General features: G+C 62.8%; 63 protein-coding genes (2 of these 63 running past the window's edge). 29 read left to right on the forward strand and 34 right to left on the reverse strand.

The window, feature by feature from the left end:
• The 6 genes from sphantq_RS08675 to sphantq_RS08695 form a co-directional block, all read right to left on the reverse strand.
• Positions 1-792: the 5' portion of an AAA domain-containing protein gene (locus sphantq_RS08675; RefSeq protein ID WP_272800063.1), read on the reverse strand. Its footprint begins 5,484 nt before the window's first position; 792 of the gene's 6,276 nt are visible here — the first part of the coding sequence; the start codon lies at positions 790-792; its stop codon lies off the left edge, out of view.
• The gene (locus sphantq_RS08680; RefSeq protein ID WP_272800064.1) at positions 789-1,433 is read right to left on the reverse strand and encodes a 4Fe-4S single cluster domain-containing protein; all 645 of its coding nucleotides are present in this window, start codon (positions 1,431-1,433) and stop codon (positions 789-791) included. Before sphantq_RS08680 ends, sphantq_RS08675 begins: the two co-directional genes overlap by 4 nt.
• Positions 1,430-3,259 carry an AAA family ATPase gene (locus sphantq_RS08685; RefSeq protein ID WP_272800065.1) on the reverse strand — a complete coding sequence of 610 codons (1,830 nt, stop codon included), beginning with the start codon at positions 3,257-3,259 and terminating at the stop codon, positions 1,430-1,432. The genes sphantq_RS08680 and sphantq_RS08685 overlap by 4 nt, the downstream gene beginning before the upstream one ends.
• Positions 3,260-3,722: 463 nt before the next feature.
• Positions 3,723-4,118, reverse strand: a complete 396-nt coding sequence (locus tag sphantq_RS08690; RefSeq protein WP_272800066.1) for an excalibur calcium-binding domain-containing protein — start codon at positions 4,116-4,118, stop codon at positions 3,723-3,725.
• A gap of 424 nt (positions 4,119-4,542) precedes the next feature.
• The gene (locus sphantq_RS24390) at positions 4,543-4,731 is read right to left on the reverse strand and encodes a DUF6961 family protein (RefSeq protein WP_443021543.1); all 189 of its coding nucleotides are present in this window, start codon (positions 4,729-4,731) and stop codon (positions 4,543-4,545) included.
• Positions 4,728-4,928, reverse strand: a complete 201-nt coding sequence (locus tag sphantq_RS08695; protein ID WP_336314443.1) for a DUF5818 domain-containing protein — start codon at positions 4,926-4,928, stop codon at positions 4,728-4,730. Before sphantq_RS08695 ends, sphantq_RS24390 begins: the two co-directional genes overlap by 4 nt.
• 150 nt (positions 4,929-5,078) lie before the next feature.
• On the opposite strand from sphantq_RS08695, the gene sphantq_RS08700 reads away from it, so the two are divergent.
• Positions 5,079-5,993 carry an HNH endonuclease gene (locus sphantq_RS08700; RefSeq protein WP_272800067.1) on the forward strand — a complete coding sequence of 305 codons (915 nt, stop codon included), beginning with the start codon at positions 5,079-5,081 and terminating at the stop codon, positions 5,991-5,993.
• 89 nt (positions 5,994-6,082) lie between these two features.
• Positions 6,083-7,711 (forward strand): class I SAM-dependent methyltransferase, encoded by a 1,629-nt coding sequence (locus sphantq_RS08705; RefSeq protein ID WP_272800068.1) that lies wholly within the window; start codon positions 6,083-6,085, stop codon positions 7,709-7,711.
• Between the two features lie 72 nt (positions 7,712-7,783).
• On the opposite strand, the gene rlxS is transcribed toward sphantq_RS08705, so the two are convergent.
• The 10 genes from rlxS to sphantq_RS08755 all read right to left on the reverse strand — a co-directional run bounded on the left by rlxS (position 7,784) and on the right by sphantq_RS08755 (position 16,915).
• A complete protein-coding gene (rlxS, locus tag sphantq_RS08710) occupies positions 7,784-9,760 on the reverse strand; it encodes a relaxase/mobilization nuclease RlxS (RefSeq protein WP_272800069.1) in 1,977 nt (658 codons plus the stop codon).
• A gap of 251 nt (positions 9,761-10,011) precedes the next feature.
• Positions 10,012-10,386 carry a hypothetical protein gene (locus tag sphantq_RS08715; RefSeq protein ID WP_272800070.1) on the reverse strand — a complete coding sequence of 125 codons (375 nt, stop codon included), beginning with the start codon at positions 10,384-10,386 and terminating at the stop codon, positions 10,012-10,014.
• A 229-nt stretch (positions 10,387-10,615) separates the two neighbouring features.
• Positions 10,616-11,224, reverse strand: a complete 609-nt coding sequence (locus tag sphantq_RS08720; protein ID WP_272800071.1) for a lytic transglycosylase domain-containing protein — start codon at positions 11,222-11,224, stop codon at positions 10,616-10,618.
• A complete protein-coding gene (locus tag sphantq_RS08725) occupies positions 11,212-11,793 on the reverse strand; it encodes a S26 family signal peptidase (protein WP_272800072.1) in 582 nt (193 codons plus the stop codon). The genes sphantq_RS08720 and sphantq_RS08725 overlap by 13 nt, the downstream gene beginning before the upstream one ends.
• Positions 11,790-12,017, reverse strand: a complete 228-nt coding sequence (locus sphantq_RS08730; protein ID WP_272800207.1) for a helix-turn-helix domain-containing protein — start codon at positions 12,015-12,017, stop codon at positions 11,790-11,792. Before sphantq_RS08730 ends, sphantq_RS08725 begins: the two co-directional genes overlap by 4 nt.
• Before the next feature lie 157 nt (positions 12,018-12,174).
• Positions 12,175-12,474 carry a DUF736 domain-containing protein gene (locus tag sphantq_RS08735; RefSeq protein WP_272800073.1) on the reverse strand — a complete coding sequence of 100 codons (300 nt, stop codon included), beginning with the start codon at positions 12,472-12,474 and terminating at the stop codon, positions 12,175-12,177.
• Positions 12,475-12,876: 402 nt separating this feature from the next.
• Positions 12,877-13,299: a DUF5990 family protein gene (locus sphantq_RS08740; protein WP_272800074.1), complete on the reverse strand. Its 423-nt coding sequence runs from the start codon at positions 13,297-13,299 to the stop codon at positions 12,877-12,879.
• A 161-nt stretch (positions 13,300-13,460) separates the two neighbouring features.
• A complete protein-coding gene (locus sphantq_RS08745; protein ID WP_272800075.1) occupies positions 13,461-15,290 on the reverse strand; it encodes a ParB/RepB/Spo0J family partition protein in 1,830 nt (609 codons plus the stop codon).
• A 129-nt stretch (positions 15,291-15,419) separates the two neighbouring features.
• Complete coding sequence (locus sphantq_RS08750) at positions 15,420-15,890, reverse strand: DUF2958 domain-containing protein (protein ID WP_272800076.1); 471 nt, start codon at positions 15,888-15,890, stop codon at positions 15,420-15,422.
• Complete coding sequence (locus sphantq_RS08755; protein ID WP_272800077.1) at positions 15,887-16,915, reverse strand: ArdC family protein; 1,029 nt, start codon at positions 16,913-16,915, stop codon at positions 15,887-15,889. Before sphantq_RS08755 ends, sphantq_RS08750 begins: the two co-directional genes overlap by 4 nt.
• Before the next feature lie 979 nt (positions 16,916-17,894).
• Here sphantq_RS08755 and sphantq_RS08760 point away from each other — a divergent pair.
• Entirely contained in the window at positions 17,895-18,317 is a 423-nt protein-coding gene (locus sphantq_RS08760) for a DUF2285 domain-containing protein (protein WP_272800078.1), read from the forward strand.
• 86 nt (positions 18,318-18,403) lie between these two features.
• Here sphantq_RS08760 and sphantq_RS08765 read toward each other — a convergent pair whose 3' ends face one another.
• A complete protein-coding gene (locus sphantq_RS08765; protein WP_272800079.1) occupies positions 18,404-19,123 on the reverse strand; it encodes a hypothetical protein in 720 nt (239 codons plus the stop codon).
• Positions 19,124-19,125: 2 nt separating this feature from the next.
• Entirely contained in the window at positions 19,126-19,305 is a 180-nt protein-coding gene (locus sphantq_RS08770) for a hypothetical protein (protein ID WP_272800080.1), read from the reverse strand.
• 577 nt (positions 19,306-19,882) lie between these two features.
• Between sphantq_RS08770 and sphantq_RS08775 the strand changes: the two genes are divergently transcribed.
• Together sphantq_RS08775 and sphantq_RS08780 are read left to right on the forward strand one after the other, a co-directional pair.
• Complete coding sequence (locus tag sphantq_RS08775; RefSeq protein ID WP_272800081.1) at positions 19,883-20,662, forward strand: Crp/Fnr family transcriptional regulator; 780 nt, start codon at positions 19,883-19,885, stop codon at positions 20,660-20,662.
• Between the two features lie 49 nt (positions 20,663-20,711).
• On the forward strand, positions 20,712-20,942 hold the full coding sequence (locus sphantq_RS08780; protein ID WP_272800082.1) for a DUF6894 family protein: 231 nt from the start codon (positions 20,712-20,714) through the stop codon (positions 20,940-20,942).
• Here the strand turns inward: sphantq_RS08780 and sphantq_RS08785 are convergent.
• Complete coding sequence (locus tag sphantq_RS08785) at positions 20,939-21,178, reverse strand: DUF3072 domain-containing protein (RefSeq protein WP_272800083.1); 240 nt, start codon at positions 21,176-21,178, stop codon at positions 20,939-20,941. The two genes, sphantq_RS08780 and sphantq_RS08785, sit on opposite strands and share 4 nt — an antisense overlap.
• Before the next feature lie 153 nt (positions 21,179-21,331).
• On the opposite strand from sphantq_RS08785, the gene sphantq_RS08790 reads away from it, so the two are divergent.
• From sphantq_RS08790 to tnpC, 4 genes are all read left to right on the forward strand, one after another.
• Positions 21,332-21,808 (forward strand): class I SAM-dependent methyltransferase, encoded by a 477-nt coding sequence (locus tag sphantq_RS08790; RefSeq protein WP_272800084.1) that lies wholly within the window; start codon positions 21,332-21,334, stop codon positions 21,806-21,808.
• Positions 21,809-22,046: 238 nt separating this feature from the next.
• Positions 22,047-22,505, forward strand: coding sequence for an IS66-like element accessory protein TnpA (gene tnpA / locus sphantq_RS08795; protein ID WP_272800085.1), 459 nt, complete (start codon positions 22,047-22,049; stop codon positions 22,503-22,505).
• The gene (gene tnpB / locus sphantq_RS08800; protein WP_272800086.1) at positions 22,502-22,855 is read left to right on the forward strand and encodes an IS66 family insertion sequence element accessory protein TnpB; all 354 of its coding nucleotides are present in this window, start codon (positions 22,502-22,504) and stop codon (positions 22,853-22,855) included. Before tnpA ends, tnpB begins: the two co-directional genes overlap by 4 nt.
• Before the next feature lie 129 nt (positions 22,856-22,984).
• Positions 22,985-24,556, forward strand: coding sequence for an IS66 family transposase (tnpC, locus tag sphantq_RS08805; protein WP_272800208.1), 1,572 nt, complete (start codon positions 22,985-22,987; stop codon positions 24,554-24,556).
• A gap of 15 nt (positions 24,557-24,571) precedes the next feature.
• Here the strand turns inward: tnpC and sphantq_RS08810 are convergent, their stop codons facing one another.
• A complete protein-coding gene (locus sphantq_RS08810) occupies positions 24,572-24,931 on the reverse strand; it encodes a hypothetical protein (RefSeq protein WP_272800087.1) in 360 nt (119 codons plus the stop codon).
• 220 nt (positions 24,932-25,151) lie between these two features.
• On the opposite strand from sphantq_RS08810, the gene sphantq_RS08815 reads away from it, so the two are divergent.
• Both sphantq_RS08815 and sphantq_RS08820 read left to right on the forward strand, forming a co-directional pair.
• A complete protein-coding gene (locus sphantq_RS08815; protein ID WP_272800088.1) occupies positions 25,152-26,039 on the forward strand; it encodes an iron-containing redox enzyme family protein in 888 nt (295 codons plus the stop codon).
• A gap of 5 nt (positions 26,040-26,044) precedes the next feature.
• Positions 26,045-26,410: a hypothetical protein gene (locus sphantq_RS08820; protein ID WP_272800089.1), complete on the forward strand. Its 366-nt coding sequence runs from the start codon at positions 26,045-26,047 to the stop codon at positions 26,408-26,410.
• Between the two features lie 514 nt (positions 26,411-26,924).
• Here sphantq_RS08820 and sphantq_RS08825 read toward each other — a convergent pair.
• Positions 26,925-27,497: a DUF4142 domain-containing protein gene (locus sphantq_RS08825; protein ID WP_272800090.1), complete on the reverse strand. Its 573-nt coding sequence runs from the start codon at positions 27,495-27,497 to the stop codon at positions 26,925-26,927.
• Positions 27,498-27,622: 125 nt separating this feature from the next.
• On the opposite strand from sphantq_RS08825, the gene sphantq_RS08830 reads away from it, so the two are divergent.
• Positions 27,623-28,057 carry a DUF3597 domain-containing protein gene (locus sphantq_RS08830; protein ID WP_272800091.1) on the forward strand — a complete coding sequence of 145 codons (435 nt, stop codon included), beginning with the start codon at positions 27,623-27,625 and terminating at the stop codon, positions 28,055-28,057.
• A gap of 107 nt (positions 28,058-28,164) precedes the next feature.
• On the opposite strand, the gene sphantq_RS08835 is transcribed toward sphantq_RS08830, so the two are convergent.
• Positions 28,165-29,058: an SDR family oxidoreductase gene (locus sphantq_RS08835; protein WP_272800092.1), complete on the reverse strand. Its 894-nt coding sequence runs from the start codon at positions 29,056-29,058 to the stop codon at positions 28,165-28,167.
• A 21-nt stretch (positions 29,059-29,079) separates the two neighbouring features.
• On the opposite strand from sphantq_RS08835, the gene sphantq_RS24295 reads away from it, so the two are divergent.
• Complete coding sequence (locus tag sphantq_RS24295; protein WP_336314444.1) at positions 29,080-30,378, forward strand: glycoside hydrolase family 15 protein; 1,299 nt, start codon at positions 29,080-29,082, stop codon at positions 30,376-30,378.
• Between the two features lie 38 nt (positions 30,379-30,416).
• Positions 30,417-31,058, forward strand: coding sequence for a glycoside hydrolase family 15 protein (locus tag sphantq_RS24300; RefSeq protein WP_336314445.1), 642 nt, complete (start codon positions 30,417-30,419; stop codon positions 31,056-31,058).
• A 50-nt stretch (positions 31,059-31,108) separates the two neighbouring features.
• Here the strand turns inward: sphantq_RS24300 and sphantq_RS08845 are convergent, their stop codons facing one another.
• From sphantq_RS08845 to sphantq_RS08865, 5 genes are all read right to left on the reverse strand, one after another.
• Positions 31,109-31,306: a hypothetical protein gene (locus sphantq_RS08845; protein WP_272800093.1), complete on the reverse strand. Its 198-nt coding sequence runs from the start codon at positions 31,304-31,306 to the stop codon at positions 31,109-31,111.
• On the reverse strand, positions 31,306-31,749 hold the full coding sequence (locus tag sphantq_RS08850) for a pyridoxamine 5'-phosphate oxidase family protein (protein WP_272800094.1): 444 nt from the start codon (positions 31,747-31,749) through the stop codon (positions 31,306-31,308). The genes sphantq_RS08845 and sphantq_RS08850 overlap by 1 nt, the downstream gene beginning before the upstream one ends.
• Positions 31,750-31,848: 99 nt before the next feature.
• Positions 31,849-32,646 (reverse strand): alpha/beta hydrolase family protein, encoded by a 798-nt coding sequence (locus sphantq_RS08855; protein ID WP_272800095.1) that lies wholly within the window; start codon positions 32,644-32,646, stop codon positions 31,849-31,851.
• Positions 32,643-33,761 (reverse strand): DUF3182 family protein, encoded by a 1,119-nt coding sequence (locus tag sphantq_RS08860; protein ID WP_272800096.1) that lies wholly within the window; start codon positions 33,759-33,761, stop codon positions 32,643-32,645. Before sphantq_RS08860 ends, sphantq_RS08855 begins: the two co-directional genes overlap by 4 nt.
• A gap of 123 nt (positions 33,762-33,884) precedes the next feature.
• Positions 33,885-34,094, reverse strand: coding sequence for a hypothetical protein (locus sphantq_RS08865; RefSeq protein WP_272800097.1), 210 nt, complete (start codon positions 34,092-34,094; stop codon positions 33,885-33,887).
• Between the two features lie 142 nt (positions 34,095-34,236).
• On the opposite strand from sphantq_RS08865, the gene sphantq_RS08870 reads away from it, so the two are divergent.
• Positions 34,237-35,004 carry a histidine phosphatase family protein gene (locus tag sphantq_RS08870; RefSeq protein ID WP_272800098.1) on the forward strand — a complete coding sequence of 256 codons (768 nt, stop codon included), beginning with the start codon at positions 34,237-34,239 and terminating at the stop codon, positions 35,002-35,004.
• Positions 35,001-35,918, forward strand: coding sequence for an NAD(P)H-hydrate dehydratase (locus sphantq_RS08875; RefSeq protein WP_272800099.1), 918 nt, complete (start codon positions 35,001-35,003; stop codon positions 35,916-35,918). Before sphantq_RS08870 ends, sphantq_RS08875 begins: the two co-directional genes overlap by 4 nt.
• Positions 35,919-35,951: 33 nt before the next feature.
• Here the strand turns inward: sphantq_RS08875 and sphantq_RS08880 are convergent, their stop codons facing one another.
• Positions 35,952-36,317 (reverse strand): hypothetical protein, encoded by a 366-nt coding sequence (locus sphantq_RS08880; protein WP_272800100.1) that lies wholly within the window; start codon positions 36,315-36,317, stop codon positions 35,952-35,954.
• Between the two features lie 200 nt (positions 36,318-36,517).
• Between sphantq_RS08880 and sphantq_RS08885 the strand changes: the two genes are divergently transcribed.
• Positions 36,518-36,862, forward strand: a complete 345-nt coding sequence (locus sphantq_RS08885) for a hypothetical protein (protein WP_272800101.1) — start codon at positions 36,518-36,520, stop codon at positions 36,860-36,862.
• 42 nt (positions 36,863-36,904) lie between these two features.
• Positions 36,905-37,267 (forward strand): hypothetical protein, encoded by a 363-nt coding sequence (locus sphantq_RS08890; RefSeq protein ID WP_336314446.1) that lies wholly within the window; start codon positions 36,905-36,907, stop codon positions 37,265-37,267.
• A gap of 172 nt (positions 37,268-37,439) precedes the next feature.
• On the opposite strand, the gene sphantq_RS08895 is transcribed toward sphantq_RS08890, so the two are convergent.
• Positions 37,440-37,958: a helix-turn-helix domain-containing protein gene (locus sphantq_RS08895; protein ID WP_272800102.1), complete on the reverse strand. Its 519-nt coding sequence runs from the start codon at positions 37,956-37,958 to the stop codon at positions 37,440-37,442.
• A gap of 279 nt (positions 37,959-38,237) precedes the next feature.
• Between sphantq_RS08895 and sphantq_RS08900 the strand changes: the two genes are divergently transcribed.
• The 4 genes from sphantq_RS08900 (at position 38,238) to sphantq_RS08915 (ending at position 41,440) form a co-directional block, all read left to right on the forward strand.
• On the forward strand, positions 38,238-38,807 hold the full coding sequence (locus sphantq_RS08900) for a GntR family transcriptional regulator (RefSeq protein WP_272800210.1): 570 nt from the start codon (positions 38,238-38,240) through the stop codon (positions 38,805-38,807).
• Between the two features lie 109 nt (positions 38,808-38,916).
• Positions 38,917-39,066, forward strand: coding sequence for a hypothetical protein (locus sphantq_RS08905; RefSeq protein ID WP_272800103.1), 150 nt, complete (start codon positions 38,917-38,919; stop codon positions 39,064-39,066).
• A gap of 55 nt (positions 39,067-39,121) precedes the next feature.
• Complete coding sequence (locus sphantq_RS08910; protein WP_272800104.1) at positions 39,122-39,688, forward strand: lasso peptide biosynthesis B2 protein; 567 nt, start codon at positions 39,122-39,124, stop codon at positions 39,686-39,688.
• A gap of 3 nt (positions 39,689-39,691) precedes the next feature.
• A complete protein-coding gene (locus sphantq_RS08915) occupies positions 39,692-41,440 on the forward strand; it encodes an asparagine synthase-related protein (RefSeq protein ID WP_272800105.1) in 1,749 nt (582 codons plus the stop codon).
• Here the strand turns inward: sphantq_RS08915 and sphantq_RS08920 are convergent.
• The 5 genes from sphantq_RS08920 to sphantq_RS08940 all read right to left on the reverse strand — a co-directional run bounded on the left by sphantq_RS08920 (position 41,425) and on the right by sphantq_RS08940 (position 49,391).
• Complete coding sequence (locus sphantq_RS08920; protein WP_272800106.1) at positions 41,425-43,662, reverse strand: alpha/beta hydrolase family protein; 2,238 nt, start codon at positions 43,660-43,662, stop codon at positions 41,425-41,427. The genes sphantq_RS08915 and sphantq_RS08920 overlap by 16 nt on opposite strands.
• 8 nt (positions 43,663-43,670) lie before the next feature.
• On the reverse strand, positions 43,671-46,583 hold the full coding sequence (locus sphantq_RS08925; RefSeq protein WP_272800107.1) for a TonB-dependent receptor: 2,913 nt from the start codon (positions 46,581-46,583) through the stop codon (positions 43,671-43,673).
• Positions 46,584-46,766: 183 nt separating this feature from the next.
• Entirely contained in the window at positions 46,767-47,762 is a 996-nt protein-coding gene (locus sphantq_RS08930; protein WP_272800108.1) for a FecR family protein, read from the reverse strand.
• A 1-nt stretch (position 47,763) separates the two neighbouring features.
• Entirely contained in the window at positions 47,764-48,426 is a 663-nt protein-coding gene (locus sphantq_RS08935) for an RNA polymerase sigma factor (RefSeq protein WP_272800109.1), read from the reverse strand.
• Positions 48,427-48,677: 251 nt separating this feature from the next.
• Positions 48,678-49,391: a HEPN domain-containing protein gene (locus sphantq_RS08940; protein ID WP_272800110.1), complete on the reverse strand. Its 714-nt coding sequence runs from the start codon at positions 49,389-49,391 to the stop codon at positions 48,678-48,680.
• On the opposite strand from sphantq_RS08940, the gene sphantq_RS08945 reads away from it, so the two are divergent.
• The 7 genes from sphantq_RS08945 to trbE form a co-directional block, all read left to right on the forward strand.
• Positions 49,377-49,694: a hypothetical protein gene (locus tag sphantq_RS08945; RefSeq protein WP_272800111.1), complete on the forward strand. Its 318-nt coding sequence runs from the start codon at positions 49,377-49,379 to the stop codon at positions 49,692-49,694. The genes sphantq_RS08940 and sphantq_RS08945 overlap by 15 nt on opposite strands.
• 107 nt (positions 49,695-49,801) lie before the next feature.
• Positions 49,802-51,844, forward strand: coding sequence for a conjugal transfer protein TraG (locus sphantq_RS08950; RefSeq protein ID WP_272800211.1), 2,043 nt, complete (start codon positions 49,802-49,804; stop codon positions 51,842-51,844).
• A gap of 2 nt (positions 51,845-51,846) precedes the next feature.
• Positions 51,847-52,257, forward strand: a complete 411-nt coding sequence (locus sphantq_RS08955) for a CopG family transcriptional regulator (protein ID WP_272800112.1) — start codon at positions 51,847-51,849, stop codon at positions 52,255-52,257.
• A complete protein-coding gene (gene trbB / locus sphantq_RS08960; RefSeq protein WP_272800113.1) occupies positions 52,254-53,240 on the forward strand; it encodes a P-type conjugative transfer ATPase TrbB in 987 nt (328 codons plus the stop codon). The genes sphantq_RS08955 and trbB overlap by 4 nt, the downstream gene beginning before the upstream one ends.
• Positions 53,241-53,315: 75 nt before the next feature.
• The gene (locus sphantq_RS08965) at positions 53,316-53,585 is read left to right on the forward strand and encodes a TrbC/VirB2 family protein (RefSeq protein ID WP_336314450.1); all 270 of its coding nucleotides are present in this window, start codon (positions 53,316-53,318) and stop codon (positions 53,583-53,585) included.
• A complete protein-coding gene (locus sphantq_RS08970) occupies positions 53,582-53,866 on the forward strand; it encodes a VirB3 family type IV secretion system protein (RefSeq protein ID WP_272800115.1) in 285 nt (94 codons plus the stop codon). Before sphantq_RS08965 ends, sphantq_RS08970 begins: the two co-directional genes overlap by 4 nt.
• Positions 53,860-54,477, forward strand: the 5' portion of a protein-coding gene (gene trbE, locus sphantq_RS08975) for a conjugal transfer protein TrbE (RefSeq protein ID WP_272800116.1). The gene runs 1,848 nt beyond the window's last position; the window shows 618 of its 2,466 coding nt (coding positions 1-618); its start codon is at positions 53,860-53,862; its stop codon lies beyond the right edge, outside the window. The genes sphantq_RS08970 and trbE overlap by 7 nt, the downstream gene beginning before the upstream one ends.

The following is a 54,477-nucleotide window of genomic DNA, read 5'->3' on the forward strand; positions in this document are numbered from 1 at the left end:
GTCGGACAGCCGGGCCGAGCCGAAGCCGGTCACGACGAGGTCGAGCGGCTCGCGGGCGCGCACCATGATCGCCCCAGGTCTCAGGTCGCGGTGCCTCAGGCCGCATTCGGCGAAGACTGCTAGTGCGCCGCCGACCTCGCGGAGGATGACCGACAGCGTTGCGATGTCGTCGGCGAGCAGTCCGAGGTCGGCGAGCGTCCCACCTCGCAGGTCCTCGGACACCTCGTAGGCGCGGTCCTCCCAGCGGCCGGTCTCGAGGATCTCGGGTACATGGTCGCGGTCGAGCGTCCGGAGCGCGTCGTAGACCTCGGGATCGGGTTCGCTGCCGTTGGCGTAGAGCGTCAGCACAGCTTCGCGGCTGTCCGCGTCCCGCACGGTTTCGTAGCGTTCGCGCACCTCACTCGTCGTGGGCAGCCTGCGGAGCAGTCGCCATCCGGCGACGCCGGTCTCGACCGCGGCGTGAGCTTCCGCCGCGTCGGTCGGCCGTCCGTCAATTGCGGACAAGGCCTGCGTTTCGGTCGCCACGGGCACCGGAGCCGTCTCTGCGATGTCGCCTCCGCAGACGCCGCACAGCAGGTCTCCGACTTCTACCTCATGCCCATTGACGCAGACCGGCGGCGCGGCGACCGGAGCCGCACTCGACGGGTCGGCGGCTGCGGGCGAGCGCCAGCCTTTCGGACGGATGGGTATTGAGGAGAGGGGCCAGTCGCACACGCGCCCGCCAACGTCGCCGTCGCAGAACATCTCCTCGGGCGGACGCTCTGTCTCGCAGTTGGGGCAGAACCTCATCATGCGGCGAACATCCCTACTTCGGCGGAGGAGGCGGCCCGGTGTCCGGCCGCCCTTAACGCATGCCGCAGGCGCGCCAGGTCGCCACGCGCCGGAATCCCGGCCATCCACGCGTCGCCGTCCTCGTCAAACATTACGTCCAGGCGTCGGTCGGAGCCGTCCGCCGGCCGGTCGAAAGCCGACAGTTCGGCACCGAGAGGCGTCAGTGTGTGCAGCCGCTGGTTGTCGCTGCCGCGCAGGGCAAGCGTCTGCGGCAGGTCGGACCGGAAGGGGCCCGTCATCACGGCGTCGATTAGGCCCGCGTTGCGGTCGAGCCATGGCGCGATGTCCACCATTTCCCGTCCGGTGAAGACCAGTACCGAGCGCTTCGACAGGCTGTGCCATTCACGGAGCAGCGCGGCCAGCGCGTCGGGCTGGTCGAAGGGCTCGCCCCCCGACACTGTCAGGCCGTCGGCCTCGTCCACGTGCAGCGCCAACGCCGTAAGCAACTGGTCGAGTCCGACCTCGCCGATGCCTGCGTTCCAGGTATCGACTGAGACGCATCCCGGGCACCTGATCGAGCATCCCTGGAGCCAGACACCGAGCCTGCGGCCGGGCCCTAGGGTCGTGACGGGGAAGTGGATGCGCGAGACCGCGACCCTCACGCTGCGCTTCCGAGGACGATGGTGGTGACGGTGCCGGGCTCTACCACCGCCACGGTGACCGGGCCATCGCCGTCCCGGTCGAACAGTGCGCGCGCGAGGGGATTGATCAGGTGAGCCTCGATCTGGTTGCGGATGCCACGGCCGCCATTGGAGAGGTCCACCGTGCACAGGTGGCGCAGCGTGTTCCACGCTTCCGCGGACAGGGTCACGCTGTGCCCCGACGCCTCGGCGTCGGCCAGGACCGAGCGGACCATCGCGGCGAAGATCTCCTCAGCCACGGCCGGCCGGATGAAGTCGAAGACGATCACGTTCTCGCCGAACCGGTTTAGGATCTCGGGCCGGTTCAGGACGAGCTTGAAGTGGTTCGCAATCTCGGCTCGCACGCGCGAGCGCACCTCCTCGAAGGGTTGTTCTGGGGTCACGTTCGCGACCCGTCCGCCGTCGGCCCCGCTCGAGTAGATGCCGAGGTTTGACGTAAAGATGATCAGCGCCTCGGAGAAGTAGACGCGGTCGCCGCGACCAGAGGTCAGCACGCCGTCATCGAGGATCTGCAGAAACTTGTCGAGGATCCGCGGATGCGCCTTCTCGATCTCGTCGAACAGCACGACGCTGAACGGCCGCTCGCGCACGGCGTTGGTCAGCTCACCGCCGACGTTGTAGCCGATGTAGCCGGGCGGTGCGCCGATCAGACGCTGGTCGGCGTGCTCCGCGCTGAACTCGGACATGTCGAACCGGATGTATGCGCTCTCGTCGCCGAACAACAGTTCGGTGACCGTCTTCGCGAGTTCGGTCTTTCCGACGCCGGTAGGCCCCGCGAGGAAGGCGATGCCGCGGGGACGGCCACCGCGCCCGCCGCCGCCGATGCCGGTGGCCGCGCGCTTCACGATGTCGAGCATGTGCACCACGGCGTGGTCCTGGCCGACCACCCGCCGCCGGATTGTCTCGGCGCCTTCTCGGATCTTCTCCCGCTCTATCATGCGCCAGGCGTCGTCTGTGACGCCTACCTTGTATCGGCGAACGGCCTCTCCGATGTCGGAGATCGCCACGCCTTCGGCGCGAGCCAGTTGAGCAACAGCGTTGAGGTCGACGAGCAGCATGCCTTCAGTCGCATCTACGAGTTCGCGCTCGGCTTCGGCGATGTCCTCGGCCGATGCCTGCCGCACGCCCGGGATGCCGCGTATCAGCGAGCCGGCAACGGCCTTGCGGGTGGCGCGGTCCGGCGGCGCGATCGGCACGTGGCGGATGCGAGGGTTGTCGATGGTGAGCCAGTCAGGGAGGTCGCCCTCCTTCTCTACGATCCACACTACAGTGTTGAAGCGAGGCGCCCGGTCCGGCCCCACCGGGCGCGCCTCGGCGCGCTGGCTCAGGACCAGCGCGCGGGTGAAGAGCGACTGCTCTGGCGGCGAGAGCGCGTCGCTTCGGACGATTAGCCGCGAGGCGAAGTCGGCTACCAGCGCTACCGGCGGACCGTCGAGCGAGATAAGTCTCTCGAGCGTCGCGGCCAGCATGTCGCCACCGCCTGCGACACGTCCGCCGGAGGGCGTCAATCCCAACCGGGTCAGCAGCGCGTCCGCGTCGGGTTCGCTGCCGTCCGAATGCGGCATGACCGAGAAGCCCGAGACCGGGTCATAGCGCACCGCGTCCGAATAGCCCGCGTCGCTGAGCGTCGCCGCGAGGACGTCGCCGAGCGGTGCGGCGACCGCCTTGCCCCCGATGTCGCGGATCTGGAGATCGCGCACGTTCCCGGTGAGGACAAACTGGCTCTTCAGCGGGAGGAAGCGTGTGAGGTCCCGCACCCAGCGCGCCCGATGGTCCTCTTTCTGCACCGCCCTGTTTCCCCGTTGATCGCGAATCCTCCATTGATGACTCGTTCGCGCAGACTATCCTTTCACGCCCCACCGTCAATGTCGGTTAGTCTTGCGGGAGATTGCTAAGTCCATAGGATCCGCGCAAAAACGGGAAAGTGGCGCGATGATGATCTTCTTAGCGGCGGCGATGGCGCTTGCGATGACTGCGTGGGCCGGCACTGTCTAGGCCGCGGCGATCGGCGGTTCCGCTGCGGCTTGCCGGGCATCGCCGTCGACGAGGGCCGCCGTGGTGGATAGGCCAGTTCTCTTCATCGGGATAGGCAAAAACGCGCCAGCCCTCGGCACCGGACCAATATGGCGTAAGGTCTGAATCCACCCGCGCGGTGCTGTCCTGCATAGCAGCGAGCAGAGCAATGGGGACGATCGCTGCGAAAGCTGGCATGGTCGTTAGGTCCGTTTGAAATGCGAGAGCGCTGACCGCTCAGCAGATGCTTTCGCAAGGCACCCCATCGCCATCACCATCCAACCGGCCAACCCCGCACTGGTAGAGATAATGATAGGCTTCCTCGCAGCTGTTCATCTGTCGGCATAGATGCTTGCCTCCACAGCTTGGTCCCTCATCGCGCGATCCTAGTTCTTCCAAGGCGCTGCTTGAGATCAATGCATCGGGCTCGGACGGTACCTCGACAGGCGTATCCGAAGAGGCACCTTGAGAAGCAACCGCATCAGATGACATAAACGCTACGGGGGCAGGGTCAGTGACGGGCTTAGGGCCTTCTGCGGAACATCGGCCGAGCGCAAACAGAAAGGCACCAATGGCGATGAAGCCGATCAGGCTGTCATTTTTCTTCCCCCGCATGGACGTGCCCCATGCCATGCAATCCTTTATACGCCATATCGCTTGTTGCCACTGCGCGTGATGCAATAATGCCCTCCTCTTGGACCGACGCAGACTTTGCCGCCGTTACATGGGCACTCGCCATCGTCTGTCGTGCCGCGGCCAAATAAAGGCGTGGACGCGCCGCTGCGGGTCCGGCGCCTTGCCTTGCGACCGCGACGCTTGGCATCGCCATCACTTTCAAGTCCAGTGATTGCTAGCGCAAAAATGCCAGCCAAAAACGCGCGTCGATGCATCTCGTCCCCCTCCCCATAACAAGATCCATCGACAGCAAAGTTGATAATAAGTCAAACAGGCTTGGATCGAAGATGCAGGTCTTTGATCTTGGGAAAGAGATTGCTGCCTTGTACGGCTTTCATGCAGCAATGGCGCCGCCCGGTAACATGATAATGGCTATGCAAACTCAGACAGCATGTCTGCCCGCAATCAGATCATCGAGCCGATGAGCCACCCCCTGCCATAGGGCAACGCCACCATCCTCGCCATGATGTGCCAATCTCGCGATCCGGCTGGCGACTTCGGATGACGCTTTATCGCCATGCTGCCGCAGCATCATAAGGGCCATGCCCCAAAGCTCTTCGTCTCGCGTCATGCGGGTTCGATTTTCTGCACAGCGAGCAAATCGAAGCCATCGCGGACGCCGACAACCCTCACGCGTGTGCCGACAAGATGTTTGTGGCGCTTGGTGATGTCTAACCGCCATTCGCCACCGCCTGGCATACGCAGGATGGGGTAGAATCCGTTTTCGAGCAGGATTCCAGTCAGGTCATGTTCGCTTCCCCGTGGCATCGAGCGTGATCATAATCCTGTTCGGTGCTGGAGATCCATATCATTATGGCCATTCACTGTGCTCAACTACCATAAGCAACCGGCCTAGGGCTGGCATTTGGCTGGGCTGCATTGTATTTCGCTGTGGAATGCGGTGGGGGCAATGAGACTGTGAAGGGTGTCTTCGAGATCAGCGGGGCGTCGCGCTATGACGATCTCATTGCTGAGCGTTATCACTTCCCACGCATTTACCTGCGGGCCGCGCAAGCCTGTATCGGCGACTGGATCATTTACCGCGAGACGGGATCAGGTGGCGGTCGCAAAGCCTATGTAGCGGCAGGTCATGTCGATCGAATTGACCCAGATCCGGCTGCGCCTGGCCTTTATTATGCGCGGATCAGCCAGTTTGTCGAATTTGACCGCCCGGTTGCCTATCGCGATGCGACAGGTCGGTTCGCTGAACAGATGCTGCGGGATCTCCCGAACCCGGCGGAGGCAGGGCGTGCGCTACGCGGACGGTCAGTCAGAGCGCTAAGCGGCAGCGATTTCACTGCGATCGTCAGTGATGGGCTGACTGACACGCTTTCGGAGCGCCTTGCCATTCGCCTGGAATTGGACGCCGCGCATCTCGATCCGATGACCCAAGCCTTGTTGCACGAGCCCCCATCTGACCGCCGGATCGAACAGATCCTTATCAACAAGAAGATCCGGAGCGCTGCCTTCAGGGGGCATGTGCTCGACGCTTATGACAGTCGTTGTGCGGTGACGGGACTGAGGATGATCAACGGCGGCGGCAAGGCGGAAGCGCAGGCAGCGCATATCTGGTCGGTCGCCGATGGGGGACCTGATGAGGTACAGAATGGGATAGCCTTGTCGGCAACGGCTCATTGGTTGTTCGACCGGCATCTCATCAGCCTGGATGAGCAGTTCGGTCTACTCGTGTCGCATAATAAGGTGCCGTCCGAGCTCAGCCGCCTCTTCCCGCCTTCCGGCATGCCTATTCACTTGCCTGCCAATCCCAAATTCCGGCCCCGGCCTGAATATGTCGCGCGACACCGGGCCCGCTTCATGGGTGACCTGCACTGACCTCTTACGCCCGCACGATCGCAGCCTATGATGCGGCGGCGGCAGATCTGGCTGCGCGATATGAGGCGTTGCCTGGCGGCGCTGCCTTTGTGCAGGCCCATGGCCTGTTGCCCAAAAAGGGTTTGGCGCTCGATGTAGGGGCCGGATCGGGACGGGATGCTGCCTGGCTGCACGCGCAAGGATATGATGTTATCGCTGTTGAGCCTGCTGACGGATTGCGCCTAGAGGGCCGCGCGCGTCATAGCCCAGACATTCGTTGGCTCGACGACCGGCTGCCCAGTCTGGACCAGGTTCATCGGCTCGGCTTGGCATTCGATCTGGTCGTGCTGTCAGCCGTCTGGCAGCATGTCGCGCCAACAGACCGGGCGCGCGCCTTTCGAAAATTGGTGACCCTTCTCCGTGCGGGTGGCGTTATGGTCCTCACTTTACGGTCCGGGCCGGCGCCTGAAGATAGACCGATGTTCTCTACCTCGAGTGGCGAGATCGAAGGACTGGCACGAACCTATGGCATGGAGATCGTCAAGGTCCATGCGTCTCACGATCTACAAGGACGCGATGGCGTCAGCTGGACTACTATCTGTCTGCGTCTGCCTGATGATGGCACCAGTGCGCTGCCTCTGATCCGCGGCATTGTGCTGGGCGACGAAAAGTCATCCACCTACAAGCTCGGCCTATTGCGGGCAGTGGCCCGGATCGCAGAGCAGACGCCAGCGGCCGCCACGCCTTCGCGCGAACTGGATGATGCTGTCGATCTTCCTCTTGGCCTCGTGGCGCTGACCTGGATTCGCCTCTACTTGCCTTTGATCCGCTTGGGATTGCCTCAAGCTCCGCGCAACAGCGGTCCCGACGGGTTGGGCTTTGCCAAAATCGGGTTCCGGACGCTGCTCGCTGATGGCACGGATGCTTCCGACCTGCGCGTGGGCTCAGTCTTTGGAGCCGAGCGCGGCACTGCGATCGCGGCAGCAATTACCGAGGCAGTGCGCACAATCACTGCAATGCCCGCCCATTTTACGCGCTTTCCAAATTCTGATCAGCCGGTATTCGCTGTGCAGCGTGGGCGATCCAGCCGCCAACAAGGTCTGGAGCTCGACCTTGATCAGCTGCGAGCATGGGGAACCCTTACCGTCCCTGGCAATGTGAGGCGCGTGCTTTCTCGCTTTGGCCCATGGATCGAGCCGATGCTCGTGACGGAATGGGCAAGGCTCATTCGCCGATATGCTGATCATATCGGGTTCGCGATCCCTGCCGGCAGAGCCGAGGCTGCACTCGAATGGCGCGAACCCGTGCGCAGCACGACAACCGCTCGGTTCGCAGCTCAGAAGCTCGTGGCTGGAGGGCCGGGGCTATCCTGTGTCTGGACCGCCCGGAGATTGAGCGAGGGCAAATTGGATGTGGATCACTGCCTGCCTTGGTCGGCATGGCCCTGTGGCGATCTTTGGAATCTTGCGCCCTGCGACTCTCGGATCAACCGCCACGAAAAGCGGGATCGGTTGCCCTCTGCCGCCATGTTTGCCGAGAGCCGCGATCGGATTATCACATGGTGGCATGATGCCTATCTCGATGATGCGGTACTGCGCCACCGTTTCCTGCGCGAAGCAGCAGCCGCACTGCCGGTTCTCCAAGGCGAGGATCTGAGCGACATTTTCACAGCCTTCGATTGGCGACGCTTAAGGCTCTTGCAGGACCAGCGCGTGCCGGAATGGCATTGGTCGGCCTGATTGCTCCCTCAAAGCCTTTGACGAATTGACCAGATGAGACCCGACATGCTGTTGAATAGTGCATCCTCATGCTTAGGAGATGGTCGGCCCCGCTCGACCGCGCCCGAATTGCCAGCTTATTCCATCCGTGCGCATGATGCCCGAAGCGGCCTTGCCGATGTTGCGTTCGAGCACGTCGCGCCACGGCACCAACGTGAAGTCCCGCGACCGCTCAACGACAGCGAAACTCCCACTTTCAAGATCGACTCGCCGGGCGATCTTTCCCTCGATCCGCTCGCCGATCCGGGCCGGTTCGAACCGTTTCCCGATATCGTCGCCGAGCCGTTCCCCGGCCTGCCGCAATTCACGCTGGCGCAGCGTGCCGAGCGCGCCCTCCCGATATCGAAACCCGGACTGCTCGCCGTCCGCCAATTGCTGCTCGATCAGCCACTGCCGCCGCGCCGCGAGCGCGGTCCGTACCTCCCGCCCATATCCAACATCGCGCACGGCAGTGTGACCGCCCTCGGCAAGCTCCCGATCGAGCCAGGTGGGAGAGTCCTTCCCGGACAGTTCGTCAATCGGGGACCGCGAAAGGATAGTAACCGTTACCGGCCGGTCGCGCTGCTGGGCTCTCGCATAGGCATCGGCGCGAGAGAGATGATCGTCGGGGATGGTCCAGCTTCCATCCGCGAGCCGCTCGGGTCCAGTGCCCGCGCGCCGCATCGCCTCGAGCCGGCGGACATGACTGGTTGTGAACGCCTCGCTGGCACTCGGATCGTGCGCCAAGTGCAGGTCGACCGAGTAGCGCCCGCCATTGGCGCGGGCGACCGCATCGACGGTGCGATCGGCCTGCGTCGCCTCGATACGCGAAGGCGCGATCCGCACCGTCGATCCCTCGGGCACCGACGGCGTCGCGTCCCCCCGGCCGATATCGACATAATGGACGCGGCCATCGACCCCATCGACCATCAGGTAATGCCGATCGCGATGCTCGTCGGAAAAGCCTCGGCTGATGACCCGCCCGACCAGGGCCTCGCGCAGGTCATTCGACACGACCTGCTCGACGCCGGCGCGGTCGAGCCTGCGAGCTGTTAACTCGCGTTGCATGAGCCGGATGATGTCGCCGCGCTCGCCCATGCGTCGGAGCGTGTCCTCCAGCCCCTCGGCAAGTCTGTAGCGTCCGCCGCCGACATCATCGGCCAGGTCCATTGCCTTGAGCTTGCGCAGTCGGCCTGCCGCGACCGACTGATGGAAGGGATCATTGTCGGCCGGCGATACCGTTCGATCGACGTCCATGCGGCGCAGCAGGCGGCGGTCGATCGCGGTCAGCCGTTCCTGGTCGACATCGTGGCGCAGGCGCGCCGCGATCTCCTGATCGGTTCGGGGGCCGAGGTCGAGCGTCACAAGCTCTGAGGCGCGCTCGCGAAGCCCGTGCGCAATATACTCCCGCGCGATGACCAGATTGTCGCCCTGGTCATCGACCCCGCGCAGAACGATGTGGGTGTGCGGACGCTCGGTGTTGAAATGGTCGACCGCGACCCAGTCGAGCTTCGTCCCGAGGTCCTGCTCGACCTGCGTCATCAAGCGCCGGACATAGGGTTTGAGGTCGGGATATTCCGCGCCGTCCTCGGCCGAGACGATGAAGCGAAACTGATGGCGGTCGCCAGCGGTGCGCTTCAAGAAATCATTACCGCCGGCGCGGTCGGTTTCCGGTCCGTAGAGCTCGCCTGGCAAGCCCTGGCGGGTCACGCCGTCGCGCTGGATATACCGCATGTGCGCGCGGGCAGCCTGACCGCCCTTGCCCTGGAGCCGTATCAGGCTTGCCTTTACCACCGCGCGACGGCCGCGAGAACCGCCAAGCCGATCACGGCTCGACAACAAACGTCCCATACTCGCGCCGCGCCCGATCCGGCTGCCGTCGAACCGACGCGAGCGCTGTCCGTCTTTGGGCCCCGTCTTGATGCCCGCGAGACGCGCGGCGGCGAGGATGCGCCCGCCATATTTGCCGACCTTCTTGCCGTCCTTGCCGCGCTGCCTGCCGAGCCTGGGGATGAAGTCGTCGTCAGACATCGAAACGACCCCGAGTCTCGCGATAATCGGTGGAAAATGTCAGAATTTCGCAATTCTCGAGCGCCATGTCTCGCGGTCGCGATTGCCTGTCTCGTGAAAAAAGGATGTGCAGACAAAGGCTTGGTAAGGGTCGGGAGACATTGCCTTTATCTTGTTTCCCCTTTCTTCCCTTCCTGCTCCCATCCCGGCTCAAAAAAAGGGGAGAGACGAGCGCCTTTCGGCGTCGCCTCTCGCCCTGGATTGTCCTGCGATCAGTGCGCATGGAGCATCGCATCCCGCGCCGTGACCAGCGACCTGAACTGGCGGCACCCCATCATCCCATGGGCCTGGCCATCCCCATCCACGAGCATGATGGCACAGAACCAGCTGCCATCGAGCCGGCCGCAAATCGCAATCCGGTCCAGCTCCAACCCGTCGTCATCCATGCCTTCATAGGTGCCGATCCAGCGCTCCTCGACCCTCGCATCCCAGCGAAAATCGGCCTCCTCCGCGTCCAGAAACCGGTGTGCCAGTGCTGCCCCGGCGCCGCGCCCGAACTCCAGTTCAAGGCCGGAAACCAGCGCCACCATCACGCGGTCCACGACCTTGGCCGACGCTGTTCCGATGCTCTGATATATGCTCATCATGACCTCCAACGCTTGCGTTCTTCCACTCGAGAACGGCGTTTGAAGGACGGGTGGCGGAGCGGCTGTCAGGGCCGCGGCGCACAGCGCCGCGCCGCGAAGCGGATGCGGGGGGAACCGATTTTCGCAGAAAATTGGGGGGCACCCGCAGGCCTTGAGAGCCGCTCCGCCACCCGTCATGCTGGGTCTATCGAGACGAGCTTCCTCCCTCTCGGTGATGCGCACCATCGCCTCAATTTCCCTGCGACAGAGGGACGAAAAGCGATGATGCGGTCGCCGAATCCGCCACATCCGGACCAGCCATCGCGCCCCGCCGCACCGCAAAGATCGATCGCGGCGGCAATGAAGTTGCCGTCGCGAGGGCCGGTGTGGGAGATGACGGGGCCACGCTTGCCAGATATGCCACGGTCTCGGCCGGGAGCGCGCGATGGCCGGCAAGATGCGCGGCATAGCGGCCAGGGCCGGCATTATAGGCGGCGAATAGCCCGGGGTAACCGAAGCGATCATGCATCAGCCGCAGGTAGAAGGTCCCCGCCAGGATATTGTCGCGGGGCGCATCGGGATCATGCCCGAGGCCCAGCCGCGCACGGACATCGGCCCATGTGCCAGGCATCAATTGCATGAGGCCGATGGCGCCCGCGCGCGAACGGATCGGTCGACCATTGCGGTGCGTGCGCCCCCGGCTCTCGGCTTGCATGACCCGTTCGATCCAGTCGATGGGAACGCCGAAGCGGGCCGATGCCTCGTCGACATAGGGTCGCCAACGAGCGACCGTCTGCGCATCGGATGGCGAGGCGAGCAGAAGCGCGCCGAGGGTCACCAGCCGCTTCAGCGCGCCCATAGCAGCCGCGCCTTCCCCACGACATCAACCCCGCCCGTCACCCCGAAATAGCGACCATCGAACGAGGCCGACGCGTCCATCATCAGGAAGAGTTGGCGACCGCGCAGGCGCAGGCAGCCCGACCATGTCGGCATGGGGCGCCCCTGTGCATCGGCGTGGCGACGTTCGGCAATGCGCCGTCCATTGAGGAAGATATCCTTCCCCAGGGCGCAAACCTCATCGCCCGCGACGGCGACCACACGCTTCACCAGGGGCACGTTCAAGGGCAGGTAACGCCGCCGGGCGGCCATCTGCGCAGCGCCTTGAGGAAGCTGCGCCACGACCATGTCGCCGGGCTTCAGGTCGGCGCCTGGCCGGACCCAGTAGAGCCCGATCGGCGCGCTGGCACTCGCATTCCACACGAACCGGGGCGTGGGCGGAAGCGCGGCGGATGCCAGCACGACCAGCGTGGTGATACCGACCGCCGCGATGCGGCGGCCCAGCCGTGCGCGCCGCATAGTCTGCGCGCGCAGCGCGTCGCCCCAGGCGAGCAGAGGGGCGTCATCTGCGCGGGTCCGGCGCCCGCTCATGCCATGAAATCCTTGCCCGCATGCTCGCGCGACCAGCTGTCCAGGTCGTCGATATGATATTGCACGAAACGGCTGTGGCGGCGAAAAACCGGGCCTTTCCCGGCCCGCTTGAGACGCTTGAGCGTACGGGCTGACAGTTTGAGATAGGCTGCCGCCTGATCGGTGTTGAGGAATGGCGAGCCCCGCCTGGCGCGGTTGGCTCGCTGGATGTCATCGTCGTCCATGTCGCGGATACCCCGGTACGAGGCGGCCGCGAGAGTGCGGGCCGCGTCACCGGACATGGATGCCAAGACCCTGGGTGAAGAGTGTCGGAATGGCGGGTTCGAATTTCGACACCTTTTACGGGCAAGGCCCCGCGCCGCCTGGCGCGGGGCCGCCGGATCAGCGCGACCAGATGAGCTTGTGTTCGCCATCGTCGCCCTGGGTGAGCGTCGCGTAGATCGGTGCCGGGAAGGATGGATCGTCGAGCTTGAGGCTGAGATATTCAGCCCCGGTTTCACGCGCCACCTTGGTCCAGCCTGCCCCGAATTCCACGCCGCCGGTGTGGACGCGGTGGTCGGGCGCCTTGTCGTTATCGCGTTCGACGGGCCGGATGGTGGCCTTGACGCGAAGGGTCAGGGTGCGGATTTCGCCGGTGTAGATGCCGTTCTCACCGCGAGTGAAGCTGCCAATCTGTGCCATCTTAGTGTCCTTCTGCTTGCTCGATCGCCGCCCCATGCGGCCTCGATGGCAGTCGACCGGGCGACGGTCGGACGACGCGCACCTGTGCCGGGGTCCCATCGCCAGGCTATGGGGTGGACAGGCCGAAGCGCAGCGGAGGACGGCGAAAGCCGGGCTTCTTGTCTCGCGAGGAAGGCGCAGGAGCGAAGCGCCCAAGCCGGGGAAGAAGATCGGCGCAGCCGTTGCGCGGATCAGGACGACCGGCGCCAGACCTGCCATGCACAGAGGCAAATGGGGTCGGCGATGAGGGGCAGAAGGACGATGGTATCAGGGAGGCTACAGCTAGCGGGGCCGATCACAAGCGGCCTGTCGTCCGCCCCCAATCCTCAAGGCCAGCATCCGGCCCTTCGATCCGGCCCATGGCTAGACGATGAGCCGTGACGTCGGCTTGAGCGTCGCGCAGGCGGGTGTGCCATCCCTGGCGGTGCCGTGGACGCGGGTTTCGATAACGCCCCCTCGGGCAGCGCGGTCGAGCATTTCGGTGGCGATATCGTGGATGTCGATCTTCATCCGGCGGGTCCAGGGCAAGGACGGATCACCAGCCATCTGTCCGATCAGGACATGGACGAAGCGGCGCTCGGGGCCTTCCCCCCGCACCTGGTCGCCGAAGAATTTGGGGCCGGGCGCGACCCTTGTGGCGAAGTCGAAGGCAAGCGGTTCGCCGCCCTCGGAGCATTGGGCGTCGAGCGGCCGACCGTCCTTGGAGTGGAGGCTGTGCGCCACGCCGATGACTGGCTCGTCGATCACGATCCGCATGCGGATTTCACTCTGGTCGGCGCGCGTCATGCGGCGATCATGGCTGGAAAGGCGTGCCGTTCAACGAGCGGCAAAGCCGTGCCGACGACCCGTTCGCCGCCTGGCCGACGCCGATCCGGCGGCGGCCACGCGGCGCGATTTTTTCCCGGCAAAACAAGCGCGGGCGGATGCAATCCGCCCGCGCCCGCAATTCAGGCCGCCTGTTCGAAAGGCTCGTCTTGGCTGTCAGTTTGCGGCTCGACCGACCGCGCCACTTCCGCCTTCGCCTGCGCCGCCACCGTGCCGACGCCACCGCGCGTCGTGTAGGCCGACGCCGGAAATGCCATCCAGCGCGGCACCCAGCGTTCGACCTTGGCGCGTCCATTGGCACCGGCGAGATGGTCAGCGACGATGCTTTTCAGCACCTTGGCTTTCTCACCGGCATTGGCGCTGGCGACGGTCTCGCCCGCCACCTCGGCGACGATCCGCGACAGGACTTGCCTGTCGCGGACCAGCTCGAAAAAGACAGCGTCCGCCTCCCACCAGTCGGCCATGTCGATACCGATGTGCGTGCCTGCCGCCGCGACAGCGGCACTGCCGCTGGCCATGGTTTCGCCCATGACAATCGTGATGATCTCCATGACGACGGCATCGGGGAGCTCGATCAGCCGATCGAAAATGCCTGCGACGCCCTGCCGGGAGTCATGCGTCCCCTGAGCAGCGTCGCCATCGCCCCCGTTGCTGGAAGACACGTGACTTCCAACAATGGTCGGCTCCTCGGGCGAGACGCCAAGCATATCGAGGATCGCGCGGCGGCGCTCGTCGAAGACGGTTTCGGCGCGACAGGTCTCGAGGCTTTCGCGCACCCCGTCATTGCGGCTGGACTGTGGTTCGGGTGAGACGCGCCACAGATGCGATCCGCCAATGGCATGGGCGACCATGAGCCGCAAAGCGACGCCGGGATGGCCAAGCAAGGCCGCGCGGACGGCGGCATGGCGGTGCAGGTCGATATAGGTCTGCATGGTCGAGGTGATTTCGGGACGCGCAATGCTGGCAGGCTGCGACCCTTCACCCCGAGCCACTCTCTGGACTTCCTTGCGGGTGAGATAGCCCTCATGGAAGCTGACTTCGCCGGTTGCCCGGACATCAGTATAGACACGCCCGCCCTTCCGCTTGGCCGCCTTTTCATATTCCCAGCTGTGGAAAGGATCGGATGGCGGCACGATGACGACATCGCTCCAGCCCTCCTCCAGATAGGCCGTCCGACGCGCCTCGATGGCGGCATTCTGCGCGGTCCAGAAGGCATCGGCATCGGCGAAATAGCGGTCATCGCCGAACAGGTCGGCGATGGTCGCGCCCTTGTAGGTGTCGAGGTCGAACAGGGCGAAGCGGGAGGGGATGGACTGCCCGCCAAAGAGCCAAGCCTTCAACTGATGGCCGGTCGGCACATAGCTGTCGGGGTCGTCGAACAGCGCCAGCCAGCTCCGCTGCTGGCTCTTGCTGGCGAGGGTAAGGTGGCGAACGGTGGTGCGGTCGATCTTCTCCGCCGCGTAAGCCGCACGGATGCGCGGCAGGAGGTTTCCGAGCGCCAGGACCCGCGCGATGGTGAGGTCTGGAAGCCCGAAGGTCGCGGCAATGTCATCGACAGTTCGGCCCTCCTTCACCAGCCGGGTGAAGGTTGCCCACTGGGTCACTTCGTCGGCATCCAGCCTTGCCAGATTCTCGATCATCGATGCCTCGATGGCCGCAGCGTCGTCGGTTTCAGAAAGAATGCGACAGGGAAGCGGCTCGGCCTCGCCGGTTTCCTGGGCGACGATGAGCGCGGCGTGGAAGCGCCGCGCGCCCGCGATTATCTCGAAATGTCCCTCCTTGGACCCATCGACGCCGCTCGGGACAGGAGTTGGACGGACCAGCAGCGTCTGGATGACGCCGCGCTTGCGCACAGTCGGCAGGATGTCGGACACATCGGGGGCCTTTCGCCCATAGCGCATGTTGGTCCTGCTGACGGAAAGCTTGTCAGGCGCGATAAAAACGAGTGTCATGGCTCTTACTCCTTGTGAGTGCCGGTCCCTCACACTTCGCGGCGTAGGGGGGCCGGTTTTGCAATTGGCGGCGAAGCGCGCCGCCTGCGCGTCAAGGACCCCATCAAAATAGTACTTTGATGGGAGCCCTCATCCGCCGTCCGGTTCGCCGGAACGATGCGGAAGGTCTTGGGCGTTGCTTGCCTCCCGCGAAGGGTCCGCGCCGGGCGTTGATCCGCTTTGGGCGGCGCGGCGCAACAGGGTCTCGGCCCACAGGATCGAACCGGCACGGCGCGCCCATTCGGTCCAGACGGTCAGGGAAAAGCCGGTGTCGAACGAGAGGTCGCGTTCGATGAACAGCCCATAGGGCAGGCGCACGGCGGCGATCTCGGACAGGCTGAAATGGCCGAGTTCCGGGCAGCCGAAGCCAAGATCGGCCAGTCCGAACAGGGTGTCGCCGTCCTCGCCCAGCTCGGTCGCCAGCCATGTCGCCGCGCCCACGGGATTGAACAGTTTGACGACAGGCAGCGGGTCGAAGCGCTCGCCATTCGCGTCGCAAGCCCGCCGCGCAATGTCGTTGGCGCGCAGCGCGAAGCGGAGGTCGGGGGGCACGAGGATCATGCCGCCCTCCGCAGCCACGTGTTTGCCTCGGGCCTCCCATCCTGTGCGGCCGCCTGCGCCTCGCAGTGCCGCGACAGCAGCCAGTCGGCGGCTTTGGTTGCGGCGCTGGCGGCGCGAAAGATGGCGCGATTATCCTCGCGCAGGACCTCCAGCCATGCGCCGATATAGTCGGCATGGCGGACGGTCGGCGTGATGCCAAGCGCAGCGCAGAGGAAGGCGGAACCCATTTCGGCGACCAGTTCCTCGCGGGCATAGTCCTTGCTCCCGAAGCTGTTGATGAGGTTCCGGCCCAGCCGCTTGGGGTGGCCGGTGGCGTGGGTCAGTTCGTGCAGGCAGGTCCGGTAATAATTCACCTGCTCGAAGAAGGCCGGTTGCGGTGGCACCTGAACATAATCGAGCGAAGGCATGTAGAAGGCGCGGTCGCCGCCGACATGAAAATCGACACCGGATGCGGCAATGACCGCCTCGGCGACGGGGACGATTTCCCGTTCGGGCAGCGGGGCAGGATCATGGGCCAACCCTTCGCGCAGTCCTTCGCACTGGGCGACATTGAAGACCGTAAAGCGCTTGAGAAACGGAATGGATTTGACCTCGGGCGGTGCATTGCCGTTCGGCGGGGCGGTGCTCCCCCGGAGGCTCGCCTGTTCCGCCTCCTTGGGAATGAACCGGTCGGCATAGACGACGGTCACGCCCTGCTCGCCCTTGCGGACGCAACCGCCTGCCTGCCGGGCCTGCCGGAAGGTCAGCCAGCTTTGCGAGGGCCAGCCATGCGCGATCACCGCGCCCCACAGGATGAGGATGTTGACGCCCGAATAGGGCCGCGCGGTAAGCGCGTTGCGCGGCAGGCCGGGCAATGCGCCACTGCCCTCGCCTGTCCCCCATGGCTGCACCCAGGGTAGGCATCCGCCTTCCAGCTGCGTGATGATCCGGGCGGTCACCTCGTCATAGAGGTTGTTCCGCGTCTCTTCCTGACGCGTGTCGCCAGCACCCTTTCCACGGGCACTAGGCTTGCGAGGTTCACGCATGGTCTGTCTCCTGCGCCAGCCCAAAAAAGCACAAGGCCTCCCCGCAAAAGGCGGGGGTGGGCGGCACGAGCGACCAAGAGGCCCGGCTCAGCGGCCGGGGGCACCTCCCGGGGTCCCCATCGCGCAGCGATGGGGTGGACCAGAGGGCGAAACGCAGTGGAGCACCCCCAGCGCAGCGCCGGGGTTGCCCCGGGCCGCGACGGGCCTAGCCGGGAGCGCCGCATGCACCCGCCGCACCGGGAGAGGCCCGACCCGTAACGCCGCCGCGCGCCGCGGCGTCCGCCAGGGTCGGCGGGACGCCGGCCCATGCCTGCCAAGCGATCGACGCCGAATGGCCGGGACGCGTGCGGCCCGGCGGCCTTGCCGCAAGAGCGCGGTCGCGCCGCGCAGCGCGCGATGCAGCCAGACCTGCTGATCTATTGTCCCGCCAACGACTCGGTTTCTGCGCCGCAAGTCAGCCACGCATTATATCGCAAATATATGCGGACTATCCGCAGGCCCCTGTCCAACATGCTGGAAACAGACCTTTTCCCCCGCCCGAGAACGAGTTTTTGCAGGCCGTCATCCTGCAATCATGCTCGCATGGCGCTTCCACCGGGCTGTGGGAGACAGGCATTGCATCCAAGAAACGCAGGCGCGCAGCCGCCTTCCTTGATAGCGCGGCCCGCGCCCGGCGCTGGCGCGCCCGCCACGCCGGCACAGCTGGCCTGGGAAATCCTGCGCCGCAGGCAGGAGTATGAAGGCCAGCCTGCTCGTCGCCGGATCTTGCGCGCCAATCCCGAACTGCTCCTGATCGACGCTGTGCCACCGCCCGGCGACTGGGGGCTGTGTTTTCGCCGAGGATCCGGCCCTGCCTGCGGGCGAAGCCTGCCTGTTCTGGGACGCAGGGCTCGATGGCAGCGTCATCCCCGTCGAAGCGGCCTCCGGCGCGATTCTGAATGACGGGTTCGATCTCCTGGCCCTTCCGTGGCGAGCCGCGATGCTTCGCTGCGGCGGGCGAGAGGAACTGGCGATCGACGCGCCGGGTGGTGCGGTCCGGCTCAGCCTGGAATCGGGGACGCTGCTCAACGGGCCGGTCAGGCTCCGATATCTGCTCGACGGGCATCGCCTGTCCAACCGGCTGGCAGCGCTGCAGCGCTGGGACCGGCTGTGCCGGACCGGCACGGCTTCACCGACTTCCGTAGCGACGCCGAGCCAGGCGGCCCGCTGGCCGCTCCTGGTCGCGGCGCTGGACGCGATCGCCGATGGCAACACATTGCGCCAGACCGCCATCCGCCTGTTCGGCAAGGAGAAGGTCGAGCGCGACTGGCAGGATGAATCGGACTATCTGAAGCTGCGCACCCGGCGGTTGGTCACGCAGGCACGGGGCTTGGCCGCAGGTGGCTACCGGGCGCTGCTCTAGGCGAGGCCATCAGGTCAGGAAGAGTTCGCTAGCTCGGCCGCAGGCGCGCCAGAGTGCGCGGCACATATACCGATCTGGAAGGATGATCAGTGGCGCACCACGGGACGTAGCGATGCGTCCGTCTCGAGCGCCAGCGCGGCCGGCCACAACGGCGTCTTGACGAACAGTTGCTGCCGGTCGAAGCCGCGTCCGGACCGAAGCTCGTCCATGAGGCCGGTCCAGCACAGGGGCCGCAGGACATGGATGTAGAATCCGGCCGCCACCTGCCAGCCATGGCGTGCGAAATCCCTTTCCTCGCCGCCGAAAAGGACATGGCAGAGCCGCTCCTCGGTGACCCCGGCCTGTGCCTCCACGTTGATGATGTTGAGGAAGATATCCCAGTTTCCGACCGGACGCTCGCTTGCCCGCGCATATCGGCCATGGTCGATTTCGAACAGGAGATGCCTGGCCAGCAATTGCCATAATTGCGCTGGCCGGTCCTTCAATCCGATGGCCAGTTTTGTCGGGACCAGCGCGCCGCGATAGTGCCGTGCCAGCCTTGCGCCCAGCAGGACATCGTGGAGCAAGACCAACGGCGGGAAATCCTGCTCATTGAGAACGCGGTTGACCGCGAGAAGATCGGCAGCGGTGTAATGCGGCCACGCGAAGGCCTCGGCCGCCCATTGCACGAAATAGCGTTTCAACGCTTTGGACGGCGTGAGTCCGATAGGGCCGTTGGCGACCATATAGTCGATCGTCAGCCGGGCAGCCCGGAGAAGCGGAGAGTGGGCGAGGGCGGGCTCGTCGTCCGCGATCGGCCCGAACATAATCAAGACGGCGAACCTGAGGCGGCCTTTCCGTGCTGCGCGGTCGGCTTACCCCGTTCAAGCTCGCCGACGAGCCGCGCATCGATATTGAATGCCAACCCAAGCTCCCTTCGGATCATGCCGAGAACCTTATGCGCGCGAGACACCTCGGCGCCGAACTGTCGGGCAATCGTGGTCATCATCTTCCTGATCGGGAAAATCACACAGCCGGATGCGCAGATGCAAGCGCAATTCCGACCGCCCGGGAAACCAAGTGCCGGTCGATGCACATTTCCGCCTGACGTTCATGAACGGCCAATCCTGCCGGGATGCCGGAAAGCATAACTTTTATCATAGACTGACGCGAGCCCATCGGCACCGGGTTGTTGTTGGACTGTCTGGCGGCGGACTGGGGGCTATCTCCGGCAAAGGTAATATAGCTGCCCCTGTTGAAGTCCAATGTCTTGGGTCGACCAACTCACGCCGTTCACAGCACCGGGGGCGAGAGGCAGCTCTGGATAAAATCCGCCGTTCTCGCCTCAGCGGCCAATGACGAGGAGCCAATTGCTGACCAAATAATTGGCGGGAGGGCGTCCTGCCAACATTGATGCCAATCCTTCGATGCCAAATGCTTCTGCGCTCCATCCGCCACAGACCGCTACGATTGAGATTGTTATGGCTTATGTTAGCCAGCATGTTAAGGACATGAAATTGCCGAGCAACTAGCATGGGTGTCTTGGCGACAGAGAGATGTGTGTGCTCCCGCCCTGTGGAGGTCGCATGTCATTGCAAGCAAATCTGGACTTTCTCGCACGGCGATTGTCTCAGCGCGCCGCGCTCAGCGATGCTGACCGCGCTGCCGTGTCTGCACTTCCTTTTCAGCATCGGTATCTAAACCCAAGTGCCTATGTGGTTCGCGAAGGAGAGCCGCCCCGTCCGCACTGCAGTTTCGTTCTGGCGGGATTGGCGTTCCGACACAAGCTCACTGTGAATGGATCGCGTCAGATCGTGTCCATTCACCTGACTGGCGATCTGCTCGACCTTCAGCATCTGTTTCTCAACATTGCCGACCATAGCGTCCAGGCGCTGACCGAACTTGAAGTTGCCGACATTGAGCGAGAGCCTCTTCGGCAAATCGCTCTGGAGCGTCCTGCCGTGGGCCAAGCGCTCTGGATCGACGGCTTGGTCGATGCATCGATATACCGGGAATGGGTGCTGAATGTAGGCCGACGCGACGCCCGGGCGCGTATCGCTCATATCCTGTGCGAAATTGCGGTGCGTATGCACGCCGCTGGCGTCATAGACGCAGCCGATTTTCATTTGCCCATGACGCAGGAACAACTTGGGGACGCCACCGGAATGACGAGTGTCCATGTAAACCGGACGCTCAAGGCCCTCGCGAAGGATGGCATCATCAACCATAGCGGGCGATGGATCGCGATCAAAGACTGGGACAAAATCCGGCGGGAGGGCGACTTCAATCCGCTCTACCTGCACCTTGATCAGGTCGCCCCGCATTTCGCTGGAAGCCTATCGTCTCTGTTCCCTAAAACAGTTTAACGCACGAGGTTGCACCAATCGATACTTTGGGCGGCGGCTGGAGGTTAATATGCCACGTTACTTTTTCTCCGCTTCCGACGAAGAAGCTGATGAGATCGGAGCGGAATTGCGCGACCAAAGCGCGGCAAGGCAATTCGCGATCCGCTTTGCCGGTGAAGTCATGGACAATCAGCCTGACGTGCTTCAGGGAGGTCAAGGCTTCAGCATTTCGGTGACTGACGAGCGCAAGGTGCTCCTTTTCACAATCGAGATTGCGGTCATAGACGCGCCAAAGAGCTAGAATGCCAGCTGATCGCCAGCGCTGAGCCATTTTGGATGCATGCATTTTCTAGCTGACGCCAAATGATGCCTGGTGAGCAATTTGATCTTATTTTTAACATCGTGAATGACACAGGTTAGGTAGCTTGCCTTCGCTCCGGTCATGGGATCATCGCCCGACACCCAATTCGCTTGATCCTTCTCAGTGTTCGATCCGGGATGCTCGTCGAGCTTGGGATGATGAATCTCGTGCGTCATAGCGCTGTACTCGTTCTTGGTCTGTTCTTAAGTACATCTGTTATGTGTCGAGGTTCCCTGGAGCGAAGGCCATGGACCCGGCTCGATCGCAATCAGACCGCCGAGAGAGGGGGGTGGATGTACGGCCATGGTCGGGAACGGAGGAGTTCGAAAGTGAAAGATACAGGATTAGTCGCGGCGACAAAATTTTTACGCCATCCCTCAATGGTTGGGTCGGCTTTTCCGGCATCCGCGCGTATGGTTCGCCATATGCTGGCGCCTGTCGATTGGTCGAAGGTGAGGATCGCCGTTGAATATGGTCCGGGGAGCGGCCGGTTCACTTTTGCCATGCTCGAGCGGATGCGTCCCGACGCAAGACTGCTTGCGATCGATACTGGCGAGGAATTTGTCGGAAAGCTGCGTTCGGCAAGCGCCGATCGACGACTGATCGTTGTCAAAGGGTCGGCGGGCGATGTGGCACGGCATCTGGCGGAGCATAATCTGGGTGAGGCGGATTTGATCCTGAGCGGGCTGCCCTTCTCGACTTTTAAACCAAGTGAGGCCGAGGCGATCATGGCCGCGACTGCGTCTGCACTCGCGCCGTCCGGCATGTTCGCCGCTATCAGATGCGCACTGCCATCCGGCCGCTAATCGAACGTCATCTCGTGTTGCTGCGGCGGAGCTATGAATGGTGGAACATTCCGTCCTGTCACCTTTACTGGGCAACGAACCCACCACGATAGCCGAGAAGCGGGTCGACTAAGAAACATATGGGGAAGGTCAGTGGGACACTCGTAAGCGTACGGCCTCCCGCGTGTTGCGGCATTCAGGCTCGGCGCTGATGGACCTCCGCTAAGGAGTCTCTTTCTGGACTCCAGAAGGAGGCCTAGTGAAGGATCGGGTAGAGATCATCGCGCGCACCGAACGGCGCAGAAAGTTTTCGGATGTCGAGAAGGCAGCGATCCTCGCCGAGGCGGATGCAGACGGCGTATCGGTGCGTCAGGTCGCTGAGCGCCACGAGATTGCCGAGAGCCTGATCTATAATTGGCGATCGGCGCGTCGCCAGGCGGCGGCCATCGCCAGCGAGGCGCTCGAGTTCATTCCCTACGGTGCGATCATAACGGCGGAGCCTGTATCTGTGCCGGCGGTGTCCGAGCCCCAGAAGGCGCCGCGACCTGTTTCGTCGTCGATGCCGTCAGCGCCGGAGGAACTGATCCGCCCACATCCCGGTGCCCGCCCCGGCGCGATAGACATAGACCTGCCGAGCGGCGTGCGCCTGTCCGTAGACAGCTACGTCAACGAGAAGGCGTTGGCCCGCGTGCTGCGTGCATTCCGGGACGTATCGTGATCTCGCTTGCGCCCGGAACTAAGGTCTATCTGGCGAGCAAGCCGGTCAGCATGCGGCTCGGTTTCGATGGGCTGGCGGCGCTGGTCCGTCCGCTGTTCGCGGTCGAACCCTACGGTGGGCATGTCTTCGTGTTTCGTAGCAAGAGCGGCAATTACCTAAAGGCGTTGCACTGGGATGGGACAGGACTTTGCCTGTTCGCCAAGCGTTTGGAACGCAGCCGTTTCGTCTGGCCGCCGCTCATTGAGGGCGGTGTCGTGTTGACCTCGGCGCAGTTTGCGCTGCTGATCGAAGCGATGGATTGGCGCCGCACGGTGGCCCCTGATCCACCCCGCGTACCGCTCCAGATTTGACGCAATAATTGCCGCATTTCCGGGCTTTCTGCTTGGGCGGAAGGCCGGATTCTGCTAGCGGGAAGCGTGTCTCCCGACGATCTCGAACTCCCTGTTGATCCTGCAGAACTGCGCGCTTTTGCCGAGGCGATGCGCGCACGCCTGGCAGCTTCAGAGCAGGAGCTGGAAGCCGAACGCGCGGCCCATGACGCGACCCGCGAGAAGCTCGAGACCGCCCAGAACTCGATCAAGCTGACGGCGCTGCAGATCGAGAAGTTCAAAGTCCAACTAGCCCGCCTCCGGCGCATGAAGTTCGGACAGTCGTCGGAACGCCTTTATCTTCAGGCCGATCAACTCGAGCTGACGCTGGAGGATCTCGAGGCCGAGCATGCCCATGCCGAGTGCGTGATCGAGGGGCATGTGCAAGATGCTTCGGCCAAGGCTGCCCCTCGCAAGCCTCGCCGTGCTCCGCTGCCCGACCATCTCCCTCGCGACGAGGTTATGCACGCAGCGCCGGATGCCGACGGCTGTTCTGACTGCGGCGGCACAATGGGCAAGCTCGGCGAAGATGTGACCGAAGTGCTGGAGTATGTCCCCGGCCGCTTCCGCGTCGTCCGTCATGTCCGACCCAAGCTTTCGTGCAACCGCTGCAATGCAATCAGCCAGGCACCCGCCCCGGCGCTTCCCGTGCCGCGTGGCCGCGCTGGTCCTGGCCTGCTGGCCCACGTTATCGTTTCCAAGTTTGCCGATCATCTGCCGCTGTACCGCCAGTCACAGATATACGCTCGCGAGCGCGTGGAGATCAGCCGTTCGACCATGGCGGACTGGCTCGGCCAGGCAAGCTGGCTACTGCAGCCGCTGGTCGATCGGATCGCCGATCACGTCATGGCCAGCGTAAAGCTCCACGCCGACGACACACCCGTCCCGGTTTTAGCGCCAGGGACCGGGAAGACAGCAACCGGGCGGCTATGGGTCTACCTTCGTGATAACCGACGATGGAGCCATCTGGACAAGTCGGCAGCGCTTTTCCGCTACAGCCCCGATCGCAGAGGCGAGCGACCTCGCGAGCACCTCAAGACCTTTGCGGGCTTCCTGCAGGCCGATGCCTATGCCGGTTTCGATCGCCTCTACGCGAGTGACCGCAAACCGGCGCCGATCACGCCCGTTGCCTGCTGGGCCCATGCCCGGCGTAAGCTGAACGATGTCTACAAGGCAGACCCAAACTCGGCTGCGCTCGAAGGGCTGCAGATGATCGGAGAGCTTTACGACGTCGAACGGCAGATCGTGCGTGAGCCGGCGGATTTCCGCCGCAAAGCTCGCAAGCTCTCGAAGCTCAAGGCGTTGGATTTCTTCGCCTGGGCCGACGAAGTGCTGTCCAAGGCCTCGGCCCGATCACCGCTGGCCGAGGCGCTGCGTTATGCCGTGAAGTTGAAGCCGCAACTGCTCACCTACACCGACGACGGCAGGCTGGAGATCGACAACAACCAAGCGGAGAATGCCCTCAGGGGCATAGCCGTGGGCCGCAAGAACTGGCTTTTTGCAGGCGCCGATTGCGGTGGTGAGCGCGCCGCTTCCATGCTTTCGCTGCTGGAGACGGCCAAGCTCAACGGCGTCAATCCGCAGGAATGGCTTGCCGATATCCTCGACCGCATAGGCAAGGGGCATCCGATCAACCGGATCGATGAACTGTTGCCTTGGAACTGGGCCACCCCGCAGGCGTGAACGCGCATTCGGGGGTTAGTGAGCGATCTTGCCAATATTTTCTGACGAGCGAAACGAATGCCCGCATTTTGAACACGCCGTCGGCTGCTTCCAAAGATGCTTGGAATACAGCGGTGCGAGGAATTGGTCTGCGGCTTGCTTGGCCTTCGCGGTCCCGTAAACACGGTAGGCTGGCCAAGCGCACTCCGGACAGTGAAGGTTGAAGAGCCAAGCAGCCGGCATGGCGACAGTCGCAGATGCAAGGGCCACCCAAAATTCTTGCACCAGCCACGATAGGACGATGCCCGCCATCGCCAAATACATGATCCACCGAGCTGGCGTCTCCCAGCGTCTCGCCAGCGCCAGTCTAGCTTCTGTTCCGGTTTCCAGGCTCACCCCAACATTCCCCCTTTCGAACAGCAGTAGCCACCGTTTGATTTCATGAGATAGGCTAAGGAGGCTAGGCAATGTCCGCAATGGGGCGTTTTCTGCCGCCAACGGTCCCGGGCGGACGCTTACGGACACTCAGTATGAGGGTTGATCTTGATCAGTGGAATTTTCTGGAACGGTTATGAGGCCTTCGGCTTTCTAGATATATCTATCGGAAGGCACCCCCGTGGCGACACAGCTTAAACATCACATCCCGCTAGTTCTTGATCAGCCCTTTCAGGAAGAACTCAGTTTCTGGAACAGACGACGGCTGGCACCGGCATTTCCTCAGAACATGTCTCCCGCTTCATTCGGCGACGATATTGTCATGCAGCGGTTGCAGCATGCCTTTCTGGAGGAACTGCGGAAAGAGGTGATCGAGGAAGCCGCCGAGGCACCGACCGATGCCGACGGATTTATTGCTTGGTTCGAAAAGCTCAAGGCTATCGGACCCGGGCAACAAGATCGCCTTTTCCCCTGGCTTGCTGATGAGGCGAGCCGAGACGAGTTGCGCTGGTTCCTGTCCCAGGAGGCAGCCGGAGAAGCGGGGTTTGACGATCTTGTCGCGCTGACGCAGGTGAAGCTGCCCGCACGCGCTAAGCTGGAATTGGCACGCAATTATTGGGACGAGATGGGGCGAGGTAATCCCAAGGGCATGCATGGACCCATGCTTGGGCAACTGATCGACATTCTTGACCTCGATACACGCATCGAAAATACAGTGTGGGAAAGCCTGGCATTGGCAAACGCAATGACAGCGATGGCATCTTTGCGTGCCTATGCCTGGCACAGTGTCGGAGCGCTGGGGGTTATTGAACTGACTGCGCCGGACCGCTCAGCCCATACAGCCCGCGGCCTGCGGAGGATCGGATTGTCGGGCAGCGAGCGGCGCTATTTCGACCTTCACGCCGTTCTTGACGTGAAGCACAGCCGGGACTGGAATGACGAGGCGATCCGGCCGCTGGTTGCAGAAGATCCCCGGCGCGCTACGGCTATGGCCGAAGGCGCATTGATACGCCTGCGATGCGGAGCACGCTGTTTCGAGCGCTATCGCGCCCATTTTGGTCTTGAGTAGGCTGCATGACCGAGGAATATTGCGGCGACCGCAAAATCCTGCTGGTCGAGGACGATCCGGCAGTTGCGGCAATAATCGCTGAGCTCCTGGAAGACGCGCATTATGTTGTCGACGGTCCCTACGCCACTCTGGCCGACGGTATCGCCGCAGTGGCGGATGAGATGCCTGTAGGAGCGGTGCTCGACGTGCGTCTGGGGCGAGGCGATTCCGGTCTTCTGGCAGACGACCTCGATCTCTATGGCATCCCCTATGTTTTCTGTGCGGCAGCATTCGATCATCAAGCCGTCCACGCCCATCCTTCCGCGCCCCTGGTGTTAAAGCCCGACCTCGTCCGGAGGCTGGTGCCCACCTTGCGCCGAATGCTGCACTGAGATTCTGGCCAAAGATGTTAAGATCGGCGGGCAGCCCGGAAAAGCGCCAAAGCGACGCCGGACAGTGTAAGGCCGAGCAGTGCGCTAAGACGGGCGCGCAAGGCGAGCGAGGTATAGGGGCTTGCAGTCAGACCCGCTTCGTGCGGCGATCGGGCATGTTCATCCAGTCGCGGCACCTCCAGCGCATGGAGCATCGTCCTAGGCCGGTCGCATCGGCGACTGGCGGGCGTGGATGAAGAACTTCGCGCTGTGGATCGGGCGGACATGAACTTTGCAAGTGATCGGCTGACGCTGCTGAGTGACAGAGGTGGAGCATGTGCTTCCGGTCGGGTGCCGTCAGTCCAGGCCGGTCGAAGGACACGCGATATCGGGCCGACGCTGCATTTGCTCGCAGGCTCAAAAGCCCCTTCGATCTGCCTCATGCAAGATCGAAGGGGCAGGGAGCCGGGTCATTGGCGATCTCCGCCATGGCCCGTCCGTACACACAGAGAGATTCTGAAAAAGAAATGTCCGTTCAGGACTTGAGGCCCTTCGTCATGTTGAGATGTGCTGTCACAATGGGAACAAGCTTGGTCGCAAATTCCTTCAGTGAGGGAACGTCACCATTGGCAGAATAGGCTTTGAGCGTGTCGAGCGTCTCCTGATGTCCCTTGGTCTGCGCTTCGATATAGGCGGCATCGAAGTCGGCACCTTTCTTGCCCTTGAGCGAGTCGAGCGACTGTTGCTGCGCGCTGGACAGGAGCGGCTTGGGTACGATGGCCGGGGACGCAGCGCTCGCAGCCTGGCCGAGCTTTGCCGTTGAATCGGTATGCGCCTTGATCATCGATTCCGCGAATTTCTTTACGGACGCCGACTGGCTGTTGGCTTGCGCCAATCTCGAGCTTTCGATTTCGAATGTATCGCTCGCCGCTGCCGCATTGGCGAACATCTGGCCTGCGCTCTCCGCAACAGGCGCCGGTTCGATGGCGTTGACGCTGTTCATCGGCGCCGCCGCGGCGTTGTTGGACGTCGTATCGACCTTCTTGCCGCATCCGCCAAGTGTCAGCGCTGCCAATGATATCGCCACCGTCGCGAACTGCATCTTCATTGATCGTCTCCCGGATCATCCTCTGTCGGAACGTCAACCCGCCGCGTCCAAGCTCGTTCCCATGGGAGCTTTCTTTGCCACCCGCCGTTTGGTGATGATTGAACCAGCATATGGAGGACAGGCACATGGGCATCTTCAGTAAGATCAGAGACAAGATTTTTGGTCATGACGACCAGAAGGCAAGCAATGGCGCTCCTGCATCCGCCACGAATGTCCAGACGGCCAGCCCGACCCCGCCAGCCACTACGCCCTCTGCGTCGCCCGCCACGGCCACCGCGTCATCTGAGGCAGCCTCGCTGCCGCAGGTCGATGTCGGCGCGGTTCTTTCGGCCATGGCCGACGCCAGGGGCGGCGGGGGAAATTATCAAAGTTCGATCGTCGATCTGCTGAAGCTGCTCGATCTCGATTCCAGCCTTGCGGCGCGCAAGGAACTAGCCGACGAACTGGCTGTCCATGAAGGCGCTGACGGCAGCGCAGGGCAGAATATCGCGCTGCACAGGGCGGTGATGACGAAACTCGCTGAAAATGGCGGCGTGGTTCCCGATAGCCTGCGCGACTAAGGCCTCTGGCCGTGCCGCTCCATCTTGAGGTGCCGGCCCGGCGTTATCCTGTCAGAACCATATCTGTTGGGATGATGGCCCCGCGGTGACGCGGGGCCATCCTTGCGTCAGGCGATCCCGGCGCCGCCGGTCACGCCATAGACTTCACCGGTGATATAGCTGCCCTCCTGCGAGGCCAGCAGCACATAGATAGGCGCGATCTCGACCGGCTGACCAGGGCGGCCGAACTGGCTCTGCTCCCCGAACTTGGTGACCTTGTCCTGCGGCTGACCGCCACTGGATTGCAGGACTGTCCAGAATGGACCGGGGGCAACCACATTTGCCCGGATGCCCTTTTCGATCAGCTGTTTGGCCAGCGCCTTGGTATAGGCGACGATGCCTGCCTTGGTCGTGGCATAATCGAGCAATATGGCCGAGGGCTCATAGGCCTGGACGGAGGCGGTTGTGATCACCGACGCGCCGGCGGGAAGATGCGGCACGGCGGCCTGTGTGATCCAGTGCATGGCGTAGAGATTGGTCTTGAGCGTGCGGTCAAAATCTTCCGAGCTCACTGCCTCCACGTCATCGCGATATTGCTGGCTGCCAGCGTTGATGACGAGAATGTCGAGCCCGCCAAGGCCATTTACCGCTTCATCGACGAGCTTGCGGCACCAATTCTCATCCGTGATGTCGCCAGGCAGTGCGACCGCCTTGCGGCCCTCTGCCTCGATCAGGGCGATGACCGCCTTTGCGTCCTCCTCTTCGCTTGGAAGATAGGAGATGGCGACATCGGCGCCCTCGCGCGCATAGGCGATAGCGGCAGCTCGGCCGATGCCGCTGTCACCGCCAGTGACCAGCGCCTTGCGGCCCTTGAGTTTGCCCGAGCCGGTATAGCTTTCCTCGCCATGGTCAGGCCTGGGATCCATGTCCGCAGCGATCCCGGGAACCGGCTGCGGCTGCTCTGGAAATGGGGGCTTGGGATATTGTGCGCGCGGGTCCTGCATGGTGAGACGCTCTGCCATGTTCGCTCCTTGCTGATGGGGATGATGGACGACAGTCCAGTTTGCCGTTCTAGGCGACATGGCAAACTACGAGCCGCAGAGCCTTCCAGTTCCACAAAGGGTCATCTGGACGGCAATCTTATTCAAACCTCTGATCTGGATCAGGAAAATAGATCGCCTCTTGTGCGTTCTTGCCTGAAATCAGTTCAAGGGAATGGTGGTATCAACAGGATCCGGCTCGACAACGCACCCCCCCGGCGCGACGCGGAAAACCATCTCCAGCTCGAACATTATGCGGCCCTGGGCGATGGCCGGACCGTGGCTCTGAGCGGCGGCGATGGGTCGCTCGATTGGTGGTGTGTCCCCAATCTCGATTCTCCGCCCCTGTTCGATCGTTTGCTTGATCCGCAGGAGGGCGGCTATTTCGCCATCACGCCTCGTGAAGCGTTTGAGGTCGACCGCACTTATCGTCCCGAGAGTAATGTCCTCGAGACTATATTTACGACCGCTGGCGGTAAGGCGCGAATAGTCGAATCGCTCAACAGCGGTTCCGCAGGACGCTTGCCCTGGTGCGAATTGGCGCGGCGGATCGAGGGGCTAGAAGGTTCGGTACATTTCGACATCGCGTTGAGGCTTGGCCATCGGGCGGGGACCGCTTCGCCCTATATGCAGAATGTCGGAGGCCATGATGTCTTCCATGTCGGCAGCGTGCTGGGTCTCTTTCTGCGGGGATCGGCCGTAATCATCGAGCATCTGGGCGATGATGGCGCGACCGCAAGTTTGACGATCGAGGCGGGCCAGACGGAACTGCTCGCGATCGTGGCGGGCGAAGACGAGCCGCTGGTGGTGCCTTCGCTTGACGAAATAGACGCCCGGATAGACGGCTCGGACAATGAATGGCGCACATGGGCACAGACGGTCCAATGTGACGGACCATATCGGGAGGCATTGGTCAGAAGTGCCCTGGCCCTCAAGCTCCTGCTCTTTTCGCCCAGCGGAGCGATCGCAGCGGCGGCGACCACCTCTCTTCCTGAACGGATTGGCGAGTCCAAGAATTACGACTACCGCTTCGCCTGGGTCCGCGACGCAGGCTATACCATCAACGCCTTCCTGCGCGTTGGTGCCCAAGCGGAGGCGAAGGCTGCTCTGACGTGGCTGCTCAAGCAAATCGGGGAAGTGGGGCCGCGCGTTTTCTATTCGATCTGGGGCGGCGCAGCGCCTGACGTCCGGCCAGTCGACCTGCCCGGCTATCGCCGTTCAGAGCCGGTTGTCGCTGGCAATCGCGCCACGGATCAGCGGCAGCATGGAATTTATGGCGATATCTTCGAGCATGCTTCATAGACCATGGCAATATCCTGGACGCGCGCAGCGCAGAGATATTGGCCCATCTTGCCGACCAATGTGCGGACAACTGGCGCCAGAAGGATAGCGGGATCTGGGAGCTTGCCCAGGAGCAGCATTATACCATGTCGAAGATCAGTTGCTGGCAGGCCCTGGCCCGAGCCGTCGAACTGGCTGACGCAGGACAATTGCCGACGACCTGCCGCGATCGCTGGTCACGCGAACGAGACAGGATCGAGGCCTGGATAACGGAGCATTGCTGGTCCGAGAGCCTCGGCGCCTATAGCTTCTATCCGGGCTCGGATCGCCTCGATGCGTCCCTTGCCCTTGCTGTGCGCTTTGGGTTCGACGGACGAGATCGCCTGCGTCGAACGGTCGAGGCAATTGATCGAGAGCTCGGCTGCGGAGCCTATCATTATCGCTATTCCGGAGCCGACAAGGAAGAAGGCTGCTTCCTCGCCTGCACCTTCTGGATGGTCGAGGCCAAAATTCTGCTTGATCAGCCTGAAGCGGCGTCCAGGGCATTTACCGAAGCGATTGACGGGCTGGCGCCCACAGCTGGCATATATCCTGAAATGATCGATCCTGTGTCCGGTCGCTATCTGGGCAACATGCCGCAAGGACTGACCCATCTTGCGATCATTCAGGCTCTCATGTCGCTGCAGGCTGGCAGAGGCTAGGCTTCTCCAAAGATGGCCGGCTTCCAGGCTCCGCTGAAACCTGCGCAGGTTCAAGGCTGCTGGTTATAGGATGGGCCGGTATGCTCGGTCGCGACGTTGTCGCCGGTGACCTGATCCTGCTCCAGTTCCTCGCCATGCCAGACATTTCTCGCGACGAATATGATGATGAACATGGCGATGATGACGCCGCAAATGAATGCGCCGGCCTTTCCGAGCCGGCGGGGCGAGGGCTTGTCATCCGAGGCCATCAGTGAGCGCCCTCCAGCCATAGCTCGCCTTCCTCTTCGCCATCCCAATAGTGCGCGCGCTTGCCAATCACCTGGATAAGAACAAGGCCCGGCGTCTTCGTGCCCTGCGGCCACCACCGTTCCAGGCCTTTCGTCCAATGCGCTTCAAACTGGTCCTTGTCGCGGATGAGCATGGCTGTCCCTTCCACCGTCAAAAAGAAGGGGCGTTGTCCCAACAAGCCCGATTTACCCTGATAGCTTAGATTTACTGCGGGATCGGCCTTGATATCCGACACCATGAGCGTGGTCTCTTCCGTGAAAAACCAGGCACTACCGTCATAATCGACCTCGCGGTTGTTGCTCATCGGACGCGATCCGATCGCGCCGCCGCCCGTATGGGTGGCAAGCATCGCGAAATCGATCTCCTTCATCTTGCGCGACAGATCTTCAACCGACATGGACATGGCCGTCTACTCCTATTTGTTGCGGCATCAACGCACGAACAGGAATAACGGGCCACTCCAGCGAAGCGTCGCTGCAAGAACGCATCCGCTTGGATGGTATCAGCCTTGTGCAAGCTTCCTAGCCTGCGATGGCAAATTTTCCTCTGCGTGGGCGTCGGATGGTGACGGGCGGCGACCGCCCCGAACCATCTCCTCTATCCAGGTGAGCAGCAACTGATTGTAGGCCCGTCGGCCGCCTTCATCCCGCAGCGAATGGTCAGCGCCTTTTAGAATCCGATAGCTCAGCGAATTGCTGTTGTGGAACGCGGACATGTAAGAGCTGATGGTCGTGTGCGGCACATAATCGTCATGTTCCGATTCAACGATCAGAACGTCGCCGGCAAAGCGCTCGCAAGCGGCCAGAGCCTTGTCTTCCCGACCCGTTCGAAAGCGTGCCCGATAGGCATTGATGAGATCGCGGTCGAGCTTCGCCTTGGGCACATCCCAATGTTCGTCAGGATAGAGCGCAGGGACGCGAAGCGCCAGCCAGTTGATCGGGCGAGCCGCAGTGAGCAATGCCGCGAGATAGCCACCATAGCTGGTGCCCACGACCGCAATTGCCGAGGGATCGACCTGCTCCTGCCTGACGAGATAGTCATAGGCCGCCGTCACATCTGCAAGACCGTGCGACCGGGTCACGACATTGCGCTCTTCGGCATGTCTGGCATGGCCTCGCAGGTCGAAGGTGAAGCAGATGCATCCCAATTGGGCGATCTCTTCGGCTCTCACCATGTCCTGTTCGCGCGAACCGCCCCATCCGTGAATGAAGAGAATGCCAGGGACCAGCTTGTCGGGCGACAACAAGGTTGCCTCGAGGCTCTCGCCCTCGACGTCAAAGGATAGCTGACTGCCTGTCATTCCAGCTCCATCGCATATTTTGTCATCGGTCCTGCCACGGGATCGACACCGCTATAATAGATAATGCTGCCGTCCGGAGCAGCGTCTACCTCGCCATAAATCTCCATCGTCATGCATGTCACAGCCGAGCGGCCGCGGTCACGCGCCAGGGCTTCGAACGCCGCAATCTCCGCGCCGCTCGCGCCGCCGACACGCCAACTCTGCTCGAGCACGCCGATGCGACGTTCCCCGTAGGAATTGACGCCCGCGGCGACATCGTAATTGCGGCGAGACGCCAGCAAATCCGGATAGAACCGCGAGACGATATCGTCATAGGCGATCGCTTTATCGATCCCCTGCTGCAGTTCGTCAGCCAGACCCAGGCTCGCAAGCCGCTCCAGACCGCCCCTCACGACATGAAGGATGGAACCGCCATAGACAGTCACGCCACTGTTGTTGGTGGTGAGCCGCTGCGTGCCCCAATAGGAAATCGCCTCGCCAAAAAGGCGCGTCCTACCGACGCTGTAGGTGACAACGTCATCGAGATTCTCCTCGATCACCACGCCATGCCTCGAAATGGCAGCCTCGTCGAGCAGGGCCATCGCTTCGTCCAGTTCCTTGACTGACGTCGCGACGAACTGGCCTAGTCCGGCAGTGGCCTCGACCTCCTTCAGGCGGATCGCCGTGCGCCCGAGCATATCAAGAGCGGCAGCGCGGACCGCATCGAGAGTGAAGGCCGACCAGCCCGAAAGAACGTGAGGAGCAAGAGATGAGCCCAGTTCAGCGCGCCATCCGCCGGGAATTGCAGGGTCGTCGCCGAAGGCCGGATGCGTGATGACCTTGCTCCCGACAAAGGGAAACGGCACGACGCCACCGTAGATCTGGCTCTCGGTCTGGATGCCCAGTTTTCTTGCTGTCGACAGGTCGATCGTGCCGGTCGGAATGAAGAGTGTGTCCGGTTGGTCACTTGAAAGCTGTTGGTCACCCGACATGTCATGATCGACAAATCTTGCGGCGCCGAGCCGGGCAATCCTGCGGGCAAGTTCGCTCCGTGAGGCCTTGTCATGTTCATTGTTCAGGGCACTGGACTGGGTGGCATGGATCTTCACAAAATGGGTCTGATGCGAGCGAGCCATTGGGCCTCACGGATCTTGGAGCTGCTGCCGAGCGCAGTCTTGCAACAACCCCATGCTCGGACATTATATCCCTGACCTTACAAACCAGGCTTCCCTGATCTGCGGCTCCAGATCAGGACAGGGTCAGGGCTTGTCCTGGAATGCGCGCCACCAAGGCATTTCGCCACTCAAATGCCATTGGGTGCCGGCAAAATAATCCATGATCTCACACATATGATCTGCGCAGGCTCGGGCCAGGATCCAGCTCGGATCGCTTTTATCCTGCGTGGATAGGTCGCGGAGCAGCGAAATTTCCTCCGCCATGAGCGTCAGCGCTTCGACATCATCGCGCATGCGTGATTCCCGGCTAATATGTCCCTCTCATTCCGGTGAACTCAACGGAGCGAAGAAATATCCTTGACCGGGCTGCATTACCGCGCTCGCAAAGGGGATCATTTGGCCAGCCCATCCATTTCTTTCGAAAAGGAGAAAAGCGGTGAAGCAGCTGCATTGGCCAAGGAAACTGACGGTCGTTCGGCATGGCCAGAGCGCAGGCAACGTCGCGCGGGATGCAGCCATGCAGGCCAATGTCGATCGCATAGATTTGTCCGAGCGAGATGCTGACGTACCCCTGAGCGACCTGGGCCGCGACCAGGCCGGGGCGCTGGGACGTTGGTATGCCGGCGGGGCACCGCATGAGCGTCCGGATGTTCTCCTTGCATCTCCCTATCGGCGCGCCTGCGAGACCGCCGATCTATTCCGTCAGGCCGGAGGTTGCGCAGGCAATGTGCCCATCTGCTTTGACGAGAGGCTGCGGGAAAAGGAATTCGGCATCCTCGATGGACTGACATCCATGGGGATGGGCAGCATCGAACCGCAGCAAGCAGAATTTCGCAGGCTGCTAGGCAAATTCTATCATCGCCCTCCAGGGGGCGAAAGCTGGTGCGATGTCATTCTGCGACTGCGCTCCGTCATGGATACGATCGCGCTTCATCATGCGGACCGGCATGTGATGATCTTCACCCATCAGGTGGTGGTGCTGTGCTTGCGATACATCATCGAAGGCATGACCGAGGCCGAGATATTGGAAGTCGACCGTGAAGGCGATGTCGCCAACTGCGCCATCACCGAATATGCATTCGACGCGAAGAAGGGCAAGGATGGAGGGCTATTGCTTGGTCGATACAATGTGACGGCCCCGGTCGAGCAGGAAGACATGCCCGTGACCCGCGCGCCCGATGCCATAGCCGGTGCACGCGGATGAATTGCCAACAGCTCGACGAGGCTTGGCTGAAGCGCCATCCGCTGCCGGCGATCGCGCAAGGCGCCGACAAGAACAGTCGCGGCCGCGTCCTGGTGGTTGGAGGAGCTGAATTTGTGCCCGGCGCGCTTCGCCTTACCGGTGAAGCCGCGCTACGCGCAGGTGCTGGAAAGCTGCAGCTGGCGACAGTGCGATCTTCGGCCTTGTCGTTGGGCGTGCTCGTCCCGGAGGCAGCCATGATTGCCCTGCCCGCCGACGAAGACGGAGAAATCGCCCCTGCGGCAGCGGAAATATTGAAGGATCGAATCACGACCTGCGACACGCTTGTTCTGGGACCAGGCATGAGCATGGGCAAAGGTGCGCGGGCATTTATTGCCAATCTCCTCGATAGCCTCAATTTTCCTGGCAGTCTCATTCTCGACGCTGCGGCTCTGGTTTCACTGCGCGACTTCGACCCCTCACGGTGGCGAGTAAGCAAGAATGTGATTTTCACGCCTCACCATGGAGAGATGGCGGCGCTGAGCGGCTTGCCAATCGAAGAGATCAAGGCGAGGCCAGCAGCGATAGCCGCCGAAATGGCAGTGCGATGGAACGCCGTCATCCTGCTCAAGGGCGACATTAGCTATCTGGCCACAGCTGAAGGACAATACCTCGTTTATGAGGGGGGCTGCGTCGGGCTTGGCACGGGAGGCTCCGGCGATGTGCTGGCTGGACTCATAGGGGGTCTTGCTTCTCGAGGTGCGACTGCATTTCAGGCTGCCGCCTGGGGCGCCTGGATCCATGGAAAGGCTGGCAACATCCTAGCTGAGACAATCGGCGAGGTAGGCTTTCTGGCACGCGAGCTGTTACCGGTCATTCCTGCTCTCATCGAGCAAACCATGCGGACTCTGGGTCCTCCTGAGGATATCCTGCCCTAGCTGTCGTTCATTGTTGACTGCGGGAGCTATTGATCAGCAGATGCACGGTACATCGATTTCCGTGATCTTTCCCACCGCAGGCGCCAAGTGCCCTATCGGCCGGATCGAATGCTGGCGAATGAATGCAATAGGATCCTCATCATGCGCCAGCAGAACACCGCATTTCGCGCCGTCCACCCAAATGATTGATGCGCAGATTTCGACTTTATCGACTACGATTGTCACCGCCGTTCCGGCTGGTGGAAAATTAAACCCTTCCAGTTGCGCGCCATAGATCGACATATTTTTGATCGTGGCGAACTCGTACATGCCGGACCAGTTGACTATGCAGGGGACGTTCGCGGACTCACGGGGGCTTAAGCGACGTTCAGGCGTGTAGGCGACTGCGTTCAGCATCATATTTGTCCTCTCGTCCCACAGCAACGATCATCGATGTCCCTCATAAGCTTGGCCGCGCCGAGGCGAAGCACCGCATGACAAAAGGGATGGCAAAACTGGCCTCGCACATCCTTGGTGGGGGGAGCCACCGTGCCCCATAGCTGAGCCAGCGAAGATCAAAAGTCTTGACCGTCGTGGCCATGGGCATGGAAGCGCCATGCATGGCGGACACGTTGGCTGATTTCATCGACCAGCTCTGTCCAGTGTCCGCTGCTACGCGAATGTCAGCTTCCGCCGCAATCCTGCTACGAACCGGACATTCACCTATCGGTCAGTATCATGCATTCCTGGAAAGTTGGGCAGGGCTTCAGGAATGGCGGGTGTTGAATGGGGACCTGTCATTCCCGGCAAGGCTTGCGAACGTCGGTTTTGTCCCAAGCCTAGTCACCCCTGCAGTGGGTGATGGTTCTCCAACTGTCCGTTTCGAGGTCGAGGATCGAGACATCAAGAGACCGGGATTGAGGCAAGGTGGTGGCAGCTTGTTCGGCAAGATAGGCCTTGTCTAATTCCGCCTCTATAGAAGAGCCGTGGTGTAGATTTTGGAGGGAATGATGAGCAATCCGTCACAAAGATGGGATGCAGCAGTGGTCCGGAAATGGCTTGCGCTCCGGCTCAAAGCTTCAAAAGTGGATCAGGCGGCGGCGGATAGGCGCGGCTATGATGCGCGGGATGAGTATGACAAGGCTGCCGCAGAGGAATGGGTGTGTCATGCCCTTCAAGTCCCTGATTCCTCCAATGGGCAGGCCACCTTTGCCCAGCGCCTCAAGGACCTGATCGCCAGGGAAGAATATCAGGCGACGGGCATTTACGACGATGTACGATTCGAGCGACACGTCCGCAGCCATCTCAGGAAAGTAGCCAAGATGGCCAACGCGAATGAAGGGTTTGGGAAAACACTACATTACCAGTGAACTGAGCGCATTTGGCCCGCGAATTAAGGCTAGTGAGCGGCATTTCTAGAACTCGATCGCTGCGGATAATCGAAGTGCCCATGCGCAGACATGGGATGGCGGCAGGAAGACATGCATTCCTGACAACGCCTGTGCCTACCGTCCAAATCTGCAATCCACGGACGTCGACCTTTCAGGCTTTACGACGATGCAAACCGCGCAGGCTAAGGGCGCCGAGTCCGATCCGACCGGTGCGACCATCGAGCCATTTCGCGAGGAAAGCTTCATTGTCGTCAAGCCGGACGCCCAGATCCTTGAAGAGGCGCTGGAGAGCGGCGATCACGTTTGGCGGTTCAAGGAAGCTGATGTCGGCGCCACGATCCTCGGCAAACTCCTGCAATGACATGACCATGATCATTACGAGCTTGGTATCGGCGCAATTGACGGCAAACTCTGCGGAATTGAACGGTCCGGCCAACGCGAGCGCGAAGGGATCGCAGTCGGTCGCTTCGGCAAAGGATATGATACGCGCAAAGGTAATACGCCCGCCGCCTGCTTCGAACATTTCGTAGCTGCGCTGCGGCATGTTCATGCGACGCGCGACCTCACTAGTCTTGAGACCGCGATGGCGTCGGATGGCGCGCAACGCGCGCGAGAGGCAGGGATTTTGGTCCGACAGGTCCAGCGACGAGAAAGGCAATGGCACCTCCATCCTGCAAGACCCGCCTCTTATGCCGGTCGATTAGCGTCAGGCCGATCCCTGCCCAGCGGACAGGGGCAAACCGCCCTTCAACCTCACCTTGGTGCGAACGTCTCCTGCGGAGTATCCGCCTTATATTTGCAGATTATCGGCAGCTTGGTTGCCAAATGCAACTCTAGCGCTTGCGTAGGCTTGACCTGCCCGGTCGAAAACGGCTGATTTCCTTGCTCTTATGTCTCCTAAGCCGATGCTCATGCCCAAGGAGGCGTAGAGATGGAGCACAAGACGCGGATGCCATACGAGGCAGTTTATGCGGCGGTTACCGCTCGAATCGTTCAAGGCCATTATCGTCCGACCCACCGGATCGGCATAGCAGCGCTAGCAGAATCGCTCAGCGTGAGCACGACCCCGGTGCGCGAGGCACTGCGGCAACTGGCGGGGCGTGACATCATCGTCGAACGCCATCGCGAAGGTTTCTACCTCGCCCCGCTTACCGCGCGCGTGATCGCCGGCCTCTACGGAGCGCATGGCCACTGGATGCAGCAGATACTCGCGACAAGGCCGAGCCTGCGCTTGGGGGAACGGCATCGGCGCGGCCTGTGGCGCGCCTTCGACATGGTTGCCGACCGATCAGGTGATGCGGCGATGTCTGCTGTCCGTCGATATCTCGACGATCGGCTGCTTGTGCTCCGTCGGCACGAGGCTTTGGCCATAGGCGACCTGGCAGCGACTGGAAGCCTGTTTGCCCAAGCTGTGGCGCAGGGCGAGCATGATCGCGCACGCGTCATCAACGACGCTTTCCATATGCAATGTGCACAAGAGGCCCAGCGTCTCGCCGAGGCGCTCTACCCGATCCGATGACGGCTATGTCTATAGTTCAAATATAGGCCAGATATGATTTCGGTATAGATCTAGGGCAGGCGTCTACTGGCTCTGCCGCAGCTTTCGCGGCAGCATGACGGAGGTAGATATGACACATCAGACCAAAGCGGCACCGGCATCGGTCCGGCCCGCTCCCCGCGCCATCCCGCTCGGCGCAGCGCGCAAGCTTACCCGCGCATCCTTCGCGGGCATCCGTGCTGAAATGGTCAGCGACCGCCAATATACGCTCGGCGGCTGATCGGACCGGTGGCGTCGGCTTTCCACGCCGGCGCCACTTCCTTCACTGGGAGGCTATGATGCTGCCGCGCGACCTCTTTACCGTCCACAGCGTCCGCTGCGGCGATGGCCATGTGCTGCTCGACTTCGAGACGGACGGCTATTTCTGCCGCTATGAAGGTCCTGCAATCGAAGCTGTCGTACCGGCCGCAATGCCTCTTGAGCCCTATTGGCGCGAGCCGTCCGTTGAATATCCGCAGGTCAAGCCCAGGACTATTGGCTGCTTCCTTCTGGCCTATGCCACTGCGCTCGCGCGCTTTCCCCGCCAGCCTGTCCGTGCCCTGCTGATCGACGCTCTCCAACTCGAGCGCATTCCTCGACCGAACGCGCCTTCGCCTGTGCAACTGGCAGCCTGCTTCGAGCGCCTTTCGCTCTATCTGCCCATCCAGCCGTCCTGCCTGCTCAAGGCCTATGCGCTGCTTCATTATCTCGCTGACCATGGCCATGGCGCCGATTGGGTGATTGGCGTCCAGCTCTTCCCCTTCCGTGCCCATTGCTGGCTGGCGATCGACGACGTGCTGCTTGGCGAGCGCGCACATCTCCTGGAAGACTATGTTCCGATTTACCGGCTCAGGTGCCGTTGACGGATGGGCGGTTATCTCATTCTCCAGTGGTCGCCTGACAGGGAAGCCCCGCAGCATGTCGTGGCCAGGGTAAAAGACCAGATCGATCGCAAGAATCAGGACAAATTGATCCTACGGCCTGGGCTGCTGGTTGCAGGCTTCGACGACCGATTGGAGGAAATCGCGCCGGGCACCTACATCCTGGGCCATGTCTTCAGCGGCGGAGGCAGGGCAGGCGTCATGCCGGTCTCCGTCGCTCAAACGGTGGCGGGGTTTGACGCCTGGTGCCGCACGATGCTGTCACGCTGTTGGGGCAGCTATGTCGCCATTCGTCATGCACCCGAAGAGAACGACGCCTTGAGCGTGCTGACCGAACCCATGGGAATGCGCGACTGCGTCGCCTGGGAACATGAGGGCATACGGTTCCTCACCAGCGATCCAGATCAGTGGCTCAAGCTCTTCCCGCCTGAAACACTCGCCGTCGATCAGGACGCCGTGGCGCATCTCGTCGCTTATCCGGCAACGGCGGCGGAAGCCAAGCCTCTTACGGGGCTCACCGTCCTCGATCCGGGGACGCTGACGCATTTTTTTGGATCGGCGCAGAAAATGGAACGGCTCTGGGTGCCGCACGACTTTTGCCGCCGGGACGCGCGTCAAGCCCACCCCGATGCGCTTGCCCAAATGGTTGACGATTGCCTGGCAGCCTGGAATTCCCATGGCGGTCCGGCAGTGCTGGAGCTCTCCGGGGGGCTGGATTCGGCCATCGTGGCGGCGAGCGCGGTAAAGGCTGGTTTCCCCATCGAGCGTGCTTTCACCTTCTTCAGCGACACGCTGAGCGGCGACGAACGTCGCTTCAGCCGGGCGATTGCCGCGCGGCTCGATATCGATGCTCTGGAAATCCCGCTCGCCCTCCAGCCGTTGGAAGCAGACCCGCCCGCAAGCCACCGAACCGGCATAAGGCCGGGCATCGGTGCCGGCAGCTTTTTTCATGACCGTCGCTTGGCCCAGGAGGCAGGCACAATCGGCGCAGCCTTGCTACTGACGGGACGGGGTGGCGACGCACTGTTCTTCCAACATCCCACGGCGCAAGTGGCCGCAGAACCCTGGGCGCAAGGACAGTTTCGAAGCAGAGCCAGGCTGGAAGCACTGGCGCGCTGGACGCAAAGTCCGATCTGGCGGGTGATCGGACAGGCCTGCTTCCCGGGATGGGGCAAACGGCAGAGCGACTCCCGGCCATCCCGCTTCGCCACGTTCGACGGGCCGCTGCGCTCCATGCGCTGGCCAGGGCGTCTCGATGGACTCTCACCAGCCAAGCAGATGCAGGTAACGGCCATCGCGGGCGATCGCAGCGCCTTCGGGCCTAGCCATTGCAGCGCCGCGCTTCAGGTCATCCACCCACTGCTGTCGCAACCTCTGGTCGAATATGCGCTGGGCCAGTCTATCATGGTCCTGACCGACGGGCGGCGGGATCGGGCGCTTGCGCGCGCCGCCTTTGCCGATCGGCTGCCAGCTGCAATCATCGAGCGCCCGGGCAAGGGGGCGCTGTCTGGCTATTTCGGCCGCATCCTCGCTATGAGTGTGGAGACGCTGCGAATCGAACTGCTCGAGGGCGCTTTGGCAAAGGCAGGCGTTATCGACCCCGCGGCGCTGGAGCAGGTGCTCGATACCGATTATCTGATGCGCGAAGATTGTTATAGTGAGCTTCTCACCATGCTGGAGATCGAGCGCTGGATGCAGGCCTGGCAGGCCCGGCTAGGTCAAGGTCCGTCATGAGCGGCGGGGCCGGGCCGGAGATTGTCCCTAAGAAAGGCAAGCACCCGGTGATAGAGGTCGGCGAGATTGGCGGGGCTGGCGACGACATGGCCTTCGCCCCAATAGGTGACGAGTTGTGCATCCTTGCCTTGGCGGAACAGGGCGGAAAAAAGCTGCTCAGTCTGCCCCAACGGCGAGAAGTCGCGGTCGGCGGCGATCAGGAGCATGGGCGTACGAATACGATCCGCACGATATACCGGACTATTTGCCACATAACGCATCGGAGCGTCCCACGGCGCGCTACCCATGCGCCCCTGTCCGGCTTCCGCCCAGGCATAGGCCGAGGCAATCCAGACGCCACGTTCAGGTGCGATGCGCATGCTAGGCCCGAAGGTGCCGACCGTACCAGCCAGATCATAAAGGCCAGCCGAGGCAACGATGGCGCGATAGTCATTCTTCCCCTCCGATCCGGCCATCGCGGCGGCATAGCCACCATAGCTATGTCCCCAAAGCGCGACGCGAGCAGCGTCGCAGCAGCCCGAGCCGAGCGCTGCTCCAAGAGCTGGCGCGATCGCCTCCGCAAAGGAAAAGCCCGTGTCGGGAAGTTGGGACGGCATTGGCAGCGAGGGCAGCAGAACGGCGAAACCGGCGGCAGCCAGCAACTGGGCATTGGCATAGGGGCGCTCACCGCTCACCTGCTGGTCAGCGGGCGGGGCATGCGTGAAGATCTGGCCGGGATAGGGAATGACGACCAGCGGATGCGCTGGTCCGGTCCTATGTCCGGGCGGCAGGACCAGCCAACTCGTTACCGGCGTCCCGTCGGCGGCGCGATGATCGAGCGGGCGCTTCATCGCGGGCTCGACGTCCCGCATATGGCGGTTGAGCGTCATCAGGTCGTGCACGCCAGCGCGGTCGGCGAGCAGGAGACGTGTCTCGCCAGATGGGGCGCGCAAGCGAAGAAGCGAACCGGGCGCTCGCGATCCTAGCCAGATCGCTGCGACTTCCGCGACGTCGTCCCGGCCAAGACCGGGCAAGCGCACGAAGCCGAGACCATCCAGTCGGGCAGACACGCCGACTTTCCCCGTGACCATGGGCACAGAATTCCAGACAAGCGCGTCATTGCCTTGAGGTAATGGGCAATGGATTGGCGCTTCCCATTGCGGCGTGACCCCGCCCGCCGCGAGCGAAGAGCGGGCGGCGGCGGGCACGCCTTCATCCAGGCTCAGCGGGCAGGTGGCGCCGTACTTCCGCTCGGTGCTCGCGACACGGTGAATGGATTGCACGTCCACTTTGGCGATCAGGGCAGCAAGACCATTCGCCTCGTCGGAAAGAAAGGCGATCGCGCGACCCGCATCTCCCCAACGCGGGTCGCCGCGCAGATTGCATTCGGGGCAGGGTGACCAGCTGTGACCGGACCGGACGTCGACGAGAAGCAGGGTCCGAGCGAAGAAACCCTCGTCCTCCCGTACCGCAGACTTGGCCGAAGGCTGAAGCGGGCGCGCCTGTTCGATCAGGGCGACGGACCTGCCATCCGGTGCGACCAGCATCTGGTTGAAATGACCTCGTGCAAGCTGTCTTGCCGCTCCCGAGCGCGTGTCGAGCAGCAGGAGCTGTTGTTTCGGTCGCGCGGCGACCTCCAGATAGCGCCCGCTTCCCAAGCTTGTTACGGCAAGTCTCCCTGCCGCCGTTGCGTCCCATTTTGCACGCACGCGATCAGGTGCAATGTCCCGCTCCAGGGCCCAGGGTACCGTGCCATCCTCTGCCAGCAGCAGCAGCCGATCCTCGGACAGCCATGCCAGGACCTGGTGAAATCCGTCATAGCTTGGCGCATGAGGCAGCCAATCGATCGCGCCCGACGTCATGGTGGCGAGCCCGAGACGGAACCGCTGGCCTTCGAGCCGTGCCACGGCGAGTTGCGTGCCGCGCGGCGAAAAGCCCAGGATGATGGTGCCGGGCGGCATGGTGTCGGGCAGCAACGGGCGCGGCACGCCTGGTTGCTTGAGGTCTACGACAAAAAGTCGGGCGCGAAGAAGATGGGACAGTCCGATGCGATCGGGACGTCCAGTCTCGACGATGGCGTCGAGCCTTTCGAAGGCGAGCCACCGGCCGGTCGGATCAACCTTGACCTGCCCAACCTCTTCGTGCCGAAGGAGGTCGTCGAGCCCATAGGGCCTGGCGGCAAGCGGAGGCCCGAGAACGCAGAGCATCGCCAACAGGGCGAGGCAGCCAGACATAATACGCATGCCTCAGATTACCAGCGCTTGCTGATTTCGAGCGCCAGGAAGCGGCCGGTCGCATCCGCATTCGCGCCATCATAGCCTGCGCCGGTCGTCGCGTCATAGAAGGGTGGCGCACGGTCCAGAAGATTCTGGGCGACGAGCGACACAGAGAGACCACCGAGCGCGCCGCTTTCCCCGGTTGGGGCGTAAGCGACGCGCAAGTCTACCGTCGTCCAGGCCTTGATGCGGCGTCCGGCCTCGTCGCGATAGCGATTGACATGATTGACGCCGACAAGGGCATCGAAGGGCCCGTGGCTCCAGCCCGCGGTTATTCGGCCACGCAGATCGACGGGGCGGCCAGCCACGTTGCGACGGTCAAAGCTTGGCGCCGTGGGGGTCAATGTCTCACGCCAGCGCGCTAGATAGGTGGCGCTGAGGCCAAGGGTAAAGCGATCACCGCCACGGGTGAAAGAATAGGCCAGATCAAGATCGCCACCTGCCACATCGACCCGACCCGTGTTGACATAGCGCGTGTCGACGATCGCGGCGATCGCGTCCACCGGCGTGCTGCCAACTCCGCCCGCCTGTGCGAGCAGCGTTTCGACCAGCGCACGGTCGCTCGCGTTGCTGGCGGGAGTCACGAACTGGACGAAGGGCGCGAGGCTAGTATCCACAAGTGCCCGTGAAAAATTGCGCAGCGCGGGCAAGTCGATTCGTCGGCTGAAGATCGTTTGGAAAGCCGTGAGGCTCGCCCTGAATCCTGCAAGGGAACGCGGTTCAAGGTCGAGCCCCACGGTCCAGCTTCGCGCCTTTTCAGGCGCGAGGTCGGCATTGCCGCCGCTGCGCTGGAGGACGATGAGTTGATTGCCGTTGGCGTCGGGCAACACGGATTGACTGACGGCTGCGGGTGCGCCCAGTTCCCGCAGATTTGGCGCGCGGAACGATGTCCCCCAGCTGCCCCGTAACGTGATCCCGTCTGACGGCACCCAGCGCAGGCCGATCTTGGGATTGGTGGTGGATCCCACATCATCATAATATTCGGTGCGCAGTGCAGCGGACAGCTCCAGCCGATCCAGGCCCGGGCGGGCATTGTTTGGCCCGAAAAGCGGGAGATTGAGCTCGGCAAATCCTGCCCAGATCGTGCGCGCATAGTCAGCAGGCGTTCCTGCCTCTGGCTGGGGCGAAAAGACGAAATTCATCGACCGGGTGGCGAATTCCTCGCGGCGGACATTGCCGCCGATCGCAAGCCGTGCCGTGCCACCGGGCAGTGAAGCTAGCGGACCATCAGCAAGCAGGTCGCCGGTATAGATGCGTGAGCGAGAACGGATGTCAGTAAAGCCGCTAATTGCGTCTAGGATGGCGCGGCCGTTGGCCATCCCATTGCCATAGGGGTTGAAATAGCCCTCGACTGAAGGCGAATAGCCGGTCTGCGGATCGTCCGGGATGGCGCCCAACGCCTCGGCAAGGATATATTCGTTGGCGATGCGATCGGTCCGGCTTACATCGCGCTGGTCTGCAAAGGCGCCATAGGTGGCAAGCTTCCAGCCCGCGCCCAGCTCAATGTCCAGCGCCGCAGTGAGACTGAGGCTGCGTGCAGACCCGGCCGTCCGGGTGGCACCGAGCTCCCGAGTAAAGGCATAGCCGATGAGGTCGGAGGATTGGCTAGTCGGCGAGACGAACCAGGGATTGGCGTCGGTGATGCTCAGGATGGTGGCATAACCGAACGTCCGGCTGTCGAAGCGACGATGGGCAAAGCGGCCTTCCAGCGACAGGTCGATGCCGTCCCCAAGCGATTGCTGTGCGCGCGCATAGACGCTGTGTCGTCTCTGGTCGGGCGAGAGGTCCGAGCCTTCGCGGAAATTCTCGAGGTTGACGGCACCTGCAAGAAAATCGCCTGGAGCGAGGGCAGCCCCCTCCTGTGCCATCGGAATGGCAAAGGCAGGCACTAAAGCCCCGTCCGGACTGAAGCCGAAGATGTTGCCGGGAAGACTATAGGGGTAGCGATGGTCGCTCCCGCCCAAGGGGCGGGAGTCGGCGGAGCGGGCAAAGCGGCGGTCGGCGCTGCGCAGTCCCACGCGGCGCTGATACTCATAGGAGATCAGCGCGGAGCCGCCCGTCCATTGCGTGCCAGCGGTCTGCGAAAGCTGGAGATCGCGAGCATGACCGCTCGTCACACGGCCGAGCCGGGCATCGCTTTCATAGCCATCGAAATCTGTCTTGAGGATGATGTTGACCACCCCGGCAACGGCATCGGAGCCATAAAGCGCCGAAGCGCCATCGGTGACCAGCTCGACCCGGTCGAGCGCGCTCATCGGAATGCTCGAAATATCTGCGAAGTCACCGAGCAGGCCCGCCCCTGCGACGCGTCGCCCGTTCACGAGGACGAGCGTCGCATCCGGCCCGAGGCCCCGCAGGTTCACGCCCGAAGCAAGGCTGGCATTGTTGCCCGACCGATCGGCGAAGGACAGCGCGGCCTGTTCGCTACCTTGCCCAGCGAAATTGCCCGGCAGCGCCTGGAGGGCCTGCGCGATCGTGCCATAGCCGTTGCGTTTCATCTCCGCGCGACTGACGGTACGGGTCGGCGAAGCGGATGGAGGCGCGCCGCGGATGAGCGAACCGGTGACGACGATCTCGCTTCCCGCAGGAGAAGCCATAGCGTCTGTCTGCGTGGCGTTCGCCCGCGTTGAAGGGCCAGCGACGAGCATGACGATGCCAGGCTCTACCTCTTGGGCGGTAATGCCAGTGCCGGCAAGGAGCCGCTCGAGGGCAGTGCGCGCCGAAAAGCGGCCGCGCAAGGGCGCAGCCTTGCGGCCGACCGCGAGGGAGGGCGGATAGATGAGCTGAACGCCCGACTGCGCTGCATAGCGTACCAGGGTTTCGGAAAGCGGTCCGGCAGCGATATCGAAGTCCCTGTCCACCTGTGCGGAGACGGGTGTCGCAGCCATGGCTGCCACGGCCACCGCGATGATATATGGCGCCCGGCCGAAATATATTCCGCTGTTTCCCATACCCTTAGTCTTTCCCCCTTTGCGCTCCGGCACAAGCCGACGCGGAAGCGTCCCATCGGCGCCCCTTCAATCAAGGGACGCGCGGGGGTGGGGGTCACCCTGGCACGGACTGAAAAAAACTCAGCCTTTGGGGTGGGCCATCTCGCGCAACGTCATTCCGCCGTCCTCACGCTGCTCGACGGAAAGCCCCAGCATTGCAGAGGCCGCCTTGGCGAAGGCAGCCGTGTCGCCGGTCTTGAACGATCCGCTGATGACATCGTCGGCACGCGCTGGCGTTGCGAGTCTTAGCTTGCGGGCGCTGTAACGGTTGATCTCGTCTACTGCCTGGCCCAGCGGCGTCGCGTCGAAGACCAACCGCCCCTGTGTCCAGGCCAGGGCTTTGTCCGCTTCGACATTGCGGACTGCTTGTAGGGTACGGGCATTCGAGCGCCATTGCTGTCCCGCGCGCAGTTGCACGAGTGGACGGCCGGGCATGCTAATCTCGACCCCACCCTCGAACAGGGAGACGCGAGTTTCACCCTCGTCAAGACGGACATCGAAGCGCGTGCCGATCGCGCGAACTTTGACATTGCCTGCTGTGACGATGAAGGGACGACCAGGATCGTGGGCGACCGTAAAGAGCGCTTCTCCACGATTGAGCCGCACCTGGCGAACATCGCTCTCCAGTCTCGCGTCGAGTTGCGAGTCGGTATTGACCTCGACTTGCGAGCCATCGTCCAAGGCGAGGCTGCGACGCTCTCCGATGGCTGTGGCAACCTGAGTTTCCGGAGATGGTTCGAACATGCGCCAGTTCGCCAACAGGAGCGCGAGGACGAGCGCACCCGCCGCTAGCATGAGCGCAGGAATCCAGGGCCAGCGCCGATGAGGCTTGGACTTTATGCCGCGCGCCATGGCCTCTTGCGTCAGGCGCAACATGGCCGGGCGTGCGCCGATCCGGCCCGCGTCGCCCCAAAGCTGCTCCGCCTCGGCGAAGGCCTGGGCATTGGCAGGGTCGCGGCGCCATTCGAAAAAGGCCTCGAGCGAACCTTTGGAGACGGGAAGGCTCTTGAGGCGTGCGTACCATTGCGCAGCCTGCGCCCGACGCTCGGTCGCGAGGGCGTCTTCGTCGTTCGTCATGCTAGCCCCGGAGCCTTGTCATACATTGCTCCATCGCCTTGCCCATGCGCCATTCGACGGTCTTCACTGAAATCCCCAGATGCGTGGCAATATCATGGTTGGTCATCCGCCGAAACCGGCTGAGCACGAAAACATCGCGCAGGGGCTGGGGCAGGTCGGTGATGATCTGCTCGAGCAGGCGGTCTGCCTCCTGCTCGTGAAGGGCTTGGGATGGGACTGCTGTGATATCATTAGCCGCGAGGAGATGCGCCTTCTCGCGGCGAAGCTTTTCGCGCCGGTGCCCGTCGCGAAAAAGATTGAGCGCGATGCGTGAGAGAAAGGCGCGGGGATGGGCGACCTCGGCAGGCGGCGCGCGCAGCACACGCAGCCAAGTCTCCTGGACGATGTCCTCGATCTCTGCGGCTGACAGACGAAGGTTGCGGCGGAGCAGGCGATGCAGCCACTGCCCATCGCGCTCGACCCAGGTCTCGACCGGCGAGGATGTGCGCTGCGCGCGAGGCCCGGAGCGCATGTCGGGCGCTGGCATGGGACGTCTCCCTTTCCACAAAAAGGGGTCGGCCCTGACGCCGGCGGAATCGATCCACGCGCGATCGTACCCGCGCGCAAATATGGCGCACGAGCTGCAAGACACCATGGTAGAACCTGCGGCGTCCTTCATCTGCATAGGGGATTCCACGCCCCTGCCCCGGTCTGTCCGAAGGGCGGCGCAAGGCTCGATCATTTGCAGGCCGGGATCAAGCCCCAATCGGAATGCGCGATAATGGGGAGGGGTGGGTGTTGGAACCTCTATGCAAGAAGCCCGCTTTTTGGCCGGACGCATGGGGACCATGCTGCCACGCCCCTCCCCGGCACGAAGCCCGGCTTATTCACGGCACCGCCGATGACGATAGCCCGGAGTCTGCATAGCGCAATGGCTCAGTGCAACGAGCCCAGTCGCTCGATGCAAATCGTTTCGGTCAGCGCCTGCAATTCGCGGATGCGCGCCGTCAGCCAGTCGAGTTCCTCATCAGTGATCTTGTAGAAGTCGGAATAGCGGGCCTTGATATAGGCGGCGCGCAGCAGTTCGTAGCAGCGCTTGCCCTGCTTGGTGTCGCGCTGCCAGATGCCGATCAGCCGGGCATCGAGCTGCTCGCAGCGTTGCGAGAGGAAGTTGAGGTTGTGCGACTTGGGCCGGTACAGCTTCAGCACCAGCAGGATGGAATAATAGGCCCGCTCAGCTGCTTGGTGCAGATTGAACGCCGCTTCATTGCGCCATTTCGCTTGCTCTTTCAGAGGCGCAGCCGCTGAAGCTTCGGCTTTAGCATAGGCAGCAAGTTTAAGGGCTCTATCGATTCCTGGAAAGTCATCGTCGAAATAGAATAATGCTTCCTTCCGTGCCTCCTCCTCGGAGAGCGGGACCGGCTCCGCCAATGGGAAACCCGGCTCCTCGAACAGCGCGATGCCCTCCTTCACGATGTCGATGAAGAAGTAGCGGCCGCGCTCTAGCTGGTGGTTGATGTCCTCGAGGCTGTGGATGATGAGGTTCAAAGGCTGGGGCCAGAAGCGCCGGGTCAGCATCTCGACCATTCGGTCCTCGGCCTGCGTCCAATAGTCCGCGGCATCGGTAAGATCGTCATGATCGACGATCACGAGGATGTCATAGTCGGAAAAATAGCGCCCGACCGGATCGATCACCTGCCGTCCGCGCGCATAGGATCCGAACAGGATGATTTTGAGTATCCGTCCGTCGCGGATGTGCGGCGCGTTGCTGGTGGCGGTGCGCTTGGCAAATTCCTCGCGCAATATCTCGACCGCCTGCGCAAGGTCGCGCCTTGCCCTGGCGGGAAGATGCGCAAGGTCGGTCTTGAGAGCGGCTGTCATGGGGGAATCATCGCCGCTGAACCCGAGAAGCGCAAGGCCAACATGGCGCGCAAAGCGGCGATGGCACCGTAAAGGCCCATTGTGACATCAGCGCGCGCCTGACGCTCGAAGCGAAATTCAGGGACAATTTGTCCAGTCCTGCAGTGCCATTCCGGCCAGCGCGGGTGGAGGATGTTCGCATGACCCCTACAAAGCTCCTTATCGGGCAGATGCTCGTCGTGCTGGCGATCGTCACGCTTGGGATCTGGACGGCGACTCAATGGGCGGCAGCGCAACTGGCCTATCAGCCGGAGCTAGGGCCGCCATGGTTTACCGCCTTTGATCATCCAGTATATCATCCATGGGCCATCTTCCCCTGGTGGTTCTCGTTCGATGCCTATGCACCGGTCATCTTCGACAAGGCAGGCGCGATTGCGGCGGCTGGCGGGTTTCTGGGTTGCGGCGCGGCGGTATTCGGTTCGCTGTGGCGAGCGCGCCAGTCGAACAGCCTTACAACCTATGGCTCGGCGCGTTGGGCCACCCGCAAGGACGTGAAGGCTGCTAAACTGCTCGACGAACGAGGGGTTACGCTTGGTCGGTTCGGCCACGAAGACCTGCGGCATGATGGCCCCGAGCATGTCATGGCGTTCGCCCCGACCCGCTCGGGCAAAGGGGTCGGTCTTGTTGTGCCCACCCTCCTGTCCTGGACCGGCTCTTGCCTCGTCCATGACATCAAGGGCGAGAACTGGCAGCTGACCGCCGGCTGGCGGGCGCGCTTCTCGCACTGCCTGCTGTTCAATCCGACCGATGCGGGTTCGGCGCGCTACAATCCCCTCCTCGAAGTACGGCGGGGTGCTGAGGAAGTCCGCGACGTCCAGAACATCGCCGATATCCTCGTCGATCCCGAAGGTGCGCTTGAACGTCGCAATCATTGGGAGAAGACCAGCCATTCCCTGCTCGTCGGCGCGATCCTCCACATTCTCTACGCAGAGGAAGAAAAGACGCTCGCCCGCGTGGCCACCTTTCTGTCCGATCCACAGCGCTCGTTTGCCGCGACGCTGCGGCGGATGATGGCGACCAACCATCTTGGAACCGAGGAAAGCCCGCAAGTCCATCCAGTCGTCGCTTCGGCGGCGCGCGAACTGCTCAACAAGAGTGAGAATGAGCGCTCGGGCGTGCTGTCGACGGCCATGTCATTCCTTGGCCTTTATCGCGATCCGACCGTTGCAGCCGTCACCGGGGCATCCGACTGGCGCATCGCGGATCTCGTCGAGGCAGCCCACCCGGTGTCGCTGTATCTCGTCGTCCCACCCTCGGACATCAGCCGCACCAAGCCCCTCATTCGCCTGATCCTCAACCAGGTTGGCCGTCGGCTGACCGAGCAACTCCAGGGCGTTGGCAAGAATGGCGAGGCAGCGAAGGGCCGCCACCGTTTGCTGATGATGCTCGACGAGTTTCCCGCGCTCGGGCGGCTCGATTTCTTCGAGACAAGCCTCGCCTTCCTTGCCGGGTACGGGGTGCGCGCTTTCCTGATCGCCCAGAGCCTGAACCAGATCGAAAAAGCCTATGGCGAGCATAATTCCATCCTCGACAACTGCCATGTTCGCATCGCCTTCGCGACCAATGACGATCGCACCGCCAAGCGGATTTCAGACACGCTAGGTACCGCCACTGAACAGCGCGCGATGCGCAACTATGCCGGCCACCGGCTCGCCCCCTGGCTCGCCCATGTCATGGTTAGCCGGCAGGAGACCGCGCGTGCGCTGCTGACGCCCGGCGAAGTGATGCAGCTCGCGCCGACCGACGGGTTGGTGCTGATCTCGGGGCATCCCCCGATCCGCGCGAAGAAGCTGCGTTATTATGAGGATCGCCGGTTCACCGCGCGTGTCCTGCCTGCGCCGTCGCTCGACACCGCGGGCTATCGTGACCTTCCTGTCGCTCGCCCGGACGACTGGGCCGGACAGATCCGCAGAGCGGATATGCGCCTCGTGCGTGACACCGACGGTGACGAAGGCGTCGACGCCGGTGGTCTCGAACAGGCTCGCCATCCGGCGCATGAGATCGAGTCGGCGGTCGTCGTCGAGCCGGAGATCGCTGACCCGCTCGGCCTTGGGGAAGATGATGGCGACCAAGCCGCCGAGCGCCGCGCGATGGATCGGGCCCAGGCGCTCGGCACTGCGCGTACCGTCTACGGCCTTGATGCGGCGTCCGGTCGTCCCGACGACCTCCAGCTGGGGTTCTGACCATGGAGAAGGCCAAAGACAAAATACGCCACCAGCTATTCCTGACCAAGCCGCTTTCGGATCGGCTGGAAGCGCTCGCCGCCAAGCCTGGCGCCAGCAAGTCCGCGATCCTGGTCGATGCGGTCACCGCATGGCTCAATCGCCGCGGCGCCTCCGAACTGGAGGATCGGTTCGCGATCCGGCTCGACCGGCTGACCCAGGCGATCGGCCGGGTCGATCGCGACGCCTACGTCATTCTCGAGTCGCTGGCGTTGTTCATCCGCTTCGAGCTCGCGATCCAGACGCCGCTCGCCGAGAACGACCATGCGGGCCGTGCGCTCGGCGCGAAGCGGTTCGAAGCCTTCGTCACCCAGGTTGGTCGGCAGGTTTCGACCGGGCGTCGCACGCTTGGTACGTCGGACGACGCCGCATGAGCGCCGGTCCTTCCGCCGAGCGTCGCCGGCGCATGCTGATCACCGCGCTAGGTGCTGACATCGCCTCGGCCATGCGCGACCCGTTGGTGGTCGAGATCATGGTCAATCCCGATGGCGCGCTGCGGCTCGATCGACTTGGCGAGGGCCGCACCGATACCGATGTACGGATCGAACCCGAACAGGTCGAGCGGATCATCCGGCTAGTGGCGAGCCATGCCCGCGCCGAAGTCCATGCCGAGCATCCGATCATCTCGGCCGAGTTACCGCCGCATATCGAAGGCCGCGCAGGCGAGCGGTTCGAAGGCGTCCTGCCGCCCGTGTCGTCGGCGCCGTGCTTCTCGATCCGCAAGCCGGCGCAGAAGCTCCACACGCTCGATGACTATGTCGCTGACGGGCTGATGTCGGAGGCGCAGGCGGACGCGCTGCGCGCTGCGGTAACCCAGCGCTACAATATCCTCGTCGCCGGCGGCACCAGCTCTGGCAAGACCACACTCGCCAACGCGCTCCTTGCCGAGATGGCCTGGGTCGACGCCCGCGTGATCCTGATCGAGGACACACGCGAGCTGCAATGTCCGCTGCCCGACACGGTGGCGCTGCGCACGCGGCCGCCACATGTATCGATGACCGAGCTGGTCCGCTCTACGATGCGCTTGCGCCCCGATCGGATCGTGGTTGGCGAGGTGCGGGGTCCCGAAGCGCTCGACATGCTGAAGGCGTGGAATACCGGCCATCCGGGCGGGATAGCGACGGTCCATGCCAACAGTGCGCTCGCCGCGCTCTACCGGATCGAGCAGCTCGTGCAGGAAGCAGTGGTCACCGTGCCACGCCAGCTGATCGCCGAAGCCATCGACATCGTCGTATTCATCTCCGGGCGCGGCATCGATCGCCGCGTCTCGACCATCGCACGCGTCGCCGGACTCGACCCCGACACCGGCACCTACGCGCTCACCGCCTTTCCCACCGCCAGACACAAGGAGATCTGATCCATGACCCGTGCCCAACTGACTCGCCTTCCCAGCAATCACTCGCTGCTGATCGGCGCGGCCCTCGGCATAGCAATGGTGCTTACCACCCAGGTCCAGGCTGCCGGCTCCGGCATGCCGTGGGAAGAGCCTCTGCAACAGGTGCTGGAATCGGTGCAGGGGCCCGTCGCGAAGATCGTCGCGGTGATCATCATCATCGTCACCGGCCTGACCCTCGCGTTCGGCGAGAGTGCGGGCGGGTTCCGGCGCCTGATCCAGATCGTATTCGGCCTGTCGATCGCGTTCGCGGCCTCGTCCTTTTTCCTGTCCTTCTTCAGCTTCGGCGGCGGGGCGCTGATCTCGTGAGCGCCCAAACTGCCTCTGCCGACCAGCATATCGAGGGCTTCGAGGTGCCGATCCACGCCTCGCTCGGTTCGCCGTTGCTGCTCGGCGGCGCGCCGCGCGGCCTCGCGATCATCAACGGCACGCTGGCGGCCGCAGTCGGCCTCGGCCTCCAGCAATGGCTGGCCGGGGTGCTGCTCTGGGCGGTCGGACACAGCGTCGCGGTGATGGCCGCCCGCCATGATCCGAGCTTCGCGCCCGTCCTGCTTCGCCACATCCGCCAGAAGGGATATTTCGCATGCTGAGCCTGCGCGAATATCGCGATCGCACGGAGCGGCTCGCCGACCATCTCCCTTGGGCGGCGCTGGTCGCTCCGGGCGTCGTGCTCAATAAGGACGGCAGCTTCCTGCGGGTGCTGGCGTTCCGCGGCTCGGACCTCGAGTCCGCCACCGAGGCGGAGCTGGTCTCGGCCTGCGCGCGGGCGAACAATGCCCTCAAGCGGTTCGGCAACGGTTGGGCGCTATTCTTCGACGCCGAACGGCGCGACGCATTGGCCTATCCCGACAGCGACTTCCCCGATGCGGCGAGCTGGCTGGTCGACGGCGAGCGGCAGGCAGCGTTCGAGGCGGAGGGCACGCATTTCGAAAGTCGCTACCACCTGACGCTGACCTGGCTACCGCCGGCCGATGCAACCGATCGCGCTGGACGCTCGCTGGTCGAGCGGCCCGAGGGTGACAAGGAGCGGGACTGGCGCGGCGCGTTGGAGAACTTCGTCGCCGAAACCGACCGGGTGCTCGACCTGCTCGGCGGCTTCATGCCCGAGGTGCGGCCGCTGGATGATGGCGAGACGCTCACATTTCTCCATGGCACCATCTCGGATCGCCGCCATGCCGTCGCCGCGCCGGAAACCCCGATG

The organism is Sphingobium sp. AntQ-1 (assembly GCF_028538045.1).
Classification (GTDB): Bacteria; Pseudomonadota; Alphaproteobacteria; order Sphingomonadales; family Sphingomonadaceae; genus Sphingobium; species Sphingobium cupriresistens.

Excerpts from the sequence above, each read along its gene's own strand:
- sphantq_RS08885 (WP_272800101.1), top strand. The coding sequence starts at position 36,518 with ATGGCGGACACGTTGGCTGATTTCATCGACCAGCTCTGTCCAGTGTCC.
- sphantq_RS08905 (WP_272800103.1), top strand. The coding sequence starts at position 38,917 with ATGACACATCAGACCAAAGCGGCACCGGCATCGGTCCGGCCCGCTCCC.
- sphantq_RS08910 (WP_272800104.1), top strand. The coding sequence starts at position 39,122 with ATGATGCTGCCGCGCGACCTCTTTACCGTCCACAGCGTCCGCTGCGGC.
- sphantq_RS08965 (WP_336314450.1), top strand. The coding sequence starts at position 53,316 with ATGGTGCTTACCACCCAGGTCCAGGCTGCCGGCTCCGGCATGCCGTGG.
- sphantq_RS08750 (WP_272800076.1), bottom strand. The coding sequence starts at position 15,890 with ATGATCCTCGTGCCCCCCGACCTCCGCTTCGCGCTGCGCGCCAACGAC.
- sphantq_RS08900 (WP_272800210.1), top strand. The coding sequence starts at position 38,238 with ATGCCATACGAGGCAGTTTATGCGGCGGTTACCGCTCGAATCGTTCAA.
- sphantq_RS08755 (WP_272800077.1), bottom strand. The coding sequence starts at position 16,915 with ATGCGTGAACCTCGCAAGCCTAGTGCCCGTGGAAAGGGTGCTGGCGAC.
- sphantq_RS08890 (WP_336314446.1), top strand. The coding sequence starts at position 36,905 with ATGATGAGCAATCCGTCACAAAGATGGGATGCAGCAGTGGTCCGGAAA.
- sphantq_RS08915 (WP_272800105.1), top strand. The coding sequence starts at position 39,692 with ATGGGCGGTTATCTCATTCTCCAGTGGTCGCCTGACAGGGAAGCCCCG.
- sphantq_RS08835 (WP_272800092.1), bottom strand. The coding sequence starts at position 29,058 with ATGGCAGAGCGTCTCACCATGCAGGACCCGCGCGCACAATATCCCAAG.
- rlxS (WP_272800069.1), bottom strand. The coding sequence starts at position 9,760 with ATGTCTGACGACGACTTCATCCCCAGGCTCGGCAGGCAGCGCGGCAAG.
- sphantq_RS08930 (WP_272800108.1), bottom strand. The coding sequence starts at position 47,762 with ATGACGAACGACGAAGACGCCCTCGCGACCGAGCGTCGGGCGCAGGCT.
- sphantq_RS08735 (WP_272800073.1), bottom strand. The coding sequence starts at position 12,474 with ATGGCACAGATTGGCAGCTTCACTCGCGGTGAGAACGGCATCTACACC.
- sphantq_RS08690 (WP_272800066.1), bottom strand. The coding sequence starts at position 4,118 with ATGGCATGGGGCACGTCCATGCGGGGGAAGAAAAATGACAGCCTGATC.
- sphantq_RS08865 (WP_272800097.1), bottom strand. The coding sequence starts at position 34,094 with ATGCGCGATGATGTCGAAGCGCTGACGCTCATGGCGGAGGAAATTTCG.
- sphantq_RS08785 (WP_272800083.1), bottom strand. The coding sequence starts at position 21,178 with ATGACGCACGAGATTCATCATCCCAAGCTCGACGAGCATCCCGGATCG.
- sphantq_RS08935 (WP_272800109.1), bottom strand. The coding sequence starts at position 48,426 with ATGCAGATGAAGGACGCCGCAGGTTCTACCATGGTGTCTTGCAGCTCG.
- sphantq_RS08830 (WP_272800091.1), top strand. The coding sequence starts at position 27,623 with ATGGGCATCTTCAGTAAGATCAGAGACAAGATTTTTGGTCATGACGAC.
- sphantq_RS08780 (WP_272800082.1), top strand. The coding sequence starts at position 20,712 with ATGCCACGTTACTTTTTCTCCGCTTCCGACGAAGAAGCTGATGAGATC.
- sphantq_RS08925 (WP_272800107.1), bottom strand. The coding sequence starts at position 46,583 with ATGGCTGCGACACCCGTCTCCGCACAGGTGGACAGGGACTTCGATATC.
- sphantq_RS08945 (WP_272800111.1), top strand. The coding sequence starts at position 49,377 with ATGATCGACGATCACGAGGATGTCATAGTCGGAAAAATAGCGCCCGAC.
- sphantq_RS08850 (WP_272800094.1), bottom strand. The coding sequence starts at position 31,749 with ATGTCCATGTCGGTTGAAGATCTGTCGCGCAAGATGAAGGAGATCGAT.
- tnpC (WP_272800208.1), top strand. The coding sequence starts at position 22,985 with ATGCGCGCACGCCTGGCAGCTTCAGAGCAGGAGCTGGAAGCCGAACGC.
- sphantq_RS08895 (WP_272800102.1), bottom strand. The coding sequence starts at position 37,958 with ATGGAGGTGCCATTGCCTTTCTCGTCGCTGGACCTGTCGGACCAAAAT.
- sphantq_RS08820 (WP_272800089.1), top strand. The coding sequence starts at position 26,045 with ATGACCGAGGAATATTGCGGCGACCGCAAAATCCTGCTGGTCGAGGAC.
- sphantq_RS08855 (WP_272800095.1), bottom strand. The coding sequence starts at position 32,646 with ATGACAGGCAGTCAGCTATCCTTTGACGTCGAGGGCGAGAGCCTCGAG.
- sphantq_RS08775 (WP_272800081.1), top strand. The coding sequence starts at position 19,883 with ATGTCATTGCAAGCAAATCTGGACTTTCTCGCACGGCGATTGTCTCAG.
- sphantq_RS08860 (WP_272800096.1), bottom strand. The coding sequence starts at position 33,761 with ATGGCTCGCTCGCATCAGACCCATTTTGTGAAGATCCATGCCACCCAG.
- sphantq_RS08745 (WP_272800075.1), bottom strand. The coding sequence starts at position 15,290 with ATGACACTCGTTTTTATCGCGCCTGACAAGCTTTCCGTCAGCAGGACC.
- sphantq_RS08825 (WP_272800090.1), bottom strand. The coding sequence starts at position 27,497 with ATGAAGATGCAGTTCGCGACGGTGGCGATATCATTGGCAGCGCTGACA.
- trbB (WP_272800113.1), top strand. The coding sequence starts at position 52,254 with ATGAGCGCCGGTCCTTCCGCCGAGCGTCGCCGGCGCATGCTGATCACC.
- sphantq_RS08730 (WP_272800207.1), bottom strand. The coding sequence starts at position 12,017 with ATGGACGACGATGACATCCAGCGAGCCAACCGCGCCAGGCGGGGCTCG.
- sphantq_RS08760 (WP_272800078.1), top strand. The coding sequence starts at position 17,895 with ATGCTTCGCTGCGGCGGGCGAGAGGAACTGGCGATCGACGCGCCGGGT.
- sphantq_RS08955 (WP_272800112.1), top strand. The coding sequence starts at position 51,847 with ATGGAGAAGGCCAAAGACAAAATACGCCACCAGCTATTCCTGACCAAG.
- sphantq_RS08845 (WP_272800093.1), bottom strand. The coding sequence starts at position 31,306 with ATGGCCTCGGATGACAAGCCCTCGCCCCGCCGGCTCGGAAAGGCCGGC.
- sphantq_RS08880 (WP_272800100.1), bottom strand. The coding sequence starts at position 36,317 with ATGATGCTGAACGCAGTCGCCTACACGCCTGAACGTCGCTTAAGCCCC.
- sphantq_RS08715 (WP_272800070.1), bottom strand. The coding sequence starts at position 10,386 with ATGATGAGCATATATCAGAGCATCGGAACAGCGTCGGCCAAGGTCGTG.
- sphantq_RS08950 (WP_272800211.1), top strand. The coding sequence starts at position 49,802 with ATGACCCCTACAAAGCTCCTTATCGGGCAGATGCTCGTCGTGCTGGCG.
- sphantq_RS08740 (WP_272800074.1), bottom strand. The coding sequence starts at position 13,299 with ATGACGCGCGCCGACCAGAGTGAAATCCGCATGCGGATCGTGATCGAC.
- sphantq_RS08695 (WP_336314443.1), bottom strand. The coding sequence starts at position 4,928 with ATGCCACGGGGAAGCGAACATGACCTGACTGGAATCCTGCTCGAAAAC.
- sphantq_RS08765 (WP_272800079.1), bottom strand. The coding sequence starts at position 19,123 with ATGTTCGGGCCGATCGCGGACGACGAGCCCGCCCTCGCCCACTCTCCG.
- sphantq_RS08920 (WP_272800106.1), bottom strand. The coding sequence starts at position 43,662 with ATGCGTATTATGTCTGGCTGCCTCGCCCTGTTGGCGATGCTCTGCGTT.
- sphantq_RS08875 (WP_272800099.1), top strand. The coding sequence starts at position 35,001 with ATGAATTGCCAACAGCTCGACGAGGCTTGGCTGAAGCGCCATCCGCTG.
- sphantq_RS08720 (WP_272800071.1), bottom strand. The coding sequence starts at position 11,224 with ATGGGCGCGCTGAAGCGGCTGGTGACCCTCGGCGCGCTTCTGCTCGCC.
- sphantq_RS24295 (WP_336314444.1), top strand. The coding sequence starts at position 29,080 with ATGATGGACGACAGTCCAGTTTGCCGTTCTAGGCGACATGGCAAACTA.
- sphantq_RS08725 (WP_272800072.1), bottom strand. The coding sequence starts at position 11,793 with ATGAGCGGGCGCCGGACCCGCGCAGATGACGCCCCTCTGCTCGCCTGG.
- sphantq_RS24390 (WP_443021543.1), bottom strand. The coding sequence starts at position 4,731 with ATGACGCGAGACGAAGAGCTTTGGGGCATGGCCCTTATGATGCTGCGG.
- sphantq_RS08770 (WP_272800080.1), bottom strand. The coding sequence starts at position 19,305 with ATGATGACCACGATTGCCCGACAGTTCGGCGCCGAGGTGTCTCGCGCG.